The organism is Paenibacillus chondroitinus NBRC 15376 (assembly GCF_004000765.1).
Lineage (GTDB): Bacteria > Bacillota > Bacilli > Paenibacillales > NBRC-103111 > Paenibacillus_E > Paenibacillus_E chondroitinus.
The window spans coordinates 519,045-576,715 of sequence record NZ_BILW01000001.1 but is presented as its reverse complement, the minus strand read 5'-3'; the positions used below and the strand labels follow the sequence as shown (position 1 = coordinate 576,715).

Genomic DNA, 57,671 nt, shown 5'->3' with positions numbered 1-57,671 from the left:
ATTCTAGCAATTTACGAGTTCGAATGTTGAAAGCCTCATTATGATCGCAACGCGGACAGCAAAACCCATTTGTCCAACGCATTTTCAATAAGAACTCCTCACATTCTTCTTCCGAACGAAAAGTGTATGAGCTCAGTTCCATAAATTGCAGTTCCATCTTCCCACCCCGCAAACAGAACTTTTGTTCTCATTTCCATCATATCAAACATATGTTCGAATTGGAAGTTTTTTTTGTTTTGCCCCCTTAGTTGGAGGAGGATAAGTCGGTGAAACACTATTTCTGTGATATATGCAAAAGTATTAATAAAACTGTTTAGGTGGTGTTCAGATTCATAACTAATAAAAGGTTAATTCAAACCGACAAATCGTTGTTGTAGATACGACAGATTTTGCTAAATCAAGTTATATGGAGTCCCCATCAGAGCTTGCTTAGGTTAATGAAGTAAGTGTTGGTTCAGTGTTAGACAGGAGCTTGGCGCGGTAGTGCTGGGCTGAGGGTAACTGTGAATGTGCTCTGGTGCGAGTGATGTGGTTATTGGTGCTATTAGTAATTGGGTTTGCTTTGGGGCTGGGGTAAGATGCGGAAAACGTTGGTGCGAAGCGCTGGGGAGCGGTTTGTTGTGGATGTCGATGTTTTCTGTAGGTTGAGTATGAGTGGAAGGCTGGGGGGACGGTGCGCATCGGTTCGTTGGGCTGAATGTAAAAAAGATGCCTATGAACGGTTAGGTTCAATGGGCATCGTTTATGGTGAAGGATTTCATTTATCTAAATGAAACAAGATCTAGGATAATTCCAGCTGTTTCTTCGATTGCTTTGTTGGTGACGTTGATGACCGGGCAGCCGAGCTGCTTCATGATGGACTCGGCATAGTCGAGTTCTTCTTGGATGCGGCGGAAGGTGGCGTATTGGGAACCATCCGGGAGGCCGACGGCTTTGAGGCGTTCGAGACGGATTTGCAGGATTTGGTTGGCGTCCATGGTGAGGCCGATGATGCGTTTGCTTGGGATTTTGAAAAGCTCCGGTGGTAGCTTTATTTCTGGGATGATTGGAAGATTAGCAGATTTAATTCCTTTGTGTGCTAGGTAAATACTTAGTGGTGTCTTGGATGTGCGTGAAACTCCGATAAGTACAACTTCGGCTTGAAGCATGCCGCGGTTATCTTTGCCATCGTCGTATTTGACGGCAAATTCGATCGCATCTACTCTGCGGAAGTAATCGGCGTCCATCTCGTGCAGTAAACCCGGTTTGCGCTTAGGTAGGTGTCCATACGTTTCTGAAAATGCTTCCAACATCGGTCCCATTATATCAACGGTTCGCACACCGAGGCGTTGCGCTTCATTTTTCATGGTTTCGCGAAGCTCGGGCTGCACAAATGTATAGGCCACGAAGCCCCCGGCTGCAGCTGCTTCCTGCAGCATTTGAACGATTTCACTTTGTTGGCTGATATGACCGTAACGTTTAATTCTCATCTGTTCGGAATTGAATTGACGAACGGTAGCTCTGGCAACGGCATCGGCGGTTTCTCCAATTGAATCTGAGCAAATAAACAGCTGCTGTTGTTCGGTCACTCTGCACCTCCCCTTTGAACCTACTATACGTGAAATTATACCAAAAATGCAAAAAAACCTCTATCCTTTAAAGCGACAGAGGTTTTTCGCTAATGGCTATTGTTTTTTTAGAATGATAACTGCTTTTGCCGGGAGTGCAATGGTGTTTTCTATTTGGTGATTGGTTATCATATTTGTTGCTTTGAGAGCTCCTAAATCCACTGTTTCCTCATGATCATTATGATTCAGAAGGAACATATAGGTGTCTGCATCTCGAGTTCTTACGGATATCTCCACACCTGCAACAGGTGCTACAGGCGGAATAATTCCTTTGTTCTCGCACAAATTGCGTATGAGTCCTTGTAAAAATGATGGTTCCGGACTAGTAGCTACATACCAGGCTTGGCCAGAACCGTATGTGTTTACGGTCAGGGCAGGCATTCCTGCATAGAAGTCGCTGCCATAAACGGCTTTGATCTTCGCGCCTTCTGAATGGATTAGGTCACAAAGTATGCCGCATGGATATTCGCCTTTCAGTTCTCCCCACTGCTCTCTCATGACGATTTGGTTGGACTGGTCGGGGAATAAGGCATCGATTTCTTCAGCCCAAATCCCGAGTACTTTACGTAACTCGCCAGGGTAACCGCCTAAGGTGACGATATCATTTTCATTGACGATTCCGCTGAAGAATGTGGTGAGGAATGTTCCGCCCGCATGTACGAAGTCTTCGACCCGTTTTGCATAGCCCTTTTTAACCATGTAGAGAACCGGTGCAATGACGATGTCATAGCTGGATAGATCGGTTTCTACCCCTATCATATCTACTTGAATGTTTTGCTGGAAAAGCGCGTCGTAGTACTTATGGACTTCATTCACATACTTCAGCGCGACGGTTGGTCCGCTGGAAAGTTCGACTGCCCAACGGTTTTCCCAATCAAATACGATAGCTACTTTTGCTTCGACTCTGGTATCCAGCAGCTTATCCGAGAGTATTTGCAGCTCAGCCCCCAGCTCCGCACATTCGCGAAATACTCGCGTATGCTCATGACCGGCATGCTCGATGACGGCTCCGTGGTATTTTTCACATGCTCCGACCGATCTTCGAAGTTGAAAGAACATGACGGTATCCGCACCGCGGGCCACGGCTTGATAGCTCCAAAGTTTCATAACGCCTGGACGTTTGAGCGAGTTGTAGGGCTGCCAATTTTGCTGACTTGGCGTTTGTTCCATCAGCATGAAGGGTTGTCCATGTTTTAACCCCCGCATAAGGTCATGCGTCATAGCCGTCAAGCTGATCGGCGTGTCCAAGGATGGATAGTTATCCCAAGATATCACATCCAAATATTTGGCCCATTTAAAATAATCCAGTTCTTTGTATAACCCCATTAAATTTGTGGTGATTGGAAGATCAGGCGTATGTTTTTTGATAGCGTTGTATTCAAGCTTATAACATTCTAGCATGCTATCAGACATGTACCTGCGATAATCCAGTGAAATGCCTTGGAAGTTGGTATTATCCACTCCCCATTCTTCTGACAAAGCATTTGGAGAAACGATTTCTTCCCATTCATAAAAGGTGTGACCCCAAAAGCTTGTATTCCAAACTTTATTTAATGTTTCAATTGTCGTATAGCGTTCTTGAAGCCAACTGCGGAAACCGTCTGCGCATTGCTCACAGTAACAATACCCGCCATATTCATTTGAAATGTGCCAGATTAAGATGGCAGGGTGATTTTGATAACGTTCTGCCAGCTTCTCAGCGAGGAGCGTAGAGTATTTACGATAAGTAGGGCTGTTCGGGCAAGAGTTGTGTCTGCCCCCAAATTTACGCTTCCTTCCTTCAAAATCAACACGGAGAACGTCCGGATAGTTACGCGCCATCCAAGCAGGATGAGCCCCTGTGCTCGTAGCTAGGCAAACATAAGTGCCTTTTTCATAAAGCTTGTCTATGATTTCATCTAACCATTCAAAGTCGTATGTGTCTTCATTTTTTTGCAATCTCGCCCACGAAAAAACATTAACGGTTGCTACATCAATTCCAGCAAGTTTAAACATGCGTAGATCTTCATCCATGATTTCTTTATCCCACTGCTCGGGATTGTAGTCTCCGCCGTACCAAATTTTGGGGAGTTTCTCATTGATCATAACGGCCACCTCATCAAATTGGTCAAATAAATATAAGAATAAGTCCATTGTATTGGATTATATTTCATCTTAAAATATAATATTTTTACATACTCATATAATAAAATGGAACAGGTGGACTCACTCATGCACAAAAGATATGAATTAACGCCTTCAACTGCGCAACCGTTTCCAATCTTTATTGAGAGTATTGGCCATCATGAGGATCAGGAAAAATTGGTTAGACCTGAGGGCTTCCCCAATTATCATTGGCTCCAAACCTATGCCGGTGAAGGAGAGTTCATCCTGGACGGCAAAAAATATTCACTGCCTGAAGGTACGGGTGTTTTCATGCTACCGGGAGTTCCGCATTCTTATTATGCCGTTACGGAATTATGGTGCACGCAGTATGTCACCTTTGGCGGAGCTTGTATTGAAGCCATCCTTGGCACTTTAGATCTGTTGGATTCTGCTGTTTACAGGTGGGATATGGGTGGTCCGATGAATACGGTAATTGGTCAAATAATCAAACATATGGATACAAGCTCCGAGTACTCCGGGTATGACGCCTCAGCCGATTTATATCATTTTTTCATTCAGCTTAAGAAACATGGTCAGGTCAATAACCGCACCTCGATTCGCAATCAAATTGCTCTTTTACAACCTTTACTGATGTGGCTTGAAATTCATTATCATAACCCTGATACAAGTCTTGAAGAAATGGCTGAAGTGTTAGCTATAACACCTCGGCATATGAACACGTTGTTTCAGCACGCTTACGGGCTCTCGCCTTACTCCTATCTAATTCGGATGAGGCTTCGCAAATCCAAAGAAATCCTCATTCACCAACCTGCAAAAACAGTCAAGGAAGTAGCTAAATACGTTGGGTTCCGTGATACGAGCCACTTTGTAGCCAGCTTTCGCAAGCACGTCGGACTGACACCGGAAAGGTTCCGACAGATGAATTAAAGATCCTAATCGTATATAATGAAAATATAGTAACTATTTTTTTATCGAAGGAGTTTGAGTTCTTTATGATGATAGAAATTTTTGAAGATATTGTTTGTCCTTGGTGCCGTATCGGCAAAAAGAATTTGGAAGATGCTCTGGCCAATTTTACAGCGGAGCCGGTTGAAGTTCACTATCGCGCCTTTCAACTAGATCCGTATACACCAACAGAAGGTTCTCCGTTCCGCGAGGTCATGCACAAAAAGATGCAAGCAGACGAAGATCGATTAAACGGTATGCTTCAGCAGGTCACTCAAGCAGGCAAAGCCTCAGGTTTGCATTTTGACTTCTCCAAAGTTGAGAAAATGCCGAATACGCTAAAAGCTCACCAACTGATTGCAATTGCACCTAAAGAGTTAAAAAAACCAGTCGTAGACGCATTATTTAAAGCTTATTTTGAAGATGGCAAAGACATTGGCCATTTGGATGAGCTGCTGGCCACGGCAGAACAACTCGGTATGGACCGCGAGAAAACAAGATCGCTTTTGGACGCGAAAGAAGGGCTGGAACAGGTTGAAGATGATTTTGAGTTCGCTAGGCAAGCAGGTGTCACCGGCGTTCCCTTTTTTGTGATTAACCGAAAATATGCGCTTACTGGCGCACAGCCATCCGCAACGCTCCTTCAGGCCCTACAGCAGATTAGCGCTGAGCAACCTGACGAAAACGGTAATGAGAACGAGCAATAAAAACGAATTATAAAAACGAATCATAAAATTGTGCAGCAAAAAAACCGACTCGCTTTTCTCCAAGAAAAGCTGTCGGTTTTTTTATTTGCAATTTAGGCTGCTGCTTCAGATGTTATTCCTGCTGCTTTTTTAGTGAATATTCGCAAGTAGAACAATCCACTAACGATGATCACTGCCGCAAAAATGATGAGCAGGTTACTATAAGGAATTGCTATTACAGAATTTAGAACAGGATTCTTGTAAAACTCCATCATGCCGCCATCCAACAATTTGGCGACAAGTGCCGTTCCTACAGCCCCTGAAATAAAGCTGATCAGGTTGAAAAGTCCCATACCCACTCCGGTTTCACTCACGCTCAGCGTCAAGGAGACACGGTTCGCCAGAGCCGTTTGCACGAAGGAGAAGCCGACATAAGTAGGAAGAAGCGCCGCAGAAATGAACCATGGGGAATGGCCAACCAAGAAAGCAATGGCCACAAGGCTGATCACTAAAAGCCCAAGACCAATAAACACGACAAAGTTATTGCCCTTTTTGTCCGCCAAATTTCCGCCAATTGTACCAAAAATAACGGCACACATGGCCCCTGGGAACAAAATAAGCCCAATTGTGCTCGTGCCAAGCTCATTCACTTTGGCCAACATGAGCGGAATGACAAACATGATCCCCATGACGGTACAAAATACGAGGAATCCAACGATTAAACCGCCACGCAGCAGTTTATTTCGAAAAAGCGACGGTTCAATAAAAGGATCTTTGGCTTTAAGAATATGAGAAATAAACCAAATGAATAGCGCTAGGCTCGCGGCCAAATAGTACCAATGAGGGAAAGATAAGTAGACGATAATGCCAGCGACGGAAAATGCGACGAGCGCCGCCCCCAAGATGTCGACACTGCCTTCTTTGCGTTTTTCCTCAGGCAAAATCTGATTAAAAAACGGGATTGAAATCAGAGTAAACAAAGGAATAATGAACAAGTACGTCCAGTGGAGTGACGAGGAAACAAATCCGCCCACTACTGGCCCTACGGCGATGGCAAAGGAAACAGTGGAAGTTAAAAGCCCGAAAACTTTTCCTCGATCCGAAGGTGAAAAGTAGCGTGCAACAACGACCATAACGAGCGCCGGAATAGCTGAGGCTCCTGCGCCTTGCACGGCGCGCGCAAAGATGACCGCCGGATACCAGGCCTGAAGCACAAAGCCAAGCGCAGATCCAATACTATAGATGAGGATTCCGGCAACAATCAGTTTTTTCAAAGAAAAAATATCGGATAATCGCCCATATATGACGGACCCAATTCCGAAAAAGATGATAAACGTAGTGAGGACCCAGCTAACCCCTGTCGGCGTAATCCCGTACTGCTTAGCGATTTCGGGTGTTGAAACGTTGAAAACTGTTTCGTTTAGTACAGCAAAAAAGATCAGAAAAATAATCCATGGCACAGCCTTTTTGGCATCTATAACTTTCTCTTGTGCCACTTCAGTTGCAGAAGCAACGTGTTGCATGGTTTTCACCTCCACTTTCCTTCAGTTATCTGTAAGTTTTTAGATTACAATTAACTGTAATGTTAATTGTTATAGTTTAATCTGTCAAGGGATATCTTCCCTCTTTGATCAAGATATAAGATAATGAACGAATGGACTTGCACTAATCGAACAGGAGTTACTTTAATGACGACTTTACTTCAATGGCTCAAGCAGCTGCCCTCCCGTATTATGATTGTGATTTTGCCTTTTTTCCTGATGATGATGGTCGAATATTTGGATCGCGGCTCGTATGAAGAGCTCCACAAATGGGTGATGAACCACCCTCTCTCCATGATTCTTGCCTACTTCGTAGTAGGAACTTTGTATCTCTTTCTTATTGCTGTTACCGGCAAAAGCCGCTTATCCTTCTGGCTGCTTTGTGCTGTGCTTTTACCGCTTGGTGCTATTAGCGGTAGTAAATTAAAGGCAATAGGAGCCCCTTATTACCCGTGGGATCTTTATTTTAACAATCAAATTGTCGCGTACGTGCCCTTTTTGAAAGGGTATCTCAATCTTCGAATAATCGGAGTTGTCACGCTCTTTCTCGGATTGCTCACCATGTTATTTCATTTGGTTCTGCGCCGCCAGCGTATCCAATTTACGTGGATAGAACGCGGTATTTACGCTATTGTTGCCATCGTAATGGCGACGAGCCTTTATATGGATAAGCCAATTCCATTCATGAATCTTTACGGGATTTACACGGTCCCCTGGGATCAAACAATAACCTATGATGAGAATGGATACCTTTATTCATCCGTGCAGATGTTAGGTTTTCTGAATGTAGCCAAGCCGGAGGGTTATAGTAAAAAAGCGATAGCGGACATTTTAGCCAAAATTCCAGAGAAACCGGCTTCAGGTGATAAAAAACCAAATATCATCGTCATGCTTGGAGAATCATTCTGGGATCCAACTCTGATGAAAAACGTAACATTTAGCCGTGATCCGATCCCTAACCTGCACCAGCTTCAAAAAACGTACACGAGCGGTTGGATGCTGTCTCCCCAATTCGGCGGCAGTACGGCAAACGTAGAATTCGAAGTACTATCCGGTAATTCTATGCGTTTTTTTGGCAAATCTCCGGATAAAATACTGCCTTATATCCAGTATATGAATCATGGCGTTGATTCTTTGGCCAGTATCATGACTAGACAAGGGTACACCGCTACTTCTATCAACCCTTTCTTCAGCTATTTTTTTGACAGTCGTAAGGTGTATATGGATTTTGGATTTTCGCGATTTATTTCCAGCGAGTATTTCCCAAATGATTTTGAGGGGCCGAACTATGCGGATCGGGCTGTCGTGAAGAAGATTATTGAGGAAACTGAAAAAAGCGCTGGACCTGATTTTATTTTTGCAAACACGATGGAAAATCATCATCCTTACAAGCCAGGGAAGTTCAGCAAAAACACGATTGAAGTGACGGGGGATATAAGTTCGGAATCCAAAGGTATTTTGGAAACGTATGCTCAAGGTATTTCGGGAACTGACAAAGCGCTTCAGTCCTTGGTGGATTATTACTCCAAAAAATCCGAACCTACGATTCTGCTGTTTTTCGGCGACCACTTTCCTTTTTTTGAAGATGATTACAAAGTGTACCGCGATGCGAAGTACGTTCTTCCGGGCGATCCTGATCTATATACAAAAACTCACTATACGCCATTTTTGATATGGAACAATTTCCTTCCTGCAGACCAAGAACAGTTGAATCTCAAGATGAGTCCTTCGTTCCTAGGTCCAAAGCTCCTTCACATGGCTGGCGTTAAAGGAAGTTACTACACCGATTATCTGTATGATTTATCGCAGAAGATTCCGGTTATACCGCCAAATGACATGTGGGAGAAATATAACATTAAAGCAAGCGATCTTAGTGATTACATGAAGCTTCAGTATGACAATTTGTTTGGCGGCCGTTACGGGTATGAGGCTAAAGGTTTCAAAGACACAATCGTTCAGCCAGGATATGTGTTAGGTTATGGGGATCCGGTCATTACCAAGTTAAATCGCAGCGGCAATAAACTTCAGGTTGTGGGCAAGCCATTTTATTCTTCCTGTAATGTGTATATCGATGGCAGGTTGTTTAAGTCTAATTTTGACGGTGAAGATACCTTGTATGTTGATCTGACGGATAAAGAGAATCCAGTCCTCGATAACGACAAGCCTCATCAGGTCGAAGTTCGGGTTTATGACGATAAGAAGATGAAAATTGGCCAATCATCTCTATACCCGCTCCCGCAGTCATGACGATAGCCCTCTTGGAATAGGATGAACCATATCCTGCTTCAAGGGGGTTTTGCGTTTGTCCAGTTATGTTCCGCCTGCTCACGTTCATTTTTTTAAGACTATGTCATCCATAACCCTCGGCCATAATCATTTATTACGCCTATATACCTTTAATGTGAATGGCACTGCTTATGATGGCCATGTTCACCAATACCAAGGGATTACCGGCATTCGATATGGGCATTACCATAATTATTTTGGTACGACCGGCCCTGCCATTCCACTTCAAAACGGCATGCATATCCATTTTTTAGAAGGAATCGTAGAACTTAATGCATATAACACATCTAGAGGGGGTGCACTTGTAAGCTCCGCCCAAAAGACGGGACTGATAAAAGAACTGCATCAGCATAGCTATTCAGGGTATTCTACGGCAGGTTTTGGCTATGAACCTTGGTGAAAAAAAGAGCCAAGTTCAGAAGCTGGACGGCCTCCTCTTGACTCTCTCTGTTTTATGCTAATGTTTGGATCTGAATGGACCACTCGAAAGTGAAGTTCTCTCCTGCCGCTAAGCCCAGTGCACCGGATATTTCGGGTGCATAAGACTCGTTGAACACGTTCATGATGCTCGTGTATGGCTCCAGTGATACGGCATTCGTCCATGGCGCCGTGAACAGAACATGAATGGGGAACTTGTCGCCCATGTTGAACACAAGCTTGGTTCCACGAGCTTCATACTGAATCTCGCAGGTTTGAGGGCCCGCCTCAATGCTAAGCATCTGGGAGCCGCCTGGATAGCTCGGCAGCGCAGTAACGAGCTCGCCCTGCTGAAGCGCCGCGGTGAGCGGCGATGCCGCAGGCTCGCCTGCGGCGTAGCCATCTGCGCTGAGCGGCCACTCTGCCGCCGCGGGGATCAACACCTTCACGCGGCTGGCTTCGCCGTCCGCGTAAGCGAAGTACGGGTGAAAGCCAAGGGACAGCGGCATCGTGCTGCCGCTCTCATTGGCGATTTCACCGCTGAGAGACAGCGTACCGTCCTTCAGCCGGTACGTAAAGCGAAAGCATGCGGCGTGTGGAAAATACGCCAGCACGTCCGGATGCTCCGCGATATTGAACTCCGCGGAGACATAAGCCCCGCCAGCCGCATCCGCGCCGCTGGCAACGACCTTCCACGGCCGCTCGCGCAGCTCGCCGTGGGAGTGATCCGGCTCCCGGTTAGCGGGGAGCCGGTATTCGCGGCCTTCGAAGGTGAAGGCCGCATGCTTGACGCGCCCCGGCGGGAACAGAATGGGCACGCCGTAGCGCGAAGACTTGACGCGAAGCTCAGCGACGCTGGCTGGCTTCGCGATGTAGGCCTGGTTCCGCACATCGAAGCGGAACAGATGCAGTCCAACGGCCGGAATGATTTCAGCCGTTGCTTGGGCTTCGTGGTCGACGAGGCGAAGCGTCGACTCCCCGTCCCATTCACTGTGGATAAGTTCATAACGTGACATTATTAAATCCTCCTTTGTTTATGTTAAGATAAACTTTTTTTGTAGGTCTGTCTTCTGGCTAGTTGTCCGTAATAGTTCATGACCAACAGTATCCCCACTGCGAGTATGATCGTGGTGACCAAGCTGCCCTCCGCCCCAAAGCTGCCTCCAGAAAGAAGCGCGCTGCCTTGATCTTGGACTTTGAAAATTGAAGGCATCGGGGTGCCAGATACCTGAAATCCAAAAATACAGCCTTGAATGAAGTTCCACGACAAGTGCATTCCGATCGGCATCCACAAACCTTTTGAAAGCTCGCGGGACACACCGAACAACAAACCTGCCAAAATCAAGTTCAATAACGGCATAGGCGTGCTCCACATCCCTGGATTGAAAGCGTGCAGGAATGCGAACACAAGCGTCGATATGGTTATGGCAGCAGTCGTACCAAACCTTTCTTTCACTAGTCCCTGCAGATAACCGCGGGCAAATAATTCTTCATTGACAGCGACGCCAATGAACAACAAGAAACCCCCTACTAATTGAGCCAGCATCGATTCGGTCCATGAATTGGACTGGACGTTAATGCCGCCGAGCAGCCAGATGCTTAAGCAGGAGACTGTGATAAGGAGCGCCCCTGCAACGAAGCCTTCACCTAATCGTCTCGCAAAATGGCGACTCTGTATGCCTAGTGTCCATCCTTTGCGCCGTTCAAAGATCCCATACGAGAGAAACACACCGCTTATGAAACCAATAATCTGCGCCCACAAAGCAGCCTTAATAAAAAAGGAATCTCCGGCAACTGCGGCCATGCTCCTCTCCAGCTCCGGCTGCTTCAAAATCGCAATAACCGCTGCCACAATCGATAAGATGACCGTAATGACAACAATGAAAACAAGGGTCAAGAGTACTTTGCCCAAAATGGTCAGAACGGATAAGGACATTCGCTTCTTTACATCGATGAGGCTTCACTCCTTTCTCCCACTTATTCGCGAAAAAGGCCCTAAATCCTGCCAGTTACTCGGCAAAGGAACTCTTGTGCAATTGTTGGCTCCGTGCCACAATAGAGGAAATATTGGATTTGTCTACGGAGGACTCATGCTGTTCGTTCTATTTGCACTATGGATTATTGCGCTAGGCCTTGTGATGATCGATCCCCGGTCGAGCACCATGCGCTGGATGAGCGCCATCGCTTTTACGGGTGGTTTCGGAGCCCTTGCAGCCGTCTTATCGGAAACCTTCATCCCTTACATCCAACAAACCGTGCCAAATCCTTCAATCAGCACCATGCTTTATCACTTTATGGGGATTTGCTCGCTAATTTCTTATTATGGCTTGCCCTATTCGTTCGCTATGCTTTCGCTCAGCTATAATGCGAAATGGCAGAAACCCGCTTTACGCAAATGGCTGCCATTTGTATTACTGCTGCCTGCGATTGCGTGCATGCTGTTCACACGAGGGTACACAGAGGAAATGCCGATCACTTTCCCCATCGTCGCGTTATGGGCAGTCCCTTATTTTATCATTGGTTCCGTACTCATTGTTATGAAAACAGAGCGCCTACCCGCATTAAAGCGAACGCATTTATTTACATGTCTTGCGCTCTTGCCGCCAATCCTCTGTGTTGGTGTTCTGAACTATGTGATGCCAAGTTTTGGTTACTACCGGATGTGGGTGTACCACGTATGGATTCTTGCTTTTGTCGTGCCTTTTTTCGTTTACACATTTTTCAAGTACGGCTTCCTCGGGATGAGGCTTTTAATTGAACGCCGTAAGCTGGACTCGACACTTCGTGCTATTACCTCAGGGACCGCTATATTAAATCATGCCATTAAAAATGATGTCGGGAAAATGCGGTTGTTTCTGGAGAAAATGAAGCAGCATGCCGAAGAAACCCAGCAAACGGAGCTTTTGCAGGACATTGAGGTCGTCATGGGAGCTTCCGGGCATATCCGCGATATGATTTCCCGGGTCCACGAACAAACACAGGAGCTCCCCCTGCGGGTCACTTCTGTTCCGATCGGTGAGCTGATCGATGAGGTACTTCTTCCTCTCCAACCTTTTCTTGCGAACATCGCCGTTCAGTTGAACATCGCAGAAAATTTAACGCTTCAAATTGACCGCATTCAAATGGCGGAAACGTTAACGAATGTGCTGATGAATGCAATTGAAGCCATGCCGCATAATGGCGAGCTTATGATTCGCACGTTGCACGTGAAGAAAAATATCGTCCTGGAAATCAAAGATAACGGCATGGGGATGGACAAAGATGTTTTGAAACAAGTCCTGGAACCTTTTTATACGACGAAAAGCGGCAGCCGCAATAACTTCGGCCTTGGGCTCGCCTATTGCTATAACGTCATGAAAAAACATGGAGGGTCTTTGGAGCTTAGCAGTTCACCGGGGAAAGGCACGAGTGTGTTTCTTACATTTCCTAACAGCCGAATACTAACTTAAGGGGGTTCAAGATGGAACCAATTCGCATATTAATCGTTGAGGATGACCTGGATTGGCTGCGCGGCCTCAAAGCGTATTTAGACCGGCAGCCTGATCTGCAAGTCATTCGTACCCTCTCTACCGCAGAAGAAGCGAGAGAGCTCTTTACGGCATCTGAATCGGATGCTGACGTTGTACTTATGGACATTATGCTGCAGGATGAACCTGCAGGGATCGGCCTTGCCGAGCAAGCCCTTTTGGCGTGGGGGGCCAAAGTCATCATGCTAACTTCCATGGAGGAAAAGGACTTCATTTTCCGTTCCTTCCAAGCCGGCGCCATCGATTACCAAATCAAATCCAGATTTGAGGAGCTGCCGGCCATCATCCGCGCTGCGCATGCTCGGAAAGCGTCCATTAACGCCGCTGTAGCCGAGCAAATGCGGGAAGAGTTTCGCCGGCTCAAGCGGCTTGAACATCAATTCAAGGTCAAGGAAGCCCGCGATTTGATCACACCGACAGAACTTCAAGTACTGGAAATGATTGATCAGGGCCATACACAAACGGAAATTGCGAGCCGTTTCTTCATTTCGCTGCGGACAGTGAAAATTCACGTGGGCCATATATTGAAAAAATTAGGTAGTCCAAGCAGCAAGGATGCCGCTCAGAAAATGAGAGAATTAGGGCTGTTCGAGCGAGGAAACTCGACACAGACAGGTGATAGAGAAAAAGACTAGTGGATATCTTTCTTTTTAAATCTTCCGCCTTTGACATCGTGGATATTGCCGACTGCGAGGAATGCCGATGGATCGAGTTCATCAACAATGGATTTCAGCTTCGCCTCCTCCAGTCGCGTGATGACACAGAAGATCACCTTTTTATTGTCTCCGGAGAAACCGCCTTCCCCTTCCAGATACGTAACCCCACGCCCCAGCCGGTCCAAAATAGCTTCTCCGATCTGTCTAAACCGATCACTGATAATCCAAACGGATTTGGACTCATCAAAACCCTCGATCGTCACATCAATCATTTTATAAGCGATAAAATAAGCTATTAATGAGTACATCGCGCGATCCCAGCTGTATACAAAACCTGCACTGCCTAGAATAAATACGTTGAAAAACATCACAACCTCGCCGACGGAAAAAGGAATCTTTTTCGAAATCAGAATCGCAATAATTTCTGTTCCGTCAAGCGATCCCCCGAATCGGATAACCATCCCGACGCCAATCCCAAGGATAATCCCTCCAAATACGGCAGCCAATAAAGGGTCATTCGTCAGCTCATGAACCGGGTGCAGCAAGGCTGTGCCCGCCGACATCACCAAAATAGCGAATAATGTCGATAACGCAAACGTTTTTCCGATCATTTTATAACCGATAAACAGAAATGGAAGATTCAATAAGGTAAGGAAAATTCCTACTTGAATGTGGGTCAAATATGACAAAATGATCGAAATACCGGTAATTCCACCATCAATAATTTTGTTAGGGACCAAAAATATTTCGAGTCCGACAGCCATTAAGGCTGCTCCGATAAATAGAAAGACACCGCGCCGCAATAAGCTGGTCTTGGTCATTCTGCGATGCTGAGCTCTAATTATTGCCCGCTTCTGCAATTCAATCTGTTCTTTAGCCATCGGTCATCCCCTTTCGTCACTTACATTTTTCTACTTACTATCTTCTCGTCGGAACCATCATTTCCCTGCCTAAAGCCGCCAATTTTTCACGTCAAAATGCCTTAAAATAATTAGATAAACTACCATCGAATATTGCCGATTCCCATGGTATAATGTCTGATGTCCTTTACAATTTATCTACAATCCATAGGAGAAAATATGAAATTACATCTAGAACGTTTACTGCAGCTGTCCAGGCAGCGGCTGCCCTTTATTCTTATAGCTTTAATTCCTGTGGTCATCATGGAAATTTTAAGCCGCGGTCAATATATAGAGATGTTTACCTGGAGTTATAAACATATTATAGAACTGCTCTATAATGAATGGATTGTATTTAGTCTGCTTCTGCTTTTCATCGCCATTATTGGCCGTACTAGAATAGCCTATTGGATTCTTTCAGGCATACTGCTGGTGATGGGACTCATTAGCGGAATAAAACTCAAAATACTAGGCGTCCCTTTGACGCCATGGGATATCGTTTTAGCAGGCGAAGCGTCCGATATGGTGCAATATATTAAAAATATTTTCACCTTCAATGTGCTGTTTATGATCGTGTTGTTCCTTGCAGCCAGCTATTTCTTGTTATACCGCACACAGTTATTTATGAAAAAAGTGCATATAAAAGAACGGGGAATTGTCGCCATTATCGCGCTAGGCATGTTGGCGGCCGTTTATACCGATTTGCCACTACCTGTTCAGAAATGGTGCGGCATTAAAGCTTCGGTATGGAATCAGGTTGAAAATACGCAAACCAACGGTTATGCGCTGGCCACGTTCCTGAATGCCAAATCAATGTTTAGCGATAAACGTGAAGGTTACGACGATAAAGCGGTCGAAGCCATCGTCAGCAATTCACCTAAACCGCCGATTAAAGCCGGCGATCCGAATGTTAAGCCGAATGTGATTGTCGTATTGAGCGAAGCATTCTGGGATCCTACCGTGATCAAAGGCGTACAATTCAGCCGGGATCCGATCCCATTTTTTCACCAATTACAGCAGACAGGTACGAGCGGTACCATGCTTTCGCCGCAGTACGGCGGTGGGACTGCCAACGTGGAGTTTGAGGTATTAACGGGGAACTCGATGCGCTTCTTGCCGCAAGGATCGATTGCGTATAACCAATTTATTACGAATGAAGTGGATTCCTTAGCTAGTATTTATGCAAGACAAGGTTACACATCTACAGCGATTAGCCCTTTCTATAACTGGTATTTTAACAGCAATCGCATCTATAAAGACTTTGGTTTCTCGAAATATATTCCGATTGAATATTTTAAGCCTAACTATTCGGGTCCTTATATCGCGGATAGTGAAGTTGCTGCGAATATTATCCATGCGACGGAGCTAAGCGACGGTCCTGACTTTGTTTTCGCGAATACGATGGAAAATCATTTCCATTTCTTCCCGGGTAAATTCCCTAAAAATACGTTTGATGTCACAGGGGACATGTCCCCTTCTTCTCAAGGTATGCTCGAAACGCTTGCTCAAGGCATCAATGCCTCTGATCGAATGCTGAAAGAGCTTGTCGAGTATTACGAGAAAAAAGGCGAGCCTACCATCATCGCATTCTGGGGCGACCACTTGCCGGCCTTGGGTGATGATTACGCCACCTATATTGACACCAAGTATATCAGCGGCAAAGATGACCCGGATTTCTTGAAAAAAATGTACAGCGTTCCCCTTGTCGTCTGGAACAATTTCGACACGGAGCGCAAGGATAAGCTTAATATCAGCCCTTCATTCCTTGGACCTTATCTGATTGAATTATCTAAACAGCAAGGCAGTTATTATACTAATTATTTAAGCCAACTTTCGAAAAAGATCCCGATCATCCCGCCCAAAGATTATTTCGAGGCGATGCATATCAACGAACAAGATTTAAAAGACTATGAAACCTTGCAGTATGACATTATGTTTGGCGACCGACATGCCTACAAGGATTACAAGGTTCCTATTATTAATTCGAAATATATGCTCGGTTTTGGTCCCATTCTCCTTGATAAAGTCGAAGCAGATACACAAGACCAAGATATCTCAGGTCGATCCAGTGTTACACTCATGATACGCGGCAGTAACTTGCCCCCTCTCAGCATTGTAACGCTGAACGGTAAAGCCGTTCCGACGACATGGCAAGATGAGCACATGGTTACGGCCAGGGTGGAAGGCAATATGCTGAAAGCAGGAATTTGGGACATCCAAGTGCAAGTGAAAGACTCGAAAGAAACTATAGTGGGAAAATCGAACACGCTCCCGATTGAGATGGGCGGAAGATAAACAAAAGAGGGTGTCCAACAGCCAAAGGGACACCCTCTTTTTTTATATATAAAACAATTAGAGCGTAATAACTTTGCCTGTCGCTTCGGATTCGAATGCAGCCAGGATAACTTCCAAGGAACGCTTGCCTTCTTCGCCGGAAATACGAGGTTTTGTACCACTCACAATGCAGGATACGAACTCATCGATTACACCGCTGACCGTTTGCTTCTCATTCGTCGCTACTTGACCAACTTTGTAACGTTCAACTGTGCCGTTACGAAGTTCAACGATGACTTGATCGTTAGGGTCTGTATCGATTTTGATAACGCCGTTCTCGCACCAGAGAACGGTGGAGTTGTCCTGGCCTTTGTAGTAAGTCCAGCTTGCAACCAGGGAGCCAGTAGCGCCGCTCTTCATGCGCAGCAAGCAAGTGGAGTTGTCATCAACATCCGTTCCTTCCTTGTGAATAGTGCCTACGAAAGCTGCCACTTGTGCAACTTCATCATTCAGCAAATAACGGATCAAATCGGATTTGTGCACGCCAAGGTCGCCCATTGCGCCCATGATGGCTTCTTCTTTGCGGAAGAACCAGCTCTCGCGGCCGTCAACGCTCCAGCCTTCCGGTCCTGGATGTCCGAAAGAGGTGCGGAATGTCAGCACTTTGCCCAGCTTGCCGGATTCCAAAATTTCTTTCGCTTTCACGTGCGGCGGCATTAGGCGTTGATTATGGCCAACCATCAAGAATACGCCATTTTTCTTAGCAGCTTCAATCATAGCTTCCGCTTCTTCAGCTGTAGCAGCCATTGGCTTCTCTACAAGTACGTGCGCGCCAGCATTTGCTGCGGCAATAGAAACTTCTGCGTGCAAATAGTTAGGCGTACATACGCTAACAGCATCGACTTTTTCTTCTTTCAGCATTTCCGTGTAGCTGCTGTAAGCTTTTCCGCCGTGAAGCTGAGCGTAATGCTCAGCTCTTTCGATAATCGGATCAACGAAAGCAACAAGCTCAACATTAGGATTCAAAACGTATTCCGGGATATGTCTATGTTTGGAAATCGAGCCGCAACCAACGACGGCCACTTTAATTTTACTCATTTGAATTGTACACTCCTCTAAAAGATAAGTTATGAATTAGTTAGGAACAACGTTGATGTAGTGCTCTTTAACCCAGTTCAAGCTGTTTTCAATGCTCACAAGCGGCGGCTTCTGGCAGTGATCCTGCTCAACTACAAGCCACTGCACGCCTGCTTGCTCAGCAGCTTTAATCACTTGCTCCAACGGAACTTCGCCTAAGCCCAGCTCCAACGTAACCAGCTTGCCTTCAGCATCCTTGGAGAAATCTTTGAAATGAAGCAGCGGCAGACGTCCAGCATACTTGGCAATATAAGCTAGTGGATCTTGTCCGGCATATTTAACCCAGCACACGTCCATTTCCACTTGAATCGCATCTTTCCCCGCGTACATCGCATCAAAGACGAACTCGCCGTCTACTTTATGATGGAATTCGAAATCATGGTTATGGTATAAGAACTGCAAGCCTTGTTTGCCAACTTCAATCGCAATTTGCTCACACTCAGCAATTAGCTTTCTCCATTGTTCCGCATTTTCACGTTCTTCAGCACCTACATAAGGGCAGATCGCATATTTCGCGCCAATTGTGTGCAGGTAGTCGATTTCGCCTTGCAGATCATTGCGGAATCTCTCCAGACTTACATGGCTGCCAATAGCTTTCAGGCCAAGCTCATCCAGCAATTCTTTCATTTCAGCAGCAGGCTTGTCAAAATAACCCGCAAACTCAACGCCTTCATAACCTAACTTCGCAACATGGCGAAGTGTGCCTTCCAAGTCTTTAGCCATATCATCACGAAGTGTATACAATTGAAGACCGATTCCTAAACGTCCCATTTGTTTCCCTCTTTTCTTAAATTCCAATTTATGCATTTCTTTAACCTTGTAGACAGTATAACGAACATAGCTTATTATGACCATTCACGATATAATCAAAACATCTCTTATTTGGCTACGAAAGGTGATTACCATGGATACGGAGTTGTTGACCTGCGGCTATTCTTTTCATATGGAACCGTTTAATGTGAGTACGAAATCCGGACTCAATACTTATCTTTTCCGTTTACAAACAGAGGGTACTTGTGAAATTCTCGTTGATGGGCAAATGATTCAAATCGAATCGGGCCATTTGCTTCTATATAAGCCGGGCGATCCGTATGAGTTAAAGATCGAACCTGCGAAAGATAACCCCGGCGGCAAAATCGCCAGCGGAGATTATTATTTATTTTGCAAAGGAGCCTGGATCGACGCTTGGTGGAAACGGAGCTACAAGCAAACTTGCACACGAATTGATCTTGATGCGCGGCTCATTTCGCTTTGGCGCCAGCTTATTCTTGAAAAACGCCGAATGGAAGAGGAAAACCGGGAGCTTAGCGGTTATTTGCTGCAGGCGTTATGCCTGTATGTGGAACGCGCGGCAACGGAAACCGTCTCCTTGCAAGGACGTCCTTTTACAGGCACCCGGATGAAACGGTTTATTGAGGCGCATGCAACAGCCACTTTCAAAGTGGATGATGTTGCTGACCATGTGGGACTCAGCGTATCCCGCGCTGTTCATTTGTTCAAGGAATGCTTCGGCAAAACCATGATTCAATACGCCTTGGAAGTTCGCTTATCCAGTGCAGTGGAACGCATGCATGATAGCTCCATGTCCTTGGAGCAAATCGCCTTGAGCTGCGGCTTTGGCAGCTATCCATACTTTCATCGCGCCTTTAAACAACGATTCGGGATCTCTCCAAAGCTGTATCGGCAGAAGGATTCGCAAAATTAATGAAAATTCACAAATTTTTCATGTAGTTTTTCTTAGAGTATGGAACTTTTTTACCTTCTAAATCGTATATTCTTTGACAACGGAAAAAGCTGGTCCGTTTACTAGATTCAAAATGAGGAATTATTTAGAATAGTTTTAACATATATACATGAAATGCAAGTTTGTTTCAAAATTGTAAAACTATTTTAAGGTTAAATTAATAATCCTCATATATGCTTGATGTATATCCAATTCCTAGGATGGTGAAAATCTATGAAAATGTTTATTACGATTCATAACAAACCCGTGCCTGTCTACTCCGATGAGAAAAATAAAAAGAAATTCAACCTATTGAAATCCGCTCTTGAAGCGAAAGTTACGAAAGGCAGAGCCACCATTAAGAAATGTTTGGAGTCGATCATCTCCATCGAAATCGTTGGCTGTGAAGCGATCCTTCATTCCTTTAACGAACGCGATTCGTTGGCTTTATCGCTATATTAAAAAAAGAGTTTGTCGAGGGCGTCCCCCAGACAAACTCTTTTTTTTCTATAAATATCTTTCCTTCACAATGCTTAGATGGTGTTCAGCATGACCGGCAATCACGTAAGCAAGGCCTCGTGCAGTGATGTCAAACGTGCTGACGTTCGCCTGGCGCGACCAAGCGGAATCTGCAATCGTTCGGCGAAGCGTTAAGGTCGCCTGCCGGACCGCTTTGAAATCATTCAAAAGATCCTCGATAGACAGCTCGTCGAACGAAGTATTCGCAACAAAGACATCCTGATCAAATCCGGGCAGTACCGTCGAATCTCCACGAGAAATACGCAGCATCCGGTAGCTCATTACCCGCTCTGTGTCTGTAATATGCCCTAATACTTCCTTCAAGCTCCATTTCCCCGGCGCATAGCGAAATCGTGCCTTTTCATCGTCGATCTCCCCGAATATTGCAAGGATTTCATCACGTTGACGGTTTAGGAACACCTCGTATTCCTCGTCAGTCACTTTGCTGATGTACTGTACATAATATGGCGCGTATTCATCTTTCTCAGGCCGCTTCAACATATCGCAGTAATCTCCCTTCCATGATCAGTCTATTTATGTAATAGACTAATCATAGCGGAAATTTGCATTATTGAGAAGATGCTTGAAGTACCCATATTTTACTTTGGAAGTCTCCGCGCAAATCGTTGACGGGAAGACCGGCGTATAGCAGGTGATCGCCAGGATACTCCGCTTCGTTACCCGCAATGCGGTAATCGAAATCCGGGTTAAGCCCTTTTAATCGCAGCGTTTTGAGAGGTGCGTTCGGTTCTGCCAACACGCGGAAGTAGCCGACCAGCGCTTGTTTCTTATCCTCAGAGACGATCATCCAAGCCGTTTCATTGCCCTCAAACGGACTTAACAGACGATACAAGTCGCCGAATTGGACGAGCGGACGAATTTCTTTGTAGTTCGCGATTTGCTGTTTAACAATCTCTTTCTCTTCATCCGTGAAACGGGTGAGATCCAGCTCGTAACCGAAGTTACCGGACATCGCCACATCACCGCGCATCTTCAGCGAGGTTTCGCGGTGCACCTGGTGATTCGGAACGGCAGATACGTGCGCGCCCATCGAGCTGACCGGATAGACGATGCTTGTACCGTATTGAATTTTCAAGCGGGAGACGGCATCCGTGTTATCGCTCGTCCATGTTTGCGGCATATAATAGAGCATACCAGGGTCGAAGCGGCCTCCCCCACCAGAGCAGCTTTCAAACAAAATATGTGGAAATTCTTTCGTTAACGATTCTAGAACGCGATAGAGACCCAGGATATAACGATGAGCGGTTTCCCTTTGTCTTTCTGGCGGCAGCGCTGCGGAGCCGATTTCCGTCATATTGCGGTTCATGTCCCATTTGACATACGTAATCGGACTGCTGCTCAGAATATTGCGAATCATCCCCAAGATGGCCTCGCAAACATCCTCGCGAGAGAAGTCCAGAATTAATTGCTGCCGGCCCTCTGTGCGGCGGCGGTTCGGCACGTGCAAACACCAATCTGGATGCTGCCGGTACAATTCACTGTTCGGAGACACCATCTCCGGCTCAAACCAGAGTCCGAATTGAAGCCCCATGCCATTTACTCTGGCAACCAAATCTTCCAGCCCATTCGGCAGCTTCGCTTTATCGACGAACCAGTCTCCCAGGGAGCTATTGTCGCTGTCTCTTTTGCCGAACCAGCCATCGTCAAGTACGAACAACTCAATCCCAAGATCCTTGCCCGCTTTGGCGATGCTTTCGATTTTGTCCGCGTTAAATTGGAAGTACGTCGCCTCCCAGTTATTCACGAGCACCGGTCTCGTACGGTCACGGAACTCTCCACGACATAGACGTGTACGGTATAGTTTGTGATAAGACCGGGACATTTCCCCTAACCCGGAGCTGGAGTAAACCATAACGGCTTCAGGCGTCTGAAAAGCTTGTCCAGGCTCAAGCAGCCAAGAGAAATCAAACGGATTAATCCCCATGGAAACTCGTGTATTCCCATACGGCTCTACTTCGGCATGAGCGGCAAAATTCCCGCTGTACACGAGGCTAAACCCGTATACATCCCCATGGTCTTCGCCTGCTTCCTTGGCGAGCAAGGCAATGAATGGGTTATGCTGATGGCTGCTGGAGCCGCGACGGCTTTCTACAGTTATCTTGCCGGGAGCAAGCGCCCTGCGCTCGATATGCCGCTCTCTCACCCAGCTGCCTGAAAGCTGCAGCAGATCAAATTCGCTGTGCGAATAATCGATGCTCATACTAAGTGCGCGAAGCAGCTTCAAATCAGCTGTGCCTTCGTTCACGAAACGAACGGATCTGGTCAATGCCGCATGCTGGTCAAAGATGGTGTAAGAAAGAATGACGCGTAGACCAATCAACGCATCCACTAATTCCAACTCAAGCGTTTGTGCTTCGTTCTCATGCTCTGTATACGTAGCCGGCAAACCTTCTAAAGCAGGCTTACCTGCGTAAATTCGATGCTTATCATAGATAAGTTCAGTAATCGTTGACCCGTTCGAAAGCGCAACTTGATAAGCAGGCTCCCGGAAGTCACTTGTTCCATAGGCTGGATATTCCTGCGGTAACGTATCGAAAGAGATGCTGCGGTCTTCCGGAACCGGGTTCGGAGAGAAGGAACATCTTTCTTGAAATTGTAAAATGGCGGCCAATTGTCCGGACCGGATGGGGCGACCCCAGTAGACATGTGCCGGATAGGCATTTTGGACAAGCTGAATCACATAACTCATCTGGCTGTTTTTTAAATGAAAAATACCTTGTGTCTGTTCAAAAGTTATCTGCATAATATCCCTCCTGCTCCTTATTATCTTATTCTTTGCCAATCCGCACTATGGAGATTGTACACTTACATATGGAGAAATGTAGTTTTGCTATAGTATTCCCTATTTTCAGCAAAAAGGAGCAGCGGCTCGAAAGCCCTGCTCCCTTCTATAAATCCTTCCATTTAGCCGAATTTATACGTCATGCCGTACCCACCTTTGGGGTAAACCCAATCAATGTTGTGCGACGGACAGGCAATTCGGCAGGTTCCGCACTCAATGCAATTCTCAAAGGCGACTGTCGTAATTTTGAGCTTCTTTTCCCATTCATACACGTCAGACGGACAAAAGTAGTTGCAATCCTTGGTCACACAATTCATACATGTTTGTTTGTCTTTAATGACAAGGTGTGACTTGTCGTCGCATTTGTAACGGATCGTAAACAGCTTATCAGAAATGTCGCTTTGACTCATCCGTTCATCGCCCTCCATCCCTTGTAGCCCAGCTTCATCAAGTTCACCGTGCCGCCTGCGGCGTTTTTAATCAGCTTCATCGCCATTTTCTGCTTATCCGCTTTGGCAATGCCATCTACCAGGAACATGTTGTAAGCCGCTTCATTCAGCGCTCTTGGCAGCTTATCAAACAGGAGTTCAGGGTCCTGCTCCTTCAGGAACTGATGCATGCCCTTATACTTTTGCAAATCTTTGTGCACAAAGGATTCGCGAATTTTTTGATCATACGCCTGCAGCGAAGCGGCGGTGTAATCCCCGCGTCCCTTGGCCTCCACAATGGCTTCGCCAGCCAACCGGCCGGAAGTCATCGCCAAGTTCGTACCTTCCCGATGAACGAAGTTGATGAGCTGCGCAGCATCTCCGCAGACGCACCAGCCGTTGCCCGAGAGCGGAGGAATGGAGTGAAAACCGCCTTCAGGGATCAAATGCCCGGAGTACTCTTTCGTTTCTCCGCCTTGTATCAGCTTACGAATCATCGGATGCTGTTTCACCGCGTCCAGAACGGCATAAGGCTTCACTTTTTTATCGCGCAAATGGTTGACCATCACGCCCACACCTAAGGAAATCGTATCTTTATTTGTATAAAGGAAACCCATCCCCGCCATGCCAAGTGAAGTTTCGCCCATAAATTCAATCGTCACGCCTTCGTCGCCTTCCAGCCCGAAGCGGTCTTCGATTTTCTCTTTGGGCAGCGCAATCACTTCTTTCACCGCAAGCGACACTTGGTCCGGCGTCCATTCCTTATGAATGCCCATGGCTTTCCCGAGTAAAGAATTGACACCATCGGCAATGACCACAACGTCGGCATACAAATCGCCGTCATCCCGATCCGTTTTGACACCAACAACCTTATCGCCTTCACGAATGACATCCAGCGCAACAGTTTCATAAACAGGGATGGCTCCGGCGGCAACCGCCTTTTCGGCAAACCATTGATCAAATTTGACACGTAAACCGGTAAAACAATTGTAAGGTTCTTTGTACGCCTCATTACGGTGACCGAATGTTACCATCGATTCTTTGCCCATCATCCAAATGCGCTGCTCCACAATGTACCGTTCCATCGGAAAGTTTTTCTCTTTCCAAAACTCGGGAACGAGCTCTTCAATTTGCTTCCGGTAAAGGACGCCGCCGAAAATGTTTTTGGCACCGGGGAACTCCCCCCGTTCCAGAAGTACAACAGATAACCCGGCTCGCGCCATGGTTAACGCTGCTGCAGCACCGGCAGGGCCTCCGCCAACGACGATCGCATCAAACTTTTCATTCACTTGGCCTCACTCCTTTCCAGCGTTGGTACGGAAGCGGTTGTATCGGCAGCGGGTTTGGCAAACAGGGTGCGGCGCTTTTTCACCTCTTGCGTGATCGCCGGAACCAGCTTAAACAGATCGCCTACCATCCCGTAGTGAGCAAATTGGAAAATAGGCGCTTTCTCGTCTTTGTTAATAGCGACGACAACGTCCGCGTTGCTCATGCCGACGGTGTGCTGTACAGCGCCAGAGATGCCGATGGCGAAGTACAGCTTCGGCCGCACGGTCGCACCGGTCTGCCCGACCTGGTGCTCGTGCCCGATCCAGCCCGCATCCACCGCCGCGCGGGATGCGCCAACGACACCTCCGAGCGCCTCCGCCAGCTCGGCGAGCAGCCCGAAGGGCTCAGGGCCGCCTAATCCGCGGCCCCCGGCCACAATAATCTCGGCTTCCTCGAGATTCAGCTTGCCCGTCTCGTGCAGGAAGTCCAGCACCTGCGCGGCAATCTCTTCCTCCCGCATCGCCGCCTCGATGGCGACGATTTCGCCTTGGCGCGCCGTGTCCTTCGGCAGCGCCTGGAACACCCCGGCCCGCGCCGTCGCCATCTGCGGCCGGTACTGCTTGCAGAGGATGGTGGCCATCATCTTCTCGGAAAAAGCCGGCCGGCTCGCCAGCAGCAGTCGCGACGGCGGCGGCTCCACGTCGAGCTGCGTCGTGTCGGCCGTCAGCCCCGTCGGCAGGTGCGTCGCGATGGCGCCTGCCAGATCCCGGCCCGTAGCTGTCGCGCCGAACAGCACGATCTCGGGCTTTGCTTCCTCGATCAGCTTCAAACAGACCCGGCTGTAAGGCCGGGTTCGATACGTGCGAAGCTCCGGCGCTTCGCAGAGGTACACCCGGTCCGCGCCGTAGTGCACGGCTTCCTCGGCGAGGTGGGCTACACCTTCGCCGAGGACGAGCGCCATGAGCGGTGCGTCCAGCTTCGCTGCCAGCTTCTTGCCTTCGCCCAGCAGCTGCCAGGACACCTTTTTCGCTACCCCGTCCCGCTGCTCCACAACGATTAATACTCCCCGATAAGCGGACCAATCGGGCATTGCCGCTTCGGCCTGCTCCGTCGTTTGTTCATTGGCCATAGTGACTTCCTCCATTCGTTACATGTTCCTTACAGTTCTCTCTGCTCTTGCATCCTTCCGGCTTTGTGGCTTTGCGGCTTTGCCTATGCCCAGTCAAGCAGCGTCTGCATTTCCTTGCTCATGAGCTGATCAGCGAGTTGAGCCGCGCCCGCTTCCGGCGAATCATAAGCGATCATATTGGTTTTAACAGCCTTCACTTCAGGCACCCATGTCTTTGCAACGATCGTCGGGGAGCCTTTGAGACCGATTTTCGCCCGCTCCAAGTCTGGAAAATCCGCCGTCGTCCACACAGTCGGCTTATATCGCGCTGCTCGAATCATGCCTGGCAGCGATGCCCTTCGAACCTTGTTCAACTCCTTCAGCGCTGTGATCAACACAGGCATGCTTGTCTCAACCACTTCAATACCGTCTTCCAAAAGGCGGTGCACACGAACTTTGCGATTCTGTTCATCAACGTCCACCACTTTGTTCACGTACGTGAGCTGCTCCAAATCCAATCGGCATGCGACCCCTGGCCCGACCTGACCCGTGTCGCCATCGAGTGTTTGTTTCCCGCAAAAAACAATGTCCACCGGCCCCCACGTCTCGGCAATTTTACGTATCGTCCGTGCCACGACATAGGAAGTAGCCAGCGTGTCCGCTCCAGCAAACCCGCGGTCCGTTACGAGGACGGCATCATCCGCGCCAAGCGAAATGCACTCCTTCAGGCCTTTCTCAGCGGGAGGCGGACCCATGGTCACGACGGTCACTCTTGCCCCGGTTTCATCCTTGATGCGAAGCGCCTCTTCCAGCCCATGCATATCGTAAAAATTCACAATGCTGGGAACGCCTTGACGAATTAACGTGTTATTTTTCGGGTCAATGCGAATTTCTCTAGAGTCAGGCACCTGCTTGATACACACTACGATATGCAGCATTTCTGCACCCTCCTGTTTCTTCCGGAATCTTGTATGACACCGTTTGACAAAACACCCGCAATGCTTGTCATCATTGTGAAAAATGGCACTTAAATGACGTGTGGAAATCGCTTTCATCACTATCTAAATAACGCAACAGCCTACAACAATATATGCAAATTGCTATCTAACATGACATTTACTTTTGGCTTGGGCTATTAGTTCTGCGTTATTTTGAACATTCCGCATAAATAAAAGGCCGGCCAGGATTCATCCTGACCGACCTAATTGCCAACTGCTATTCATCTTCCGGCTCAATCTCATAGGTGCATACAAACCTCTCAACACCATGGTATTTCTCGCCAAGACTGCGAATCACGAAGCCGATGCTCCGGTAAAATTGTACGGCATCCTCATCCGTCTCCGCCACAATTCTAACTGGGTGCATCTCTTCAATGATTTCGAGAATGATGCCCCGCCCGAATCCGGCTCCTCTGCTGTGAGGTTCAACCGCCAGATGATGAATCGTCATTTCCTGCTCATCATTGATTCGAAACCCGATAATGCCGACAAGTACTCCTTCTGATTCATACCCGTATAGCCACATATTCGAATCTGTTTCATATTTTCCAATTGTCTCCTCCAAGACATCTGGATCAGGAAAAACGCTGTAGCTGAGCAGTTCCTGAATAAGGTTCTCTTGAAGGCGAGACTTCACATCCATTAACACTTACGATCACTTCTTTCTCTTCTTCATATGTAATCTATACATAATCTAACAGACTTAACAGCTTGTCAATCTGAGCTGCTGGGTTAACGCCTTTTTCCACCATCAACGGCACGCCACTCCCATAACTTATAAAAGGAATCCCTGCTTCCTTAGCGGCTTGGCCGTCAATCCAGGAATCGCCAACAGACATCCAATTCTCCGCTGCAAATCCCGAAAAATGCCTCATCACAAATAAATTCCCTGAAGGAGAGGGCTTCATCGCGTCCATCTGCTCCCTTCCGACAATTAAATCAAATCGTTCTTTGATTCCTGTGATCTCCAACGCTTTAATAGCTGCAGCGTAAGAATTATTGGTCACAAGCGCAAGTGTATAAGTTCCCTGAAGCTTCTCCAAAAGCTCCTGCGCACCCGGCTCAAGACCCGCCCCCTCCATGCCTTGAAGCTCAAATCCCTCAGCAATCTGCAAGGCTGCTGCCAATACTTCATCCGATGCACCGGCTTCTTTGACATGGGCAAGAATAGTTGAAGTTGTCTGCGAGTCAATCGCAAACTCTTGCGATAACATCCCCTCTTGAATTAAAAAACGGGCAACCGCCTGTTTCATTGCGGGAAAATCAATATGAGATTGAAGAAGGGTATTATCCATATCAAAAATAATGCCGCGAATTGCGTTAGCTTTTTTCAACAGCGCTTCCTCCTCCCTATATCAAGATTTAGTGTATTTCGACATAATTCGATTTTAATTAACATTAACCGCTATATACACGCCATTGACTGACAACTATAATAAAACCACCACAGACTGGCACACCATCAATCTATGAGAGGAATCGGATATGCATCTAGCAGAAGCTCATCCCTATAATTTATACCTCATACTTCTAGCTTTCGTCGTTGTTCTGTCAGCTTCTTGTACTAGTCTGAAATTGACCAAAAGAATTACTGATTCCAGCCCCTGGCAACAAAAATTATGGATCTTAAGTTGTACTTCTACCTTAGCGGCAGGCATCTGGTCCATGCATTTCATCGCGATACTGGCCTGTCCATATCCGTCTGTTAAAAGCTTCGATATGACAACCCTATTTACATCTCTGGCGATCGCAATCATTGGCTCCACCATCGGCTTTACTGTCATGCATTTCGCCGCATTTGAATTTCCGAAATTTCTGCTCGGCGGCACATTTATGGGCTTGTCGATTGCCGGGATGCATTTCATGAATATGAGTGCCCTCAATCAAGTGGAAATTCGCTATGCGCCTATTCCATTTATCCTTACTATTCTAATAGCTATCATAGCATCCATAACCGCTTTATATCTATCCGCCTACCCCAAGCAAAAAGTAGTCATTAGTAGCTTTATCATCAGTTTAACCCTGACTGGCATGCATTACCTCGGGATGTCTGCGGGGAAAATGACATATCCAAATAGCAGCATGCTAGCAGAACATTATCGTACGAGCATGGACAGTTATATTCTCGCCTTGTTAATTGCTTTTGGAACGATCATTTTTCTCTCCATCAACTTGTTTTATTCCATGAAAATCGATCAGAAGGTTGCCGAACAATTTGCCCTGAAAGCTTCTTTATTGGATACAAGCATCGACAGCATCATGGTATTTAACAGCCGGGGTTGGATCATTGATTGTAATCCGGCAGCATTCGCAACATTCGGTTATACGCGCAAACAAGCTTTGTCATTAACCGTCTTTGATTTTCTATTTCCTTTTGATCGAAATGGCGAAGCGGCCGCTTCTTTGTTTCAGCAGTTATCACGGCAAGATGCCGCTTTGCTCGGCAAGCGAATGGAAATGGCGGCCTACCGTGCAGACCGATCCGAATTTCCGGCTGAGATCACCATCACCGGCTTCCAATTCAAAGGCAAAATGATGTTTGCAGCAACAATCAGAGACATAACGAATCAGAAGCGTTCAGCTTCAGCTTCCGCCTCCTGAATCGTCCTTATCGACACGAAGAACCTGAGGAACTCCCTCAGGTTCTTTGGTCATTTTCGTTATTCCCGGCTTAAGCCGTCTGTTTGGATGTGGATTGAATCATAAATGGAATGAACATGGAAATTAAGCAGACAATGAAGCCAAAGACGAACATCCCATGGAAGCCGATGTAAAAAGCAGTCGCTTTGGTCAAAATCGCCCCCATGATGGTCACGCTCACAGCCGTCCCAATATTACGGGCGAATAGCTGCAGTGAAGTAGAGATCCCTTTCTGGTGCGCCTCAACCAGCTGCTGTGAACCAATCGTTGAAACCGTAAAGATGAGCCCATAAGCAAGCCCAAGCATCGTCATCGTCGCAAATGAGTACCAGTACGCTGTTTTTTCACCCATAAAATAAAGCATAATTGCCGTAACCAAGAGCAAACCGTTCCCAATGATCAGCAGCGGTTTATAACCATATTTGAGCACCCATTTCCCGCTTGGAACAGCAACCACCATCCAACCAATCGACGTACCAAGCAGAGCAAGCCCACTCACAAATAGCGAATACCCTTGATTTTGCAAATATAGCGGTATAAAACTTGAAGTCCCGAATAGCGCTGCACAGGAGATAAACGAGACCGCTATCATAATGGCCACAGGCCGATTTCGAAGCAGGTTCAAAGGAACAATCGGTGCGCTATGCCTTTTCTCATAAAAGAAAAAAGCAACCATACATACTACGCCCAATGCCCCGTAAATAAAGTTGTATTGTTCAATCGTTGTCGTAAGGAGCAGCAGCGAGATCCCCAAGGCGAACAGCACGGCCCCTCCGTAATCCACCACGGATTTCTTCGCTTGATAAACTTCCTTATACGGCTTCAAAGCTAAAAGCGAGACCAAGCAAATCGGAATATTAACGAAAAATATCCATCGCCAGCTCAAATAAGTTACAAAAAATGTCCCTAATAACGGCGCTAATACAGCCGCCAGCCCCCACATCGCTGTGAAAAAGGCCTGTACTTTCCCCCGCTGCTCCACGGGATAAATATCTCCTGCAATGATCGCCGGAAACGGCATCATCACGCCTGCGCCAATCCCTTGGATGGCTCTAAAGAGGATCAGCTGCAGCATACTCTGGGATAAACCACATAGCACAGACCCTCCAAGAAACAAAAGAATCCCTGCGGCATAGATCTTTTTCCGACCAAATAAATCGGATAACCGGCCTGCTAGTGGAGCAAGTACGGTAGAGAGCACCATATACGAGGTAAATGCCCAGGCGAACAGGTCACTACCGCCAATTTCCTTCACAATGATCGGCATCGTCGTATTGGCTATGGTCGCATCCATAGACGCCACTAGCATCGCCAGTACGATGCTGACCATAACCGTTGTACGATTGCTTCGGTTACTACTCATCATTTTTCTTATGTACCTCCTTATGCTGTCTACCTAGTCACATCCATATATTGTAACTGATTCGCTATCCAATGAATAGCGTAATTAAAGATTGGGTCGCCATGACTCGAAACGGCTTGCAAAAAAATTCTTTACATATAGCTAATGCATATAATAAAATTAATCCAATTGAATTAGTGGGTAATTGACAGGGGACATGACTACATGACTTTGAGTATTTTATTTATGGGCGTAATTGTTGGTTTTTTGGTTGGATTAACTGGTGTTGGCGGAGCATCGCTGCTCACCCCCATCTTGATCCTGATCGGTATTCATCCTTCTATTGCCGTCGGAACAGACCTGCTTTATAATTCCATCACGAAGCTTTTCGGCACCATTCAGCATTGGCGGCAGAGAACGATTGATTTTAAGCTCGTCAAAATGTTAGCTATGGGCAGCATTCCCGGCGTCATCGTCGCGGTAATCTTCCTGAAATTCTTCAACTCGTTTTATAATAATCAAGAAGTCATTATCAAACACGCGCTCGGCTACGTCTTGATTCTGGTAGCCTTTGCCACCTTGTTCAAAGTTTTCTTCGGCCATAAGATCAAAGAAAACCGTTGGCAGCTCAAAAGCTTGGAAGAGAAACGCGGTCTGATAATCACCATTGGCGCGGTTCTTGGATTCATTGTAGGCATGACCTCCATCGGTTCCGGCTCCTTATATGCCATTGCCATGCTGTACTTCTTCCGCATGGCTCCAGCACAACTCGTCGGCACAGATATCGCACATGCATTTTTCCTGGCAACGACAGCAGGTATCTTGCACGCCAGCATGGGGAATGTCAATTACACACTCGTTATCAATCTTCTACTTGGCTCAATCCCTGGCGTGCTAATCGGCAGCATGCTAGCTACCAAGGCACCGACCAACGTCCTGCGGACCATTATTGCCAGCTTGGTATTAATTAGTGGCCTTAAATTAATATGAGAATGACATAAGCGCCCGAATGTATTCGGACGCTTTTTTTCATTTGGATTCCCCGGGATATAACTGTTCTTTACTTCAACGTCATTTCTTTCGTAAACCATAATTTATAGCTCAGAATGCTTAAAATAATTCCTGTCATTGCTGCCGAAGCCGTGAACGCAAACAAAATCAAAATTTGATACCTCACCGCTTCAATCGGACTTGAGCCTGCAATAATCATGCCTGTCATCATCCCAGGCAATTGAACTAAACCAACCGTCTTCATCCCGTCTATGGTTGGAATCATACTTGCCTTAACCGAGCGCTGAAGTGCTTGTTGGATGGCCTGTTTCGGTGTTGCTCCCAATCCAAGAAGGGCGTCGATCATGTCGCGGGAGGACCCAACTTCACGATTCATTTGGTTCAAAAACAAACCGCAAACAATCATGGAACTTCCAATTGTCATCCCGCTGATAGGAATGATGAATTGCGTCGTTGGTTTGATAATTTGGAGGCCGAGCATCAGTCCCATCGTTAGAATTTCCGTTATGGCAATTGCTGCTGCTATTCGCCAATGGATTCCCTTTAACCCCTTTGCTCGTTTCCCCGCATTTTGGGTAGCGATCATAATCATTATTGCAATAATTCCTATAATAAGTCCCAAATGTTCCGTTTGAAAAACAAAATGAAGCACATAACCTATGAATAATAGCTGCAAAGCGCCACGAATCGTTCCCCATGCAATGTCTTTCTCAAGTCCCAGTTTTTGCCATCTGGATAAAACCATCGTAATCATAATAAAAGTTAGCGTAAAACCCAAAGCAACGGCTGACATAATTACTCCACTCCCCCCTGATCAAGGGAAAAAGAAGTGAAGTCGTCTTTTTTCACTCTTTCTGATAACACCCCGTTCTCCAGATACCAAAACCGGTTGGCCACTCGCTCGGCCTGCTCCTGTTCATGGGTCACCCAAACAAGTGCCGTTCCCCTTTCTTCTTTCCATCTCATCAGCATCGACTCCACCGCTTGCTTGCTCTGGGCATCCAGCGCTGAGGTCGCTTCATCAAGTAAAAGGATGTCAGAGCCCATCAACATCGAACGCACAAGCTGTACGCGTTGTTTTTGTCCGCCTGACAACTCCGCCGGATTTTGAGACCAGCTAAGATCCCCCAGCCCAACCTCATCCATGAGTCTCTTTGCTAGAGGCTGATCAAACTTGCGCTGATGAAGCTTGCTCACCAAAGCTAAATTGTCCTCCACGGTTTTCGGCAGCATGGCTGGTTGTTGAGGCACATAACATACCTGTTTCCGCCATTCGCAGGGTCCCCAACTCTCAACAGAACGTCCATGTAAGGATAAACGACCACTCTGAATGTTGTCTAATGCGGCTAAAACTCGTAATAGCGTACTTTTCCCCTGCCCGGATGGCCCTTGAATCGCTATAACATCTTTTGGCTTTACTTCCACGCTGATTTGTTTAAAAAGAGGAGTTCCCCCTCCGTTTGGATGGTTCTTATGTACATTTTCAATAACGAAAAAAGGCTGCAGAATGTCTCACTCCCTGGATGATTTAACATTTATGATAACTTAACTAAATTATATCATAGCTAACATTTCACGGTGGTATGAACCCATTTTTTTCGCAAACAGGCACTGGCCTACACCAGATGACTTGCCCTATTCATACGTTGTGATGAACACCCAATGTGATGATAAAGGAGCTACTGCATATGCAGCGACTAATGTGTAAAGGTAAAATCCACCGCGCTACGGTAACGGAAGCCGATCTGAATTACGTCGGAAGTATTACCATAGATGCTTTGTTAATGCGCAAAGCGAACATTTTACCCTATGAGATGGTTCAGGTTACCAACCTGCGCAACGCCACAAGATGGAAAACATATGCCATCCCTGCGACAGAAGGCTGCGGAAAAATCGGACTGAACGGCCCGCCCGCCCATCTTTTCCACCCCGGGGATCTTGTCATCATTTTGAGTATGGGTCTGATGAATGAAGCTGAAATTGCCTCCTTGAAGCCACAAGTCGTATTTGTCGATGAAGAGAATCAGGTGCTCAGGGTCGAGGAGCATGATGTCATCATTCAAGAGCAAGAAGTGAAGCCCTATGAGTAATCTCAGCACCAGCAAGTGGACGAAATACAAGCTGCTCCGCAAATCGGAGAAGCTCCGCGCGTACCTCCCGGAAACTGAATGGCTGAAGCAATCCGCGTTCTGGCGACTGCTGAACAAATACCAACAAGTTATTATTAAGCCAACTGGCAGCTATGGCGGAAATGGCGTCATTCGAATTAAAAAATTGGAAGATTCCGGATACGAACTTCAGGACGGGGCGAAAAAGAAACGATTTACCGATCAAGAGCAAGTAAACGCCTTTCTCAAAAAGAAAACCCGCAAAAATTTCATTGTCCAGCAGCGCATTCCACTCGCTACCGTTAATGGGCGGCCTTTTGATATGCGTGTGATGGTGCAGCGACACCCCATGTCGAAGTGGCAAGTAACCGGTAAACTGGCCAAAGTCGCTGGTAGCGGTTTTATTGTGACGAATATCCGTATGAGCAGCGGCAAAGTTGTCTCCGTGGAGCATGCTATCAAACATTCTCAGCTAAAATCCATGCGATCCGCCGATCTGTTGGCACAGCTCGATAAAGTCGCTCTTAAGAGCGCTGCCACGCTTGGGCCCTCCTACCGGTGGGTAAAAACGATGGGCATCGACATGGCTTTTGACAAAGCGGGGCATGTTTGGATCATTGAGGTCAACTATGCGCCGATGCTGGAACTGTTTTTGAAACTAAAAGATAAGTCAATGTTCCGCCGAATCAAGTCCTTTCACAAAAAATAAACAGATGCAAGAGACACAAGCCGTCTCCATCTTCTCCCGGCTGTAATAATCTACATTAGAGTTGGCAGACGCAAACTCATGCTAACTAACCATTCGTTTTCCCGCTGAAAACGGCGAGGAGGCCCAGAGAATGAAACAATTGGGGCTTTATTGCTCACGATGTTCGGCTAAGCTCCCTTTCCGCTATCAAGACATGAAATGTACTTGCGGCGGTACGTTATTGGTCGATTACGACTTGGAGCGCTTGAGCAAATCATTGAAGAAGGAAGCATTACAGACTCGCTACCCATCCATGTGGAGATACAACGAACTGCTTCCGGTGAGCAACCCGGATTGTATCATCACGCTTGGCGAAGGCTGGACCCCGCTAATACGCTTGCAGAATTGGGAACAAAAGCTGTCCCTTAGGCAGCTATGGATTAAACGCGAAGAACAGAACCCGACAGGAAGCTTCAAATCACGGGGATTTTCCGTCGCCGTTTCTCTCCTGAAAGAATCGGGAGCAACCCGAGCGGCGGTTCCTTCCAACGGCAATGCCGCTGGCGCGCTCGCTGCTTATGCCAGCCATGCCGGGATTAAAACTTCGGTATTCATCCCTTTGGATTGCCCTCCGCTTATCGTAGAGGAATGTCCACTCTATGGGGCGGAAACCTTTCTTGTGGATGGCTTAATCCATGACGCCGCAGCAATTATTGAAACCGGTAAGGGAGAGCAGGGTTGGGTAAATGTCGGCACCTTGAAGGAACCTGGGCGCGTAGAGGGAAAGAAAACAATGGGACTTGAGCTCGCCGAGCAGCTCGGATGGACGTTTCCCGATGTTATCATCTATCCGACCGGCGGAGGCTCCGGCATTATTGGCATGTGGAAAGCTTACCATGAGCTCAAAACGCTTGGTTGGGTTGATGGCCCCATGCCACGGTTCGTTTGCGTGCAGGAAGAGGGCTGCCAGCCCATCGTCGACGGGCTGCTGCCGCAAACGGCAAGAAATCAAGCCGGAACTGGCAAAGAGCCTAGTCCGACAGGCATGCGAGTGCCTCTGCCACCTGATTTGCCTCTGATCTTGTCGATCGTTAAGGAAAGCGGCGGTACAGCGCTCGCCTTATCCAAGAGCCAGATCGCCGATGCCACACACTCTTTAGGCGCCCAAGGCATTTCTTCCTCGCCGGAAGGTTCTGCCACCTGGGCAGGCCTGATCGAGCTCTGTGACAGTGGCTGGCTGCGTCCCACCGACTCGGTCGTGCTGTTTAACACTTCGCATGCCATGAAATATGCGCAGTTGGAACGTATGTCCTCCGTTCCAAGGATAAGGAGCTATGCGGATTATAAGTCGCTTGGGCGCTGAACAAGAAAAACCGTCAGGAAAGAATTGCTCCTGACGGTCCTTTTATGTTTAGCGAATCTAAGCTTGACCTAGATTATTTTCCTCATACAAACGGTACATCGCTTGAATCAGAGGCTCTGCCGGATCACGGTTCAATAAGAATAAAGTCATTAAATATTGCAGCGGAAGCGCGCAAGTGTTGTTCCCGTCTTGCACAGCAACGAATCCGGCTTCCAGAACCGGGCCATGCTCCTCATGAAGCTCTAAATCAACATAAATCTTTTGATCAGGGAACTCTTCACGAACAGCTGATGCACAGTAAGGAACAATATGTTTATCCAGAAGTTCTTTTGCTTGGTCTTCCGTTTGCGGCGGATTAGGCAGCGGATGATTCTCCGGGCTTCTCAGCAAGTCCACAAAGAAGGAAGAAAGCCAGAGTCCAGCGTTTGGATTGGTTTGGAAATTTCTCATAATTTCATTGAGGAAAAATCCACATGACGTGAACTTCTCATCTTTTTTAAGTGTAAAAGCAAACATCGGGCCATACGTTGGGTTATTTCCGATTTGTCCCTCGACTTCATATTCGGGAAACTGCGCCTTCATAACTTCGTTTATGTGCTGAAACCAAGTCATAATGATCTGGGCCTGTTCTTGTTCCAAATCTTGTGCGTTATTTTCTTCGGTTTGTGTTTCGATCTCTTTTTCTGTCATTGTGGTAAAAGCCTCCTGAATCATTCATATTGGCACGAATATCCCTATTGTACCGCATTTAATCCAGATCAGAAAGCTATTGTTACATTTTTAAGGACGAATGCGGACGACGCCAACCTCAGAAGCGTTCACCGAGATCGAATTCCCGCCTTGACCAACGGTTGCGCTCGCGGATTGTCTAACTCTCACTTTTGTTTTTCCGCTGCTGTAGCTACATAAGGGGAGCACAATAGGCTCTATCTAAGGGAGTTTTTTATAATCGTTTAGGAGTCGGCATACCAAGCAGTTCAAGCGCTTCATGAAGGGTAGCCTTCACCGTTTGTGTAATCCATAAGCGGTGGGAAATACTCTCTTCGCTCCCTTTTAAAACCGGACATGCGCTATAAAAATGATTGAACAAAGATGCTAATTCAAACGCATAATGACAAATTAAACTGGGAGCCAACTGTGCAGTGGCATTCTCCAAAGTTTCGGGCCAGTAAGCGATATGCCTCAGCAGCTGGTATTCCTGATCTTCCAGATGAGTTCCATGAAACTTGGCCGCTATGGCTTGCAGACGATCGTCCACCTTCGCTTTGTCCAAAATACGGTTCGCTCTTGCGTAAGCATACAGCAAATAAACGCCTGTATTCCCTGTCACTTCGGTCGCTTGCTCAAGATCAAAAATCACTTCGGTTTGCAGTTGATATTTCAGCAAATAGTATCGTATCGCAGCCGCGGCAATAGATCTACTGGATATTCCCGCTTTTCTTGAACGTTTATCATCGATCACTTTCTCCATGCGATCAAGCAGGTCTGCGACTTTAATCCCAATGCCTTGACGGCCTGACATCGCATAGGAACTTTTGCCTTCGGAAGTATCCAGACCAAGCCCTGCCGCTGTATCGGGACTTAAAGAAACAACACCGTAGCTGACATGCTTGAGTTGACTAGCCTGCTGCTGATAACCAAGCACTTCAAGTGCCAGCTTCACCATCTCTTGCGGATACTGCTGACGGTAGTCAATGACATTAATGACCATATCTGCGCGCCCGATCGTTTTTTTACTTCCTTGAGCAGCCGTTGACCATAAGCCATCCTCCCATTTTTTATACACAAAATCATTTTCCAGCAGTCCGAATTTCCACAGGTGATACGCGATATCCTTCGCGGTGTAGGTGAGAATGCCGTTTGAACGAACAAGCACTTTATCCCCTTGAAAATCCTGGTAGTCCGCTGGGGTTTCAGCTCCGCCTTCTTCGAGGTTCTTCAGTACCCAACAGCCTGCCAGTTTCCCCTCCGTCACCTTATGAAACATTTCCGTTTTACTCAGCAGTTCGAAAGTGGTATCCCAGAATCCGGCACGAACAATGCTGCTTTCCCAAACCAGCACATCATAGGAAATGCCGAATTGCTTCATTTCCTCCAACTGCTCACGCACAATTCGCTCTGCAACCAAAGCGCCCATCCACACAAGATTCGATGTCCCGCTTTCAATGGCATGAAGGACCACAGAACGCTGCTCGGCTAACGCCGGCTGATCTTTATAAGCCTGATTTACCTTAGCGTAGGTTTCCCAACAAAAATCCCCGAATCGCGGAAAACTTCCCTCGGTTTGCGTATGAAGAATACCTACCACCGTATCGGCTAATTGATTCCCGAGGTCATCAATATAATTGTGAACTTCGACTTCATACCCGGCATGGGAAAGCATACGCGACAAAGAGTCACCGATACAGGAATTTCTCAAATGGCCGACATGTGCGGCTTTGTTAGGATTGATGGAGGTATGTTCCACCAGCACCTTGTTTTGTTTGCTGCGGCTGGTGCGCTTCGTTGGAGCTTGAAATTCCCCATTGGCCCAGGCTTCCCAGTTGATATAAAAGTTCAGAAAGCCAGGTGCAACAGCAGCCGCTTTGCTAAACAAACCTTGAACAAGCCCGTTCTGTTCGATGCGGCTTTGAAGCTCCCCAGCGATCTGCAAGGGGGATTTGCGCAATATTTTGGCCAAAAGCATGGCAATGTTGGAGCTGTAGTCTCCATGTTCCGGGTGCGCCGGATGCTCGGTTAAAATTTTCAAATTGGCTGGACGCTGCGTCCCGGACTCCTGAAACATGGCTTCGACGTGCTGCTCAATTTCAACGGTTAATAACTGCTGAATCATCGTATTTTCCTCCCAAATGTCATCATTTGCATACAAAAAAGCCCCCGTCTCTAAATAAGAGACGAGAGCTGTTCATTCCCGCGGTACCACTCTAAGTGTTAAATCTGCAGATTTAACCCCTCCAACGATAACGGCTTATGCCGGATCTCCCTACTGTACATTTCGGAAGACCATTTCCCAGGTCCGTTTCGTTCCTGACATTCGTACCGGTTCCCACCATTTCCGGCTCGCTGCGACTGTCCGACAAGAACTACTGTCCTGTTCATCAATGTTACATATCAAGTTATGAATTGACTGAATATTACTTTAATATACTGGAGTTGTCAAGAGGCAACTACCTTCATCATGATGATGCCAATAAATGCCAAGGCTAATCCAGACTGTTCCATCTTTGAAAATTTATCCTTCAAAACAAATCGCGTGTACAACAAAACGATCAGCACATTCAATGCGACAACAGCTGAAACCAGACCTGCTTTGCCATGATCAAATCCATGAAGGATGAAAATCATGCCAACCACATTCGTAATGCCTACGATCATCCCGAATAGAAAAGTCCGTCGTTCCGTCCAGCCTGTGGCGGCTGCCACTTTTACCTGTGCAGGCTGCTGATGATTACTTTGCTTCTGATCCCGCAACCACCACAGACCAAAACAAACAGTTCCGGTAGCAAACATACAAAATAACGTTGGAAAGAATGGGGCCGCTACCAAGGTCGTCCACTTACTGGACAAGTCATTGGCGGCAAAAAGAATCAAGGCCAGCGCTCCCCAGCCAGCGCCTTGCAAATTTTTGAGCGTAATATCATTGGAGTAACGTACGACTAAAATTCCGATAACGATAATAACAAAAGCTAGAAACTGCATGATATTAAGTCGTTCATCCCAAATCAGATACGCAACGAAAACCACAACGACGGAAGGTAAACCGGTCAGGATCGCGACCAATGACGCTTTCCCTACGGCAAAACCTTTGAACATGCTGGCATTGGCCCCGAAGGAAAACAACCCCATTTGAACGCCAATCAGCGCAGACACGGTCCAGGCTTGATGTAAAAGGAGGGCGCAGCTGCCGCTAATTAGCGCCCCCATGAAAAATGTGCCGCATAGCAGCACATTCCGGTTTAATGATTGCTGGCTGGACCAGTGATACAGAATGCCTCGCAGCCCGAAACTGCAAGCCGCAAGTACGGAATACATGAGCCACATCCGAACAGCTACCCCTCTCTTTTGCTTGCAAAGATCGGGTAATTTTACCACATTAATCTTTATTGAACAACACTTTGTTGCAGTATAAGGCGCTCAAGAATGGCATCTCCGCCAGCAGAAACCTTCACTTCCGCAAACTTGGCATTTTGCTCGTAGGTACGTCCCGTACCTTCTGGAATGAAATAATTTTCAATGCCATATTCGATCCCCTCATACCCTTTGCGAGTTCCGTTCATACGCACTTCTCCTGGGGCAAGTTCTTCCCCTTTCGTATAGACACGTTTGAATTCATACACATCTGTAGCTGAGTTCGGTGCGAGCACGACAGAAATTTTCTTTGTCACATCATCGTCCTTCAAATCAGAAATAGGCGGCTCAGAAATCGTATAGCGCAAGCGCACGTAATCCCCTTGAATAAGCGAACGCGGGTCCAGCGGTTCAAGCTGGAGTTTGATGAGTTGTCCATGAGAGAGCAGCCACTCACTTTTGCCAATTTGTATCGACATGGCAACGATCTGCAGCAGCACCAGCACGGCAATCAAGAGTCGATTCGCTTTAACGTCTGCCCCAGCAGCATTTTCGGGTTCGGCAGCTTCAAGGCGATGCCTTTTTTCGTACCAAACGGTAAAGATCAGTATCAAGATGCCAATCATGCCAAACGTAATCGATTTGTGCAGCAGCTTCCAGGCTAAATCGTAATATTTGTACACGAGGAAAGCTGTCCAGAACCCCATTGACCAAGCAAAAATCCAACGGCTTTGCAGCTGCCTGCTAACGATTAAGGCAAGCACGACAAGGACAAAGAAAAGGGCGTTGGTGACATAATACCAAGCAGATTCGGTCATGAAAGTTAACACAAATAATGTGAAAAGAAACGATGGATAGCTGCTATAGAGCACCGGCTGCCTAACTGCAGCATTCCGGATGACCTGCCCGCCTGCAAACAGGACGAACAATAAGCCCGTAATCACTGACAAAATGACAACACTGCTATCGAGCCAATTGGTTAAAATCGCAGCTGTGATCAAAATGGCCGCAAGGAAGAAGAAAATGCGATGCACCATTCCGGCAATGTAGATAAACGCGGCGATTGTAAGTGCTAAGAAAGCGAATTGGACGGGGATATTTTCTGCAAACACAGCCCCTCCCGCTCCAAGAAGCAGTCCGCTGATGAGTATGGTGTACCTCACTAACGCATTTAGTTTTTTCAAAAAGATCATACTGGTTACAACAACAAGTCCAAAACCCATCAACACATTCTCAGGGTTCTCAAACCCCAGCACCAACGTAACAATCCCGATAACCGTCAGGCTGCCTAACAGCGATCCGATGATAACGACGGAAACCGTAAGAACACGCACAATCCATTTGGTAAAATCACCCTCCGGTTTAACGCCCTCTCCTGCCTCACCTTCGAGTACTTCATTCCTTGGCTTCTCGGCAGGCTGCCATGCCCGGATAAATGTCATGAACTTCACATTGGCGCCGATGAATACAATGATAAGTAGCAAACTGATGATGAAAAAAAGCTCATTATAATGGCGAACGACGAGTTCGATGTATTTAAACGTAATCGTGGCTGAAATCCATAAGCCTGAGAACAATAGATAAGCTTTGTTGCGCATTTTATGTGAGTACCATACCGCTGCCGCAAGAACAGCAATCAGGGGTAAATTCATGAACACCCCGTAATCTTCGAATGCGTACGAATTTGAAAGGAGGAGCAGTATACCTATTACCGCTTGAAATGAAATCCACTTCATTAACGAAGAGTTCAGCTTTCCACGCTCTGTTAACAGATAAAGAATGCCATTCACAATAGCTAATCCTACCCAGATCGCAATTTGAACACCTTCCGAATCCGATCCGCCTTGCCAATGAGGGAAAAAGTAAAAGCAATAAGCCAGATGCCCAAGAATATACGACAGGATGTAAAAGGGCTGCCACCTCGTCCATATGGCAAAAAGAAAGGCCGGGATCAACCAGACCGCAAACAACGTGTAGCTGTCGGCATGAGAATTGTAGGTCTGCCCAATGAGCCCCGCTCCTACACCAAAGGAAACGCAGCTTGCAAATAAGCTAAGTCTACTTAGAAATTGCCGACCCGCTTGATGGGAAAGCCAAACCGATAATCCATAGAAGCCGAGAATAAGCAGAAAAGCGGGCGCAAACTTCTCCCAGCGGTTTAATTGCTCCCAGTTGGTTGCGAAAAAATATACAATGGCCGTTAGCAGGGAACTGGCTCCCAGCACATAGCCTAATTGAATCGTAATCCATTTCGATTTCATGATGCCTAACCCCCTCTCGTCTTAATTCTCATTGTACTTGAGTTATACGTTTTGAGAAGTACTAACTATTCCTAGTACCCCATCATTAGCCTTTGATAACGCTCCATTGCGAATCTTAACTAAAAAAATAAGAAAAAAGCCAATTTTGCCTCAGGGGCAATAATCGGCTGAGTATATGTATTAAGATACTAATCTTTCTTTACTACGGTTATCGTGTCCTCCTTATCATTCCATTTGATATGAAGTTTAAAATCATCTTCATCTGTATAAGGCGTTTCTTCAGTGGACTTTCCGCTCATTTTCAAATTTTTCGAGCTCGTTTCGCTAGTACCACTTTGATTAAAATTTTTGCTATTCATAAAAGAGTAACTGACATTTTCAACAGCCTGACTGTCTTTTCCAATATACGCGATCGTATATGCTTTTACATGATCGGATGGATGAACGGAACATTCCACTTGCCAATCTTCCGTTTTCCCGGTAAATTCGATAGTCTTTGAGCAGCCTATCAAACCTAGTAAGCTTGCACATATCAGACCTACAAACCATCGTCTCATCGCAAATCCCCTTCAAATGTCTATTTCATTAAACAAGCTTTAATTTCACGAAAAAATGAATTTGGCCGTTGCTTTGCTCAGCCCAAATGGCACCTTCGTGGGATTCCACAATACTTCTGGCAATCGCGAGCCCTAGACCGGAGCCTCCGGTATTGGAAGATCGTGAAGTATCAACCCGATAGAACCGATCAAATAACTGATGCAAAGCGTCATCGCTAATCACTTCTGCTTGATTGCTGACTTGGAGAGTAACATGCCGATAATCATGGTGCAGGTTAACGGTAATCGCCCCTGGCTTCAAACTATACTTCAGGGAATTTCCCAGAAGATTCTCAAAGACACGTATCATTTTATCCACATCGATACGAACCAACAGCTTCTCCTTCGGGATTGTGCGGTTGATCGTAAGTTGCTGCTCCTCAGCCAGTGTGACAAATTCCTCAAGCAATTGGTCCAATAGCTCGTTGATTGCTACCCCTTCTCTGTAAAGAGGTTCATCGCGATTGGATAACTTCGTGAACTCGAACAAGTCATCAATAAGTAATTTCAGCTTTTCCGACTTATGATAAGCAATACTAATATACCCGGCCGCCTGCTCAGGCGTTTCGTAGCTTTTATCATGCAGCAGCCGTAAATACCCCATGATGAGCGTCAGAGGCGTACGTAAATCATGAGAAACATTGGTAATCAGCTCGCGCTTCAAACGCTCGCTTCTTCTTTCCTCCTCAATCTTTTTCTGCAAATCTTCTGCCATAAAGTTCAAATCCCGGGCTAAGGAACCAAGCTCGTCTTGACTACGTTCAATGACGCGGTAATCCAAATTCCCGGTTGCAATGATGCGCAGACCACCGGCCAATTCCTCAATATGGCGCATTTTCTTTTGTGTCATGAAGTAGAACAAAAGGATAAAAACAGCCACAGCACTCAACAGGGACAACGGACTTTCACCCTTTTGATACGTAATGTGCGGTTCCGGAATGCCGGAGACAATCAGATAAGATTTTTGTCCCAAATAGTTGACAGGGTAAAAACTCGAAAATTCTTTTCGGCCATAATCCTGTTCCGTTCTGGCGTTCATCGCGTTGCCGATCACATTGTAAATTTCGACATTTGTTTCCGCCGCATTTTGACTTCGATACACGACTCGACCTTCCAGATCCGTTATTAGAACTTTGAACTTCTGTTCACTCATCCATTTAACGTGATTTTCGAAGAATTCCGGATTCCTCCCCGAATCTTCACCACTGGGCAAATCTCGTTGATTCTGGAGGGCTGATAGTTCATTAACCAGGCTTCGGGCTTCACTATCTATTCGTTCAATCCCGAATTTATAATCAATAACAGCGGTCTGTCTCATTTCTCCGAACAGATTAGAACAAATGCCATAAGTCAGTATTCCCGCCAGCAAACATATGACAAAGGTTATCATCAACTGCATTCTTATGCTCCGCTCCACTTGTCCCATCGTAATCTTATAGAGCGTTTGAATCAAAATAATCAGCTTTCGAAGAAGATTAAAGGGAAAAAGGGTAAATGGGAATCGGTTTACTTTAGAGTAAGGATCGATATCGTAACGTTTATTCAACTTTATAGCCAACCCCCCAAACCGTTTTTATAAATCTCGGAGTTCTTGGATTTGATTCAATTTTTTCGCGAATTTTGCGGATATGCACCATGACCGTATTATCAGAGTCATAATAGGCTTCTTTCCAGACGGTTTCATACAGCTTTTCCGAGCTCCACACCATCCCTCGGTTGCGGACTAACAGCTCAAGAATAGCGAATTCCCTTGGGGTTAGCTTAATTTCTTTCCCCTCCAGCTTGACTTCATGCGTCTGCGTGTTAATCGTCAGATCGTCCACTTCGAACTCGTGGTCCTTGTTCACATGAGGTACGTTAAGCCTAGTGTAGCGGCGAAGCTGGGACTTAATGCGAGCGATAAGCTCCAACGGATTAAATGGTTTACTCATGTACTCGTCGGCCCCTGAGCTTAAGCCCCATATTTTATCCATATCCTGACTCTTTGCAGAGAGCATGATGATCGGCATATTTTTTTGCTCTCGGATTTTTAAGCAAGCTTCAATCCCATCCATTTTCGGCATCATAATGTCGAGAACGATAAGATCTATCTCTTCCTTCTGAAGAACCTGAAGGGCTTCTGCTCCATCAGATGCTCGGAGCAGCTGATAACCTTCATTTCTTAAATAAATGGCAAGCATATCTATGATTTCTTTCTCGTCGTCGACTAGGAGTATTGTAGGTTGTGCCATTCTGGATTGCCTCCTTTACATCATTTCTGTGTTACTAAACGTATCAAGTTGGTCTCGTAATTTCAATCAAAATGTTGATAGCTATCATGAGGTTTAGTATAGACACCGAATCTTAACAGATTATGGAGACAATTCTTAAGATTTTCTTAACTTCAGGGATCTTACGCTTAAGATGCCGCCAGCTCTCTATTTGATTAGAACGCAACATAAAAAAACCAGCCCTAAGGCTGGTTAGTCCATTTTTCATTTGTGCTGTGGCTCGGTAAGCTTAAAGCTTTTCACCGAATTTTGCAGCTCCACCGCCATCTCCGCTAATTGGCGAATTGCCGTTGTAATCTCTTCGATCGAAGCGCTTTGCTCTTGCGCAGCAGCCGCAACTTCCTCATACCCGGCAGACTGATCTTCGGTAATGCCCGAAATTTTGTGCATCACGTGGGAAATGATCTCGAATGATCGCACTGCTCTCTCCAGCGTATTCAACAAATGATCAGTCCGCTCGGAAAACACGGAAATACCATTGAAAATAACTTTGAAATTTTCATATGTATCATTAATCCAGGTCTGCCCCTGCTCGACAGCATGATTACCCTGGACGATGCTTTCCATGACCAGACGGCTGTCTTTTTGTGTGCCAGACACAAGCTCTGTAATCGAGCTTGCGGCTTTCGAAGACTGCTCCGCCAACTTCTTCACCTCGCCGGCAACAACGGCAAAACCTTTGCCTTGCTCGCCAACGCGAGCCGCTTCAATCGATGCATTCAAGGCCAACAAATTCGTCTGCTGCGCGATCTCCGTAATAATGTTGATAATCGCTCCGATTTCCTTCGAACGGTTCCCTAATTGAAGTGCGGCTTCATGCGAAGACTTCATCTCTTGCTGAATCACATTCATCTGATGCCGTGTCTTCTCGACAAGCTGCTGGCCGTCAACCGACTGCGCGCCAACTTTATGCGCCATCTCCTGCATCTCTTTGACTTCCGTCGTGACTTCCGTCAGCTCGGAGTTGATCTCAACGATCGATGATGTGCTCTCTGATATGGAACTTACAACTTCCGCCACGCCGTCATACATGTTGTTCATAGAAACCGCAACCAGTCCGGCACTTGAGCTCGACTCGTCCGCTGATTGATACAATTGCTCACTCGTATGAGTAATGATATGCGATGAATCATACATCTGGCGAATAAGCGATTCCAAGTTGTTGCGCATCACATTAAAGGCAGCAGCCAGTTTTCCAATCTCATCGGTTCGCGCAATGGAGACTTCTTCAGTCAAGTACCCCGCAGCGAGTTTCTCTGTGACATGCATGAGCTGAACGACCGGTTTGGTTACGCTACGACTAATAAAGTAGGCGATCAGGCTGCCAATGGCCAAAACAATAAGCGTTATGCTCAGCATCGTCCAGAACAATTCATGATAGGTTTTGGATATAACGCTCGCATCCAAATCAATCCCAATGATGCCGACGTTTTCACCATTTTTGTTTCTGAGCGGTACAAATATCGATTTATGAATGCCATATTCATCTTTATAAATATTGCTAATCATGGGTTTGTCTTGCGCGATAGCCTCATTCATTTCCGGCGTAAACGGGTATTCGGTTCCGTAATCATCGTCAACGCCCGTCAGGATGACGATCTGATCTTTCGTTGGCGTTCTGGTCAATACATACACGTTCTCCAACGTGTCATGTTTTTTGAACTCCTCGAATTGTTTTTTTATTCGCTGGTAACCTGGATGTTTGGTATCCGTTATATCTTCAGGACGCTCAGGAATGACGGCCAAATAGTTGGATACGTTTTGAATATTTGACGTTAACCGCAGAACAAATTGATCCTCAAGCTTTGTCGTTAAACCTTTGCTCACCCAGTAACCGGACAATGAAAATACCGAGCTGACGACTAACAACAGCGCAACAATGCTGATCGTCATTTTGACGGCAATATGTTCACGGATCCAGTTCACTGCTTTCGTATTGAAAAGTTTCCCTTTATTTGTCAGAGCTTGCTTATGCGTAGCCACTTGTGTTACCTCCCGCTTATCGTAGATGCTTCAGCATATTTCTCAAAAACCTGTGAGACGAATGTTTTCAAATACTGCACAATTTCCGGTACATGCTTAACCTCCGTATAGGGGGAGATCACGAAAATTTTGGTCGCATATAAAGCTGTAAAACTCCCCTCTTTCGTTGGCACTAGCAAGTGCTTTTTGGTGTCGCCAAAAAAAATGCGCTCGCGCTGCTTCCCAAGAATTTCAAACAAAATTTCATTAAACTTGTTGTTACGATCAATCTCACTTAGCGAACAAGCCCCCGAAACCTCTTCCTCAAAACGGGAGCCTCCTTCTGGATAAAGCCGGAATAACGTGATAATACCGGGATTATCCGCATTCACAATAACAGCCTCCGGGATTTCCAGACGCAGTGCCTCACGGAAGGCAAGATTAACTTCAACGAATTGAGCTAACAGCTGCTGATACCCTTGAATGCCGAATGCAAGAAGAGCGCTGTAAATACTGATTGAGCTGGCCATGCGAGAGCATTCCAGCGTATATCCTGTATGATACTGGCCATAACCACGATGCCCGACATATGGCGTTTCGTCCGGATGCAGGTCCATCAACGTTAGATCCGCGGCTTCTTTGACAAGAAAGAGACTTGTCAGATAAGGGGTTTGCCCCAGCTTTTGAAAATCAAAGCAAAGCGAATCCGCCAAATCCAGATGTTTCATCCGGCTATGTATAGCTTGTATGGCTTGCAATACTTCAGTTTTAAACTCTAGTGGATTAGCTGTGAAATCATAGTCTTGGAAGAAAGCAAAAAATCCGCCCAACGCCGAATCCGCATGGATATGAGGTCTTAACAGCCCAAACTGAGCAGCAACCTTGCCGGCTGTAGCCTGGATCATCTCCAAATCATCAATCCCCATGGCATCTGTCGTACCTGTTGTAGCGACAATATAAACCGGGATCCCACCTAGGGCGATGACCTCTTCCATCTTAAGCTTCAGGTCATTCACGTCCATGGAACTGTCAGCCTTCGTACGAACACGGATTAATTTATCGGTTCCGATTCCCGTAGCCTCAACAGATTTGAATAAGCTGTAATGGGCAGCATCGGAGCAAAATGCGTACAAATTGTCGGGAACACCTTTCAGCAAGGCTTCCGGAGCGAATTTGGCAATTGCTATACGCAGTCCTGAGAATACAGCTCCCTGACCACCCCAGGTTGTGTAGCCACCGCTTTTCATGGCATCATAACCGATTAATTTCGACATCATGCTGATAACTTTTACTTCCGCTTCGGCACCCGCTGGACCGTACACATCCCACAGATTGTTGCCGTTCACCATGAACGCTGCAAGCATGCCCACAATGCCCGGTATACTAGCCATCGGCAAAATATTGGTTAGAAAATATTTAGTATGATATGGATGATTGTGCAGCAGTGCCAATAACTCCGAGTTAACTTCCTCCATCGGCATGCTTTCAGAGGGGATCGCGCTTTGTTGGATGAGGTTGTTGTAAAAGCGGTCTGTGCGGTCTTTTTCACCTCTAAGGTTGACGTCATCCGGATTTTTCAGCCCATCGACACCGGTCAAAATTTGTTCAAAGAATCGCATCATCATTTGGCGTGATTGCTGGTTACCATTTTCACTAGGAAACAATCTCTGTACGTCTGGCAATCTTCTCTCTCTCATAATTTCCTCTCCTATCGATAGAATCGTTCAAAGAAAATAGGCAGAAAAACGTCCAACTGAGGCAAAACCCCTTTCTTTCGACAATAGCCGACAAAAGCCTTACATTTTTATACAATAGTATAGTACAGCAAATTGAATATAACAACACAATTTACCAATTATTATACTTATATAGTACTTTTGTTATATAGTTGAATCGTTTCCATTTAATAACCATTGGTAGAATAAGAAGGATAAAAAAAGCTTTATCAGCATTCCCATAAGGAACGTGATAAAGCTTTTTAGGGTTAATATCATTTTGTTGACTAGGACTAGGAAATGGATTGCGCAGTGTCCATACTTCCGTGAGAATGCAAGTACAATTGCTCATAATAGCCATGCAGAGCAAGCAATTCAGTATGATTGCCTTCCTCTACAATTTGACCTTGGCTCATAACCAGAATACGATTCGCATGAATAATCGTGGAGATCCGATGGGCGATCACCAGTGTTGTCCTTCCCTCAGCAACAATCTGCAGGGCCGTCTGGATCAGCTGCTCCGTCTGAGAGTCCAAATTCGCCGTAGCCTCATCAAGAATCAATATTTTCGGTTGGAAAACAATGATCCGCGCGAAAGAAATCAGTTGTCTCTCCCCCGCAGACAAGCCGCTTCCTCTTTCCGAGATCCTCGTCTCATACCCATCCTTCATCCTCGCGATCAGACTGTCAGCCCCCACCAATTGGCAGGCTTTGATGACATCCTCACGCGCAACGGATTCATCAAACATCCGCACATTATCGAGAATGCTGCCTGCATATAAATAAGGCTCCTGCTGGACCAGCCCGACCATACGATGCAAATTCGCCTGCGCAATATCCCGAATGTCCGTGCCATCAATCCGGATGCTTCCTTCCTGCACATCGTAAAAGCGGCAAAGCAAGGAAATAAGTGAACTTTTACCCGCTCCCGTCGTGCCGACAATCCCGATCATTTCGCCGGGTTCAATGCGAAGCTCGAGATCTTCAAGAACGGAGATATCCTTCAAATAGCCAAACTTCACATGGTTAAAATGAATCTCGCCCTTGACCTTGGCCAGCGGAATCGTTTTCGCATTCTGCTTGTCAGTGACTTCCGGCTGTGTAGCAAAAATGTTCCAGATCCGGTTCATGGAAACAGTTGTAGACTGAAGCGTATTCCATTGCTGCGTGATATTGTTAATCGGTTGAAAAAACTGCCGAATATACGTAATAAACGCATAAAGCACACCAAATTCAATCGTTTTATCAAATACGGCCATTCCACCGACCCAAGTGATAAAAGCTACGGAAAGGTTCCCCAAAATATCAAAAGAGCGGTTAAACAACACGTTCGTGCGGATTTCCCGCAAGTTAGCCTGAAAGTAGCTTGAATTGCGATCTACGAAACGTTTCATTTGTTCATTCTCTTGGTGAAAGGCTTGAATGAGGTGCATGCCTGATAAATTTTCAGCCACATAAGCGACCATTTGAGACAATCGCGTTCTGGAAAGCTGATACGTTTTGCGCATGTATCTACGAAAGCTTATAGCAATAATCGCTATGATTGGAATGACGATCATACTGTATAACGTTAGCGTTGGATCCAGATGATACATTAACACGATGATGAAAATCAAGGTCATGCCGTCGCGCACCAGACTTAACAAAACCTGCGTAAAGAACTGGTTCAATGTCTCTGTATCGCTGGATACATGCGTAATGAGACTGCCGCTAGGTGTCTTGTCATAATACGACATCGACTGCTTGAAAATGTGCTGGAACAAATCCTTGCGAATTTTAGCTACAATGCTTTGTCCGGCGAATTGCAGCAAGTTGTTCTGCAAGTAACTGAAAAATAATGAACTTACCGAAAGTCCTACATAAAACAGACAAATCAGCAGCAGTCCATGGTAATCATTTTTCCCGATCATCAAGTTATCATCGATCGCAATTTTCACGAGATAGGGTTGAAACAAGTCAGCAGCGATGCCCATCAAGGCGCACAGCAGAACGGCTGCAAATGTCAACCAATGCGGTTTGGCATAAACGGATAAAGCCCGGAAGGACGTTTTCACGGCTTTCGGCTCAGTGGTGCTGCTCTCTTTACTCCGCGACATCGTGGCTGCCTCCTTCCTGTATCGCATGAAGTTCGGCGTACAAGCCTTCCTGCGCAATAAGTTCTTGATGTGTGCCGCGTTGAACAATTCGACCTTCGTGAAGCACAATAATTTCATCGGTATGCTTTAATGCCGATATCCGGTGGGCAATCCATATCGTCGTTTTGTTGGAACGTTCTTTACGAATCGTGTCGATGATATGCTTCTCTGTTACAGAATCCACTGCGCTAACGCTATCATCCAGAATCATGAGCGGTGAATCCTTGATGATGCCTCTGGCAAGACTCGTGCGTTGGCGCTGACCGCCTGACAAAGTCACCCCGCGTTCTCCCAGCTTCGTCTCAAACTTCTCGGGAAACGAGATAATGCTGTTCAGGATTTGCGCATTTTTAGCGGCCCGTTCTACCTGCTCAAGCGGTAATTCCCGTTTGTAAAAAGCGATGTTGTCCCGAATGGTTGTGCTAAAGAGAAAGCCCTCTTGCGGCACATAAGCGATTTGATTGCGCAAGCTTTCCAGAGTCACATCCCGAATGTCAGTATCCCCGATGTAAACGGTTCCCTCAGGAGGATCATAAATCCGCAGCATCAGCTTCACAAGCGTGGATTTGCCGCTTCCTGTTTTACCGATAATCCCAATCGATTTACCCGGCTCAATCGTTAACGAAATATCATGAAGCACTTCATCCTCATCATCAGGGTACGCGAAGGACAAATGCTCAATTCGAATTCCCTCTTGATCGAGGTGTGAAGGTTGCGCCAGCTCTGAATCTGCAACTTCCGATTTCAAATCAAGCAGCTCATTGATCCGCTCAAGCGATGCTTTGGACCGCTGCATGGCATTAATAACACGTCCGATCTGCTGAAGCGGGTTGACCATCATGCGTATGTAGAGCGTTAGTTCAACGAAATTCCCAATCGTAATCCGACCATGAATCGTCAAATAGCCCCCAAATGCAATCGCGATAATAAGCGATATTGCGCCCAGAAACGGAATTAATGCTTCAAATAGGGAAGACAGACGAACCAGTCTTAATTGGTTATCGCGAATCCGGTCCACCGTTGTACTGAACCTGTTAATCATGATCGGTTCAACCGCGAACTTTTTCGTGACACGGATACCGCCAAACTGCTCCTCGGCTGACTCGGTCATTTTACCCAAAGCTTCTTGAACCTGTAAGGAACGATTTTTGATAATAGGTTGAAATTTTACACTCAGAATCGGGATCAGCAATAGTGGCAGAACACTTACAAGAATTAAATACAACGGAACTGAACTGAAAAGCATGGTCACGACAACAGCAATAATTAAAATCGCCGAGTTCACAATCTGGTTAATTCCCATCGAAATCGATTCCCGGATGACGGTGACATCGTTCATCACATAACTCAGCAGCTTGCCGACACCATTTTTGGAGTAAAAAGTAGCCCCCAGCTGTGTAAAATGATCAAATAATCGATTTCTGGCAACGAACTCGAATCGTCTTCCGTTTCGCATAATCAAATACTGTCCAATTGCTGTTAAAACACCGAATGTAATACCAATAATCAGGAGCTGCACGCTGTAGGTCACAATTAAATCTCTGCTCAAGCCCCCAACCTTAAGGTGATCCGTAAATGCGCCTAGCTGCTTGGGGTAATACGAATATACAATGTTGCCTACGGAGATTGACAATGCGGCTACGATATACAACGGCCATTTCAGTTTCAGGAAATCAAATAATAACCTAGTTGACTTCAAAACGACATCACTTCCTAATACTTGTTGTCTGGAATAATAAGTATTCCGAAGGAACATTTGTATCTTGCTAGGCGTCCCCCTACAGTATACGCCTATTCAAAGCCACTTCCTATATCAGATATTGACGTTATAATAGAGAAGTCATCTAATTTTCACATATGTTACCTAGGAGGATTACGGAAATGGATTTTATATTAGACCGAATTGACAATAAAATTGAGTTCTTTCAAGCCTATGACTTGCGAACGCTGGAGAAGCAAATTAACGAACAGGTAGATAATAATAAAGCGTTGTTATTAAGTGTTTACGCCGTTCAGCATCACACCACATTCGACCCGAATGCCGGTAAAATGCTCTACAGTGCGGTTGTCCACTTCAAATCGTAAACGACATGAAAAAATGACTTCCCATCCGAATCCGATGAGAGAGTCATTTTTTGCATTATAAGCCCAACATGAACTGAAGCGTCTTATCATTAAAGCCGGGAAGGCCTTCATGTCCGAAATCCGGATACAGCTCGTAGCTTTTAGGCGATTTGATTTTGTTGTAAGCGGCAAATTGCGTTGAAGGCGGACATACCGTGTCGGCTAAACCAACAGCCATCATGACTTCACCTTGAATTCGCCCGGCTAGATTTTGAATATCGATGTAGCCTAACTTGGTGAAAACTTCCTCTTCCCGTTTATGCTGCGGGTCATGGCGGCGGAAAAAGTCCTTCAGCTCCTGATAGGCATCCTTCGCCAAATCCATTTCCCATACGCGCTTATAGTCGCTAAGGAAGGGGTACACCGGCGCCAATCGCTTAATACGCGGCTCAAGCGCAGCGCAAGCAATCGTCAAGGCTCCGCCTTGGGAGCCTCCCATCGCTCCTACACGCTCTGCATCTACTTCCGGCATGCTCATCGCGATGCCAGCCAGCTGCGCTGTATCAAGGAAAATATCCCTGAACAATAATTGATCAGGATGATCGTCCAATCCACGCACGATATGGCCTCTGAGTGTAGTCCCTTTCATGCCTCCTACATCTTCGGACAAGCCGCCTTGTCCCCGGCAATCCATGGAGAAAAACGAGTATCCTAAAGCCGCATACTGAACTTTATCCGACCAATCGCCGGAATTCCCTGAATAACCATGAAATTGTACGATAGCTGGATGAGGAGCGGATGAGTGCTTAGGGCGAATATATTTGGCATAGATCCGTGCGCCCTTCACGCCTGTGAAATAAAGATCGAAGCATTCAGCGAAAGGCACTTGAAATTCGCTAGGACGCAGCTCGATTTGCGGATCAACGGCTTTCATTTCGGCAATGGCCCGCTCCCAATACGCATCAAAATCAGCAGGTCGGGGATTGCGGCCCTCATAAGCGAGCAACTTCTCTAAAGGCATATCCACTAATGGCATGATAACTCCTCTTTTCTTTTATTTTAAAGGGGCCTTGAATGCAGCGAAATGAACAGCTTGACCATTAACCCATCTGCCCAATTCGCGGTCAGGACCGCTTTTGAAAACAAGTACCTCATCATTCAGTGTCGTGTAAGTCAATTCGGCTCCGCCCTCATCTGACTGAGCGTGCTCCGGATGCCTGTTTTTCATCGTGCTTGCGAATTGACGTAAGCCCTCAATCCCCTGTTTCAACGCGTCATGCTTGTCGATGCATTCAATCACAACGGCATTATTGCGGCCGCTGCTCGTAATGATGGAACGGTCGTCGAGCACTTTCCTTTGATACGACTGTTGAATATAGACAGCCATGTACGCTTGTCCACAAATACCGAACAACGCATGCTCATCTTCCACCCATTCCCCTGCCGGCAAACAGCCAATAATTTGATCTTGATGGCTTACGGGGATTTGATAGTCAGCAATGACGGTGTTGCGGTGAAAAAATACTTCTGAAAATTCGCTCTGATGCCGCAAATCTCCTTCTTTATTTCCAGCAGCTGGATGAAAAAAATAAGCATGATTGACGCCTGTCACAGCATCCAGGGGAAGCGACACATCCCAGCGATGCTGTTCATTGTCAAATTCAAGCATACGCTCGTAGATACCGCCTACTGCGAAACTTTCTGCGATATATACATAGCTATGCAGCACATCTTCATCATTAGCTGCCGTTCCCGCCTGTTTGGGAATTCGGACTTTCACTTCCGTTGGGGACTGACGATGCAAGGCGAGTTCCAGAGCATCCGTTGGAGCTTCATACGCGAGAAAGCCTGCAAATTCGGTTCGAGGCATTTCCTCAGGGAGCGTAAAATCCCCATACTGCACGTAATCATGCAGGACATTCGTATCCCTGGGCATATCATGCGGCCAAATTCTGGAATGGGGTCCAACCCATGCTCCACTCAAATAATACGTCGAGCGGATACGCCATAAATAATCCAGCATTTGAGCGAGCTCTTCTTTCAGCTCTTGATCCTTCATTAGCTGCCAAGCGCACGTAAACGCCTGAACCCAATGCCAGAACCATGGCAGCCCTCCGTATTCGGACATACCAATTGAGGTAATCCGATCCAATGTAAGGCGTAAGCTCGCAATGCCATCCTCCAACAATTCTTTATCTGCAAAGCGCTGCCCAAAAATGAGCTTGGCAGCCGTGTATTTGGCTTCGTGATGGTTGTAATGCTCAACCTTTTTACGATAAAAATTGCTCTTATAGATATGTTGAAGAGCTTCTTCAAATGAGCTGCGTAAGGGCTCGCTAAGAATGGCTGAATATCGATCATAAAAATAAACCATTAAACTTCCCATCAGTTCCACGGGAAGTGTGTTTTTAGAAGCTTCCTGCGGTGTTGGTTTTAAATTTAACGGCCAATGTCCGTAAGTTGGGCTTTGCGCATCCTGGTCCTGTAGTTCAAGTAAACGTTGAAGAATCGTTTCTGCTTTGCTTTTCGCCAATTGGCGGTCACCGGCAAATTCCATTTCATGCTCTTGAGAAGCGGCAAATAAATAGGAAGCATAATAGAAATTATCTCGAACATCTTGGTGAAATAAAAAGCCACTTTCTAGTATTGGCAGTTGATAGGCCGCCGCGGCTACTTTTGATTGGATTTCGTTTTGTCTTTGTTGCAAATTCGTCAAATTTGTCATCCCCTTGCGTCGTTCATCAAAGATAACGGTTTATTTGTATAATAAAGCGCTGTCTTTCTTAGTTGAAACGTTTAACTCAAGTTTATATGCAATCATATGCAGCGTCAATGACTGACGGAACATTCATTTTTTCATATTTTGGCTGTTGCTTCCCTTTACAATTTCTTATAAAATAATCTACCGTCGGTCAAAATATATCGTCACCATTATTTGCTTGGGATAGGAGGTATTCATCCTGATTCATATCGAGAACTTACAAAAAGTGTACGAGGATGTACCGGGACGTGTACCGGCTATCCAGCAGATCCATTTACATATCGATCGCGGAGAAATCTTCGGCATCATCGGACATTCCGGCGCAGGGAAAAGCACCTTGTTGCGATGTGTAAATTTACTTGAACGTCCATCCTCGGGAAGCATCACCATCGACGGCGAAGATATGACAAGTTTAAATGCCAAACAGCTGCAAGTAAAGCGCCGCAAGATCGGCATGATTTTTCAACATTTCAATTTGCTCTCCTCCTCTACGGTTGCCGATAATATCGCTTTCCCGCTGAAGCTGGCGGGTATGGGACAAGCTGAAATAAAAGCACGGATTAAAGAGCTGCTTGAATTGGTGGGACTGCAGGACCATGCCGGCAAATATCCCAACCAGCTCTCGGGTGGACAGAAGCAGCGTGTCGGTATTGCCAGAGCGCTAGCTAACCATCCGGACATTTTGCTCTGCGACGAAGCTACTTCTGCCCTTGATCCGCAGACTACGAATGCCATTCTCGCTCTGCTGCTCGATATTAACCGGAAACTTGGCATTACGATCCTGCTAATTACGCATGAAATGCAGGTCATTCGCGCGATTTGTGACCGCGTTGCTGTCATGGAGAAAGGTTTGATCGTCGAAACCGGGAAAGTGCTCGATGTGTTCCTACAGCCTCAGCATCCGGTAACGAAGGATTTCGTCGGACAGGTTGCTGATTTTGCGAGCAGCGTAACGGAAGACGGCATGAACCTGAACAGTGGAAATACGCAAGGTACTGTCATTCGGATTACGTATATCGGAGCGAAGACGTATGAACCGATTCTCTTCGAGACTGTCAAATCGACGAATGTGACCTTTGCTATTTTGCAAGGTACCATTTCTTCCATGAAAGGGGTGCCGTACGGCCAATTGGTCGTGCAATTATCCGGTGCTCATCAAGAGGAAATCGAGGCTGTTATTGCTAAATTGAAGCAAGAAGGAATGGATGTGGAGGTGATGGCCCCATGAATATGACTTGGGAGATTAACTGGGCTGAGATTGCCAAAGCAACCGCCGACACACTAGTCATGTTGGGGTGGTCGCTCCTGTTCACTATCATCATTGGCTTAGCCCTTGGCATTATTTTATTCCTTACTTCCAAAGGGCAGTTGCTGCAAAATATGCCGCTATACGGTGTGCTCTCATTGATCGTGAACATCCTGCGCTCCGTGCCCTTCGTTATTCTCATGATTTCGGTGTTCCCGATCACGAAGGCGCTCGTGCACACCACGATCGGCGTGAAAGGCGCGATCCCGCCTCTCGTGATCGCCGCCGCGCCCTTCCTGGCGCGGCTGGTCGAATCCGCGCTGCGCGAGATCGAGAGCGGCGTCATTGAAGCCGCTCAGTCGATGGGCGCAACGCCATGGCAAATCGTCTGGCGCGTTCTGCTGCCGGAAGCACGCTCGGGCTTGATCTCAGCCGTTACCGTGACGGCTGTGGCCCTGCTCTCCTACTCCGCCATGTCCGGCGTCGTAGGCGGAGGCGGACTCGGCGATCTT

At 46.5% G+C, this 57,671-nt stretch carries 49 protein-coding genes, 1 pseudogene and 1 other annotated feature (2 of these 51 cut by a window edge); of the genes and pseudogenes, 17 read left to right on the top strand and 33 right to left on the bottom strand.

Features of this window, described 5'->3' with window-relative positions:
• From PCH02S_RS36910 to PCH02S_RS02220, 3 genes and pseudogenes are all read right to left on the bottom strand, one after another.
• A pseudogene (locus tag PCH02S_RS36910) lies at positions 1-142 on the bottom strand (transposase); its annotated part reaches 8 nt to the left of the window's first position; the annotation flags it as partial.
• Positions 143-761: 619 nt separating this feature from the next.
• On the bottom strand, positions 762-1,568 hold the full coding sequence (locus PCH02S_RS02225; RefSeq protein ID WP_127449590.1) for a pyruvate, water dikinase regulatory protein: 807 nt from the start codon (positions 1,566-1,568) through the stop codon (positions 762-764).
• A gap of 96 nt (positions 1,569-1,664) precedes the next feature.
• Entirely contained in the window at positions 1,665-3,692 is a 2,028-nt protein-coding gene (locus tag PCH02S_RS02220; RefSeq protein ID WP_127449589.1) for a beta-galactosidase, read from the bottom strand.
• Positions 3,693-3,818: 126 nt separating this feature from the next.
• Between PCH02S_RS02220 and PCH02S_RS02215 the strand changes: the two genes are divergently transcribed.
• The gene (locus tag PCH02S_RS02215; RefSeq protein WP_164819406.1) at positions 3,819-4,640 is read left to right on the top strand and encodes an AraC family transcriptional regulator; all 822 of its coding nucleotides are present in this window, start codon (positions 3,819-3,821) and stop codon (positions 4,638-4,640) included.
• A 65-nt stretch (positions 4,641-4,705) separates the two neighbouring features.
• On the top strand, positions 4,706-5,365 hold the full coding sequence (locus PCH02S_RS02210) for a DsbA family oxidoreductase (protein ID WP_127449585.1): 660 nt from the start codon (positions 4,706-4,708) through the stop codon (positions 5,363-5,365).
• A 92-nt stretch (positions 5,366-5,457) separates the two neighbouring features.
• Here the strand turns inward: PCH02S_RS02210 and PCH02S_RS02205 are convergent, their stop codons facing one another.
• On the bottom strand, positions 5,458-6,867 hold the full coding sequence (locus PCH02S_RS02205; protein WP_127449584.1) for an MFS transporter: 1,410 nt from the start codon (positions 6,865-6,867) through the stop codon (positions 5,458-5,460).
• Positions 6,868-7,032: 165 nt separating this feature from the next.
• Between PCH02S_RS02205 and PCH02S_RS02200 the strand changes: the two genes are divergently transcribed.
• Both PCH02S_RS02200 and PCH02S_RS02195 read left to right on the top strand, forming a co-directional pair.
• Positions 7,033-9,132 (top strand): LTA synthase family protein, encoded by a 2,100-nt coding sequence (locus PCH02S_RS02200; RefSeq protein WP_164819405.1) that lies wholly within the window; start codon positions 7,033-7,035, stop codon positions 9,130-9,132.
• 55 nt (positions 9,133-9,187) lie between these two features.
• Positions 9,188-9,571, top strand: coding sequence for a YmaF family protein (locus PCH02S_RS02195; protein WP_127449580.1), 384 nt, complete (start codon positions 9,188-9,190; stop codon positions 9,569-9,571).
• A gap of 52 nt (positions 9,572-9,623) precedes the next feature.
• On the opposite strand, the gene PCH02S_RS02190 is transcribed toward PCH02S_RS02195, so the two are convergent.
• Together PCH02S_RS02190 and PCH02S_RS02185 are read right to left on the bottom strand one after the other, a co-directional pair.
• Positions 9,624-10,604, bottom strand: coding sequence for an aldose 1-epimerase (locus tag PCH02S_RS02190; RefSeq protein ID WP_127449578.1), 981 nt, complete (start codon positions 10,602-10,604; stop codon positions 9,624-9,626).
• Between the two features lie 23 nt (positions 10,605-10,627).
• A complete protein-coding gene (locus PCH02S_RS02185) occupies positions 10,628-11,524 on the bottom strand; it encodes a CPBP family intramembrane glutamic endopeptidase (protein WP_127449777.1) in 897 nt (298 codons plus the stop codon).
• Positions 11,525-11,678: 154 nt separating this feature from the next.
• On the opposite strand from PCH02S_RS02185, the gene PCH02S_RS02180 reads away from it, so the two are divergent.
• Both PCH02S_RS02180 and PCH02S_RS02175 read left to right on the top strand, forming a co-directional pair.
• Positions 11,679-13,037: a sensor histidine kinase gene (locus PCH02S_RS02180; protein ID WP_164819404.1), complete on the top strand. Its 1,359-nt coding sequence runs from the start codon at positions 11,679-11,681 to the stop codon at positions 13,035-13,037.
• Positions 13,038-13,048: 11 nt separating this feature from the next.
• Positions 13,049-13,750 carry a response regulator transcription factor gene (locus PCH02S_RS02175; protein ID WP_127449575.1) on the top strand — a complete coding sequence of 234 codons (702 nt, stop codon included), beginning with the start codon at positions 13,049-13,051 and terminating at the stop codon, positions 13,748-13,750.
• On the opposite strand, the gene PCH02S_RS02170 is transcribed toward PCH02S_RS02175, so the two are convergent.
• Positions 13,747-14,592, bottom strand: coding sequence for a YitT family protein (locus tag PCH02S_RS02170; RefSeq protein WP_246068925.1), 846 nt, complete (start codon positions 14,590-14,592; stop codon positions 13,747-13,749). The two genes, PCH02S_RS02175 and PCH02S_RS02170, sit on opposite strands and share 4 nt — an antisense overlap.
• A gap of 258 nt (positions 14,593-14,850) precedes the next feature.
• On the opposite strand from PCH02S_RS02170, the gene PCH02S_RS02165 reads away from it, so the two are divergent.
• The gene (locus PCH02S_RS02165; RefSeq protein WP_127449571.1) at positions 14,851-16,965 is read left to right on the top strand and encodes an LTA synthase family protein; all 2,115 of its coding nucleotides are present in this window, start codon (positions 14,851-14,853) and stop codon (positions 16,963-16,965) included.
• A 57-nt stretch (positions 16,966-17,022) separates the two neighbouring features.
• On the opposite strand, the gene PCH02S_RS02160 is transcribed toward PCH02S_RS02165, so the two are convergent.
• The gene (locus tag PCH02S_RS02160) at positions 17,023-18,042 is read right to left on the bottom strand and encodes a Gfo/Idh/MocA family protein (protein ID WP_127449570.1); all 1,020 of its coding nucleotides are present in this window, start codon (positions 18,040-18,042) and stop codon (positions 17,023-17,025) included.
• 36 nt (positions 18,043-18,078) lie between these two features.
• Positions 18,079-18,852 (bottom strand): sugar phosphate isomerase/epimerase family protein, encoded by a 774-nt coding sequence (locus tag PCH02S_RS02155; RefSeq protein WP_127449568.1) that lies wholly within the window; start codon positions 18,850-18,852, stop codon positions 18,079-18,081.
• Between the two features lie 133 nt (positions 18,853-18,985).
• Here PCH02S_RS02155 and PCH02S_RS02150 point away from each other — a divergent pair, with 133 nt between their 5' ends.
• Positions 18,986-19,786: an AraC family transcriptional regulator gene (locus PCH02S_RS02150; RefSeq protein ID WP_127449566.1), complete on the top strand. Its 801-nt coding sequence runs from the start codon at positions 18,986-18,988 to the stop codon at positions 19,784-19,786.
• 252 nt (positions 19,787-20,038) lie between these two features.
• Positions 20,039-20,266: a 3-dehydroquinate dehydratase gene (locus tag PCH02S_RS02145; protein ID WP_127449564.1), complete on the top strand. Its 228-nt coding sequence runs from the start codon at positions 20,039-20,041 to the stop codon at positions 20,264-20,266.
• A 45-nt stretch (positions 20,267-20,311) separates the two neighbouring features.
• Here the strand turns inward: PCH02S_RS02145 and PCH02S_RS02140 are convergent, their stop codons facing one another.
• The 8 genes from PCH02S_RS02140 to PCH02S_RS02105 all read right to left on the bottom strand — a co-directional run bounded on the left by PCH02S_RS02140 (position 20,312) and on the right by PCH02S_RS02105 (position 28,263).
• Complete coding sequence (locus PCH02S_RS02140; RefSeq protein WP_127449562.1) at positions 20,312-20,824, bottom strand: DinB family protein; 513 nt, start codon at positions 20,822-20,824, stop codon at positions 20,312-20,314.
• Positions 20,825-20,891: 67 nt separating this feature from the next.
• Positions 20,892-23,087, bottom strand: coding sequence for an alpha-galactosidase (locus PCH02S_RS02135; protein ID WP_127449560.1), 2,196 nt, complete (start codon positions 23,085-23,087; stop codon positions 20,892-20,894).
• A 161-nt stretch (positions 23,088-23,248) separates the two neighbouring features.
• The gene (locus PCH02S_RS02130) at positions 23,249-23,536 is read right to left on the bottom strand and encodes a ferredoxin family protein (RefSeq protein ID WP_127449559.1); all 288 of its coding nucleotides are present in this window, start codon (positions 23,534-23,536) and stop codon (positions 23,249-23,251) included.
• Positions 23,533-24,843, bottom strand: a complete 1,311-nt coding sequence (locus PCH02S_RS02125) for an FAD-dependent oxidoreductase (RefSeq protein WP_127449557.1) — start codon at positions 24,841-24,843, stop codon at positions 23,533-23,535. The genes PCH02S_RS02130 and PCH02S_RS02125 overlap by 4 nt, the downstream gene beginning before the upstream one ends.
• Complete coding sequence (locus tag PCH02S_RS02120) at positions 24,840-25,952, bottom strand: electron transfer flavoprotein subunit alpha/FixB family protein (protein WP_127449555.1); 1,113 nt, start codon at positions 25,950-25,952, stop codon at positions 24,840-24,842. Before PCH02S_RS02120 ends, PCH02S_RS02125 begins: the two co-directional genes overlap by 4 nt.
• Positions 25,953-26,035: 83 nt before the next feature.
• A complete protein-coding gene (locus tag PCH02S_RS02115; protein WP_127449553.1) occupies positions 26,036-26,869 on the bottom strand; it encodes an electron transfer flavoprotein subunit beta/FixA family protein in 834 nt (277 codons plus the stop codon).
• Between the two features lie 277 nt (positions 26,870-27,146).
• Positions 27,147-27,572, bottom strand: coding sequence for a GNAT family N-acetyltransferase (locus PCH02S_RS02110; RefSeq protein ID WP_127449775.1), 426 nt, complete (start codon positions 27,570-27,572; stop codon positions 27,147-27,149).
• Positions 27,573-27,612: 40 nt separating this feature from the next.
• Positions 27,613-28,263, bottom strand: a complete 651-nt coding sequence (locus PCH02S_RS02105) for an HAD family hydrolase (protein WP_246068914.1) — start codon at positions 28,261-28,263, stop codon at positions 27,613-27,615.
• 331 nt (positions 28,264-28,594) lie between these two features.
• Here PCH02S_RS02105 and PCH02S_RS02100 point away from each other — a divergent pair, with 331 nt between their 5' ends.
• Positions 28,595-29,530: an MHYT domain-containing protein gene (locus tag PCH02S_RS02100; protein ID WP_164819403.1), complete on the top strand. Its 936-nt coding sequence runs from the start codon at positions 28,595-28,597 to the stop codon at positions 29,528-29,530.
• A 70-nt stretch (positions 29,531-29,600) separates the two neighbouring features.
• On the opposite strand, the gene PCH02S_RS02095 is transcribed toward PCH02S_RS02100, so the two are convergent.
• The gene (locus PCH02S_RS02095) at positions 29,601-30,935 is read right to left on the bottom strand and encodes an MFS transporter (RefSeq protein ID WP_246068913.1); all 1,335 of its coding nucleotides are present in this window, start codon (positions 30,933-30,935) and stop codon (positions 29,601-29,603) included.
• A 201-nt stretch (positions 30,936-31,136) separates the two neighbouring features.
• Between PCH02S_RS02095 and PCH02S_RS02090 the strand changes: the two genes are divergently transcribed.
• Positions 31,137-31,901 (top strand): sulfite exporter TauE/SafE family protein, encoded by a 765-nt coding sequence (locus tag PCH02S_RS02090; protein WP_127449549.1) that lies wholly within the window; start codon positions 31,137-31,139, stop codon positions 31,899-31,901.
• A gap of 70 nt (positions 31,902-31,971) precedes the next feature.
• Here PCH02S_RS02090 and PCH02S_RS02085 read toward each other — a convergent pair whose 3' ends face one another.
• The gene (locus PCH02S_RS02085; protein ID WP_127449547.1) at positions 31,972-32,715 is read right to left on the bottom strand and encodes an ABC transporter permease; all 744 of its coding nucleotides are present in this window, start codon (positions 32,713-32,715) and stop codon (positions 31,972-31,974) included.
• Between the two features lie 2 nt (positions 32,716-32,717).
• On the bottom strand, positions 32,718-33,347 hold the full coding sequence (locus PCH02S_RS02080; RefSeq protein WP_164819402.1) for an ABC transporter ATP-binding protein: 630 nt from the start codon (positions 33,345-33,347) through the stop codon (positions 32,718-32,720).
• A 263-nt stretch (positions 33,348-33,610) separates the two neighbouring features.
• Between PCH02S_RS02080 and panD the strand changes: the two genes are divergently transcribed.
• The 3 genes from panD to PCH02S_RS02065 all read left to right on the top strand — a co-directional run bounded on the left by panD (position 33,611) and on the right by PCH02S_RS02065 (position 36,081).
• Positions 33,611-34,012 (top strand): aspartate 1-decarboxylase, encoded by a 402-nt coding sequence (gene panD / locus PCH02S_RS02075; RefSeq protein ID WP_127449543.1) that lies wholly within the window; start codon positions 33,611-33,613, stop codon positions 34,010-34,012.
• Positions 34,005-34,739 carry a YheC/YheD family protein gene (locus tag PCH02S_RS02070; protein ID WP_127449541.1) on the top strand — a complete coding sequence of 245 codons (735 nt, stop codon included), beginning with the start codon at positions 34,005-34,007 and terminating at the stop codon, positions 34,737-34,739. Before panD ends, PCH02S_RS02070 begins: the two co-directional genes overlap by 8 nt.
• A 130-nt stretch (positions 34,740-34,869) precedes the next feature.
• Positions 34,870-36,081, top strand: a complete 1,212-nt coding sequence (locus PCH02S_RS02065) for a threonine synthase (RefSeq protein ID WP_127449539.1) — start codon at positions 34,870-34,872, stop codon at positions 36,079-36,081.
• Positions 36,082-36,138: 57 nt separating this feature from the next.
• On the opposite strand, the gene PCH02S_RS02060 is transcribed toward PCH02S_RS02065, so the two are convergent.
• The 11 genes from PCH02S_RS02060 to PCH02S_RS02010 all read right to left on the bottom strand — a co-directional run bounded on the left by PCH02S_RS02060 (position 36,139) and on the right by PCH02S_RS02010 (position 52,787).
• Positions 36,139-36,771 (bottom strand): hypothetical protein, encoded by a 633-nt coding sequence (locus tag PCH02S_RS02060; RefSeq protein ID WP_127449537.1) that lies wholly within the window; start codon positions 36,769-36,771, stop codon positions 36,139-36,141.
• Between the two features lie 253 nt (positions 36,772-37,024).
• A complete protein-coding gene (locus tag PCH02S_RS02055; protein ID WP_127449535.1) occupies positions 37,025-38,914 on the bottom strand; it encodes an arginine--tRNA ligase in 1,890 nt (629 codons plus the stop codon).
• A 54-nt stretch (positions 38,915-38,968) separates the two neighbouring features.
• Positions 38,969-39,189 (bottom strand) — a binding site (T-box leader).
• A gap of 48 nt (positions 39,190-39,237) precedes the next feature.
• Positions 39,238-40,122 (bottom strand): EamA family transporter, encoded by an 885-nt coding sequence (locus PCH02S_RS02050; protein WP_127449533.1) that lies wholly within the window; start codon positions 40,120-40,122, stop codon positions 39,238-39,240.
• Positions 40,123-40,181: 59 nt separating this feature from the next.
• A complete protein-coding gene (locus tag PCH02S_RS02045; protein ID WP_127449531.1) occupies positions 40,182-42,410 on the bottom strand; it encodes a GDYXXLXY domain-containing protein in 2,229 nt (742 codons plus the stop codon).
• 188 nt (positions 42,411-42,598) lie between these two features.
• Positions 42,599-42,967, bottom strand: a complete 369-nt coding sequence (locus tag PCH02S_RS02040; protein WP_127449529.1) for a hypothetical protein — start codon at positions 42,965-42,967, stop codon at positions 42,599-42,601.
• A gap of 28 nt (positions 42,968-42,995) precedes the next feature.
• Entirely contained in the window at positions 42,996-44,552 is a 1,557-nt protein-coding gene (locus PCH02S_RS02035; RefSeq protein ID WP_246068912.1) for a sensor histidine kinase, read from the bottom strand.
• Entirely contained in the window at positions 44,545-45,237 is a 693-nt protein-coding gene (locus tag PCH02S_RS02030; protein WP_127449527.1) for a response regulator transcription factor, read from the bottom strand. Before PCH02S_RS02030 ends, PCH02S_RS02035 begins: the two co-directional genes overlap by 8 nt.
• Positions 45,238-45,480: 243 nt before the next feature.
• The gene (locus PCH02S_RS02025) at positions 45,481-47,259 is read right to left on the bottom strand and encodes a methyl-accepting chemotaxis protein (protein WP_246068911.1); all 1,779 of its coding nucleotides are present in this window, start codon (positions 47,257-47,259) and stop codon (positions 45,481-45,483) included.
• 5 nt (positions 47,260-47,264) lie between these two features.
• Complete coding sequence (locus PCH02S_RS02020) at positions 47,265-48,935, bottom strand: pyridoxal phosphate-dependent decarboxylase family protein (protein ID WP_127449525.1); 1,671 nt, start codon at positions 48,933-48,935, stop codon at positions 47,265-47,267.
• A 311-nt stretch (positions 48,936-49,246) separates the two neighbouring features.
• Positions 49,247-51,049, bottom strand: coding sequence for an ABC transporter ATP-binding protein (locus tag PCH02S_RS02015; protein WP_127449523.1), 1,803 nt, complete (start codon positions 51,047-51,049; stop codon positions 49,247-49,249).
• Positions 51,036-52,787, bottom strand: coding sequence for an ABC transporter ATP-binding protein (locus tag PCH02S_RS02010; protein ID WP_127449521.1), 1,752 nt, complete (start codon positions 52,785-52,787; stop codon positions 51,036-51,038). Before PCH02S_RS02010 ends, PCH02S_RS02015 begins: the two co-directional genes overlap by 14 nt.
• A gap of 182 nt (positions 52,788-52,969) precedes the next feature.
• Here PCH02S_RS02010 and PCH02S_RS02005 point away from each other — a divergent pair, with 182 nt between their 5' ends.
• The gene (locus PCH02S_RS02005) at positions 52,970-53,173 is read left to right on the top strand and encodes a YrzA family protein (RefSeq protein ID WP_127449519.1); all 204 of its coding nucleotides are present in this window, start codon (positions 52,970-52,972) and stop codon (positions 53,171-53,173) included.
• A 55-nt stretch (positions 53,174-53,228) separates the two neighbouring features.
• Here the strand turns inward: PCH02S_RS02005 and PCH02S_RS02000 are convergent, their stop codons facing one another.
• Together PCH02S_RS02000 and PCH02S_RS01995 are read right to left on the bottom strand one after the other, a co-directional pair.
• Positions 53,229-54,188: an acetylxylan esterase gene (locus PCH02S_RS02000; protein ID WP_127449518.1), complete on the bottom strand. Its 960-nt coding sequence runs from the start codon at positions 54,186-54,188 to the stop codon at positions 53,229-53,231.
• 18 nt (positions 54,189-54,206) lie between these two features.
• Positions 54,207-55,877 carry a hypothetical protein gene (locus PCH02S_RS01995; protein ID WP_127449517.1) on the bottom strand — a complete coding sequence of 557 codons (1,671 nt, stop codon included), beginning with the start codon at positions 55,875-55,877 and terminating at the stop codon, positions 54,207-54,209.
• 235 nt (positions 55,878-56,112) lie between these two features.
• Between PCH02S_RS01995 and PCH02S_RS01990 the strand changes: the two genes are divergently transcribed.
• On the top strand, positions 56,113-57,141 hold the full coding sequence (locus tag PCH02S_RS01990) for a methionine ABC transporter ATP-binding protein (protein WP_127449515.1): 1,029 nt from the start codon (positions 56,113-56,115) through the stop codon (positions 57,139-57,141).
• Positions 57,138-57,671: the 5' portion of a methionine ABC transporter permease gene (locus PCH02S_RS01985; protein WP_127449513.1), read on the top strand. 129 nt of this gene lie beyond the right edge of the window; 534 of the gene's 663 nt are visible here — the first part of the coding sequence; its start codon is at positions 57,138-57,140; its stop codon lies off the right edge, out of view. The genes PCH02S_RS01990 and PCH02S_RS01985 overlap by 4 nt, the downstream gene beginning before the upstream one ends.

Excerpts from the sequence above, each read along its gene's own strand:
- PCH02S_RS02220 (WP_127449589.1), bottom strand. The coding sequence starts at position 3,692 with ATGATCAATGAGAAACTCCCCAAAATTTGGTACGGCGGAGACTACAAT.
- PCH02S_RS02215 (WP_164819406.1), top strand. The coding sequence starts at position 3,819 with ATGCACAAAAGATATGAATTAACGCCTTCAACTGCGCAACCGTTTCCA.
- PCH02S_RS02210 (WP_127449585.1), top strand. The coding sequence starts at position 4,706 with ATGATGATAGAAATTTTTGAAGATATTGTTTGTCCTTGGTGCCGTATC.
- PCH02S_RS02205 (WP_127449584.1), bottom strand. The coding sequence starts at position 6,867 with ATGCAACACGTTGCTTCTGCAACTGAAGTGGCACAAGAGAAAGTTATA.
- PCH02S_RS02200 (WP_164819405.1), top strand. The coding sequence starts at position 7,033 with ATGACGACTTTACTTCAATGGCTCAAGCAGCTGCCCTCCCGTATTATG.
- PCH02S_RS02190 (WP_127449578.1), bottom strand. The coding sequence starts at position 10,604 with ATGTCACGTTATGAACTTATCCACAGTGAATGGGACGGGGAGTCGACG.
- PCH02S_RS02185 (WP_127449777.1), bottom strand. The coding sequence starts at position 11,524 with ATGTCCTTATCCGTTCTGACCATTTTGGGCAAAGTACTCTTGACCCTT.
- PCH02S_RS02180 (WP_164819404.1), top strand. The coding sequence starts at position 11,679 with ATGCTGTTCGTTCTATTTGCACTATGGATTATTGCGCTAGGCCTTGTG.
- PCH02S_RS02175 (WP_127449575.1), top strand. The coding sequence starts at position 13,049 with ATGGAACCAATTCGCATATTAATCGTTGAGGATGACCTGGATTGGCTG.
- PCH02S_RS02170 (WP_246068925.1), bottom strand. The coding sequence starts at position 14,592 with ATGACCAAGACCAGCTTATTGCGGCGCGGTGTCTTTCTATTTATCGGA.
- PCH02S_RS02165 (WP_127449571.1), top strand. The coding sequence starts at position 14,851 with ATGAAATTACATCTAGAACGTTTACTGCAGCTGTCCAGGCAGCGGCTG.
- PCH02S_RS02160 (WP_127449570.1), bottom strand. The coding sequence starts at position 18,042 with ATGAGTAAAATTAAAGTGGCCGTCGTTGGTTGCGGCTCGATTTCCAAA.
- PCH02S_RS02155 (WP_127449568.1), bottom strand. The coding sequence starts at position 18,852 with ATGGGACGTTTAGGAATCGGTCTTCAATTGTATACACTTCGTGATGAT.
- PCH02S_RS02150 (WP_127449566.1), top strand. The coding sequence starts at position 18,986 with ATGGATACGGAGTTGTTGACCTGCGGCTATTCTTTTCATATGGAACCG.
- PCH02S_RS02145 (WP_127449564.1), top strand. The coding sequence starts at position 20,039 with ATGAAAATGTTTATTACGATTCATAACAAACCCGTGCCTGTCTACTCC.
- PCH02S_RS02140 (WP_127449562.1), bottom strand. The coding sequence starts at position 20,824 with ATGTTGAAGCGGCCTGAGAAAGATGAATACGCGCCATATTATGTACAG.
- PCH02S_RS02135 (WP_127449560.1), bottom strand. The coding sequence starts at position 23,087 with ATGCAGATAACTTTTGAACAGACACAAGGTATTTTTCATTTAAAAAAC.
- PCH02S_RS02130 (WP_127449559.1), bottom strand. The coding sequence starts at position 23,536 with ATGAGTCAAAGCGACATTTCTGATAAGCTGTTTACGATCCGTTACAAA.
- PCH02S_RS02120 (WP_127449555.1), bottom strand. The coding sequence starts at position 25,952 with ATGGCCAATGAACAAACGACGGAGCAGGCCGAAGCGGCAATGCCCGAT.
- PCH02S_RS02115 (WP_127449553.1), bottom strand. The coding sequence starts at position 26,869 with ATGCTGCATATCGTAGTGTGTATCAAGCAGGTGCCTGACTCTAGAGAA.
- PCH02S_RS02110 (WP_127449775.1), bottom strand. The coding sequence starts at position 27,572 with ATGGATGTGAAGTCTCGCCTTCAAGAGAACCTTATTCAGGAACTGCTC.
- PCH02S_RS02100 (WP_164819403.1), top strand. The coding sequence starts at position 28,595 with ATGCATTTCATCGCGATACTGGCCTGTCCATATCCGTCTGTTAAAAGC.
- PCH02S_RS02095 (WP_246068913.1), bottom strand. The coding sequence starts at position 30,935 with ATGATGAGTAGTAACCGAAGCAATCGTACAACGGTTATGGTCAGCATC.
- PCH02S_RS02090 (WP_127449549.1), top strand. The coding sequence starts at position 31,137 with ATGACTTTGAGTATTTTATTTATGGGCGTAATTGTTGGTTTTTTGGTT.
- PCH02S_RS02085 (WP_127449547.1), bottom strand. The coding sequence starts at position 32,715 with ATGTCAGCCGTTGCTTTGGGTTTTACGCTAACTTTTATTATGATTACG.
- panD (WP_127449543.1), top strand. The coding sequence starts at position 33,611 with ATGCAGCGACTAATGTGTAAAGGTAAAATCCACCGCGCTACGGTAACG.
- PCH02S_RS02070 (WP_127449541.1), top strand. The coding sequence starts at position 34,005 with ATGAGTAATCTCAGCACCAGCAAGTGGACGAAATACAAGCTGCTCCGC.
- PCH02S_RS02065 (WP_127449539.1), top strand. The coding sequence starts at position 34,870 with ATGAAACAATTGGGGCTTTATTGCTCACGATGTTCGGCTAAGCTCCCT.
- PCH02S_RS02060 (WP_127449537.1), bottom strand. The coding sequence starts at position 36,771 with ATGACAGAAAAAGAGATCGAAACACAAACCGAAGAAAATAACGCACAA.
- PCH02S_RS02055 (WP_127449535.1), bottom strand. The coding sequence starts at position 38,914 with ATGATTCAGCAGTTATTAACCGTTGAAATTGAGCAGCACGTCGAAGCC.
- PCH02S_RS02050 (WP_127449533.1), bottom strand. The coding sequence starts at position 40,122 with ATGTGGCTCATGTATTCCGTACTTGCGGCTTGCAGTTTCGGGCTGCGA.
- PCH02S_RS02045 (WP_127449531.1), bottom strand. The coding sequence starts at position 42,410 with ATGAAATCGAAATGGATTACGATTCAATTAGGCTATGTGCTGGGAGCC.
- PCH02S_RS02040 (WP_127449529.1), bottom strand. The coding sequence starts at position 42,967 with ATGAGACGATGGTTTGTAGGTCTGATATGTGCAAGCTTACTAGGTTTG.
- PCH02S_RS02030 (WP_127449527.1), bottom strand. The coding sequence starts at position 45,237 with ATGGCACAACCTACAATACTCCTAGTCGACGACGAGAAAGAAATCATA.
- PCH02S_RS02020 (WP_127449525.1), bottom strand. The coding sequence starts at position 48,935 with ATGAGAGAGAGAAGATTGCCAGACGTACAGAGATTGTTTCCTAGTGAA.
- PCH02S_RS02015 (WP_127449523.1), bottom strand. The coding sequence starts at position 51,049 with ATGTCGCGGAGTAAAGAGAGCAGCACCACTGAGCCGAAAGCCGTGAAA.
- PCH02S_RS02005 (WP_127449519.1), top strand. The coding sequence starts at position 52,970 with ATGGATTTTATATTAGACCGAATTGACAATAAAATTGAGTTCTTTCAA.
- PCH02S_RS02000 (WP_127449518.1), bottom strand. The coding sequence starts at position 54,188 with ATGCCATTAGTGGATATGCCTTTAGAGAAGTTGCTCGCTTATGAGGGC.
- PCH02S_RS01995 (WP_127449517.1), bottom strand. The coding sequence starts at position 55,877 with ATGACAAATTTGACGAATTTGCAACAAAGACAAAACGAAATCCAATCA.